This is a genomic window from Mesorhizobium sp. M2E.F.Ca.ET.209.01.1.1, assembly GCF_004010375.2.
GTDB lineage: Bacteria > Pseudomonadota > Alphaproteobacteria > Rhizobiales > Rhizobiaceae > Mesorhizobium.
In genome coordinates, this window is record NZ_SADP02000013.1 from 54433 (window position 1) to 110827 (window position 56395).

The following is a 56395-nucleotide window of genomic DNA, read 5'->3' on the forward strand; positions in this document are numbered from 1 at the left end:
TCGAGGGGCTGAGGCTCTTCGGCACGACGATGGCGCAGAAGAATCTCGGCCGCGTCCGCATCGACGACTGGATCAGCAATGGCGCCGATTACCCGACCAACGAGGAGACGGCCGGCCACCACCATATGGGCGGCACCCGTATGGGCACCGATGTCCTGAAGAGCGTCGTCGACGCCAATTGCAAGGTGCACGGCATGGACAATCTCTATGTCGGCGGCTCCTCGGTGTTCTGCACGTCGGGCCAGTGCAACCCGACGACCACCATCACCGCGCTCGCCTGCCGCCTGGGCGAGCACCTCGGCAAGCTGATCGCCGTCTGATCTCCGAGACGCCGGCGGCGCCGACGCCTGGACTGGCAGCCGGCGCCGCTCTGGCGCTTTTGGGGAAATTGCGACTTCGCTCAGAGGCCGTAGACGGCGATGCGCACCAGCACGGCCGCGGCCGCAAGCGCCACCAGCAGGATGCCGAGGCCGATGGGTGAGCCCCAGCCATACCATTCCATCGCCAGCTTGGCGTATTTGTATTCCTCCTCGTTCGAGAGGGGGGTGCGCTGTTGGATCAAGCTCATTATTCACTCCTTGTCGGCGACTTTGCCCTTGCCTTGCAAAAGCGTCATCGCATATTGATATGATAGTCTAAATGTTAGACAGATTGATAGTTAGATGATCGAAATAAATTCGTCAAGCACGAAACGCGACGAGATGACCAAGGCTCTCAGCCTTGCAGTCATGCGCTGGCAGGACGCCACCCAGGCCTATGATGAGGCGGTGGGGGCGCGGCTCGGGCTGATTGCGGCCGAGCGGCACTGCCTCGGCCTGCTTTATGCCGGGCCGCAATCGGCGGGCGCCGTGGCGGCTGCGACCGGACTGACACCGGCGGCCGTGACGGCGCTGATCGACCGGCTGGAGGCGCGCGGCTACGTCACCCGCACCCGCAGCCTGGAGGACAGGCGCAAGGTGGTGATCGAGGCGACCGAACTGACCAGGGACCTGTCGGAGCGCTATTACGGCGCGATCGCGCGGGAAGGCGAGAAGATGGTGGCGAGTTTCAGCGATGCCGAGATCGAGACCGTGCTGCGCTTCATCAATGCCGCGCTGGACCTGCAGAGCGAGCAGCTGGCCAGGATCAAGGCCGAGCCCGATAAGGCGGATTGAACCCCGAACGAGCAAAGCGGCCCAGCAGCCTTCCGGCAGCTGAACCGCCCTGAAACGTCGGTTGGGCGAAAACCGACCTCAGACCGTGGCAGGGTCGAGCGCCGGCAGACCCTTGAACCGTGAGATGATGCCGGCAAGGTCGCCCTTGGCGAAGGCATCGCGCAGCGCATCGAAGGACGGCAGCACGAAATAGGCGCGCTGGAACTTGTCGATCTCATAGCCGGTGCGCATCACCGTCTCGAGGTCGAACGGCACATGGTGGGCGTCCTTGCTCTCGACCGCGAATTGCAGTTCGGTGAAGGACGACATTAGCCCGGCGCCGAAGGCTTTCAGCGGCTGGCCGGCTTCCTGGATGAGGCCGTATTCGGCACTGTACCAGTAGAGCCTGGTGATCATCTCGTCGCCGCCGAGCGCGATCATGTCCTCCGCCTTCTCGCCATACATCTGCATGAAATCGGCGAACACCGGCTGGGTCAGGATCGGCACATGGCCGAAGAAGTCGTGGAACATGTCCGGCTCGACGATGTAGTCGAGCTCTTTTTTCGTCCGCAGCCAGTTGGTGACCGGGAAGCGGCGATTGGCGAGATGGTCGAAGAACGGGCCGGCCGGGATGAGGCCGGGCACCGCGACGATTTCCCAGCCGGTCAGCTTGGTGAGCTTCTCGCTGACCGCGTCGAAATCCGGAATCCTGTCCAGCAGCCCGAGCGCCGCGACGCCGTCCAGATAGGAACGATGCGCGAGCTTCTTGGTCAGCTTCGTCTGGCGGTCGCAAAGCGTGCGCCACACCGCCTGCTCCTCGGCGGAATAATCGTAGCCTTGCGCCACGGTGAAATCGCTGCGGCACACCGAATAGTCGCCACGCAGGCCCTGCGCCGCGCATTCGGCGGCGTAATCGGCAACGCTGATTGTCATCGTTTCCTCCTCAGAAGCGTGATCCACGGATCGTGAAGGGAAGTGTAGAAGCGATCGCTGAGGCAAATCAGCCCTTGTTTGTAGCTCGTCCGCTGATTTTGAGGTAAAATAACTCAGATCAATGTGAGATCGAGAAAACATGCCTCAGTTCGACGATTTCGAAATCAAGATGCTCGATATCCTGCAGCGCGATGGGCGCAAGCCCGTGTCGGAGCTGGCGCAGGAGATCGGCCTGTCGACCACGCCTTGCGCGCGCCGTTTCGAGGCTTTGCAGGAAACCGGCATCATCAAGGGCTTTGCCGCCGTGCTCAGCCGCCGCGCCGTCGGCCTGACGGTCGAGGTGTTCATCCAGGTGCGGCTGGTCAGCCACAGCGACGGCTCGCCGGAAAGCTTCATCGCCGCCGTGCAGCGCATGGACGAGGTTTCGTCCTGCTGGACGATGACCGGCGACCACGATTTCCTGCTGCATGTCATGGTCCCGTCGGTGGACGATTTGAACGCCTTCGTCATGCATCGGCTGATGCGGCTGCCCGGCGTACGCGACGTCCACACGCAACTGGTGCTGCAGAACATCAAGGGCCCCGGCCATGTGCCGCTCAGCCATCTGCGGCGCTGATCCGGTCAAATCTGGCGAAAAGCTGCTTGGAAACTGCTGAATCGGGCCAAGGCGGCTTCGACATCGGCCATTAGCACAAGCGGACCAACATGGAGGTCCGCCTTGAACATCGTGCTGATCAATCCGCCGCACACGGCCATCGGCAGCCGCGTGCCCGACGACCACTTGCCACCGCTCGGGCTTTTGGCGATCGGCGGTCCGCTGATCGACTCCGGCCATCAGGTGCGCCTGATCGATGCCGAGTTCGGGCCGATGCTGCTAGCCGCGCTGGTTGATGACGCCCTGCACGGCGAACCGGATTTCATCCTAATCGGCCATTCCGGCTCGACCTCGGCGCATCCGACGGCCTTGAAGATCGCCGAGATGATCAAGGCCCGCGCGGCGGGCGTCATCGTGATCTATGGCGGCGTCTTTCCGACCTATCACTGGCGCGACATCCTGGTCGCGACCGACGTCTTCGACTTCATCGTGCGCGGCGAGGGCGAGGCGACCGCGACGGCTCTGGTCGAGGCCATCGAGATGCGCCAGCCGGTGGGAAGTGTCGCCGGCATCGCCTATCGCGACGATTTTGGCCATCCGGTCGCGACCCAGCCGGCGATGACCATTGCCGACCTCGATGCCTGGCGCGTCGGCTGGGAGCTGATCGACCATCGCCGCTACTCCTATTGGGGCGGCAAGCGGGCGGTGGTCATGCAGTTCTCGCGCGGCTGCCCGCATCTGTGCAACTATTGCGGCCAGCGCGGTTTCTGGACCCGCTGGCGGCATCGCGACCCGGTCAAATTCGCCAGGGAGATCGCCTGGCTGCATCGCGAGCACGGCGTCGAGCTGGTCAATCTGGCGGACGAGAACCCGACCTCCTCGAAGAAAGCCTGGCGCGCTTTTTTGGACGCCATGATCGCCGAGAATGTGCCAGTGCTGATCGTCGGCTCGACCCGCGCCGACGACATCGTGCGCGACGCCGATATCCTCCATCTTTACCGCAAGGCGGGCGTCATCCGCTGGCTGCTCGGCATGGAGAACACCGACGAGGAGACGCTGTCATTGATCCGCAAGGGCGGCAGCACGAAGTCCGACCGCGAAGCGATCCGGCTGCTTCGCCGGCACGGCATCCTGTCGATGGCGACCTGGGTCGCCGGCTTCGAGGACGAGGGCCTTCGCGATTTGTGGCGCGGCTTCCGCCAGCTCATCGCCTACGATCCCGACCAGATCCAGGCGCTCTATGTTACCCCGCACCGCTGGACGCCGTTTTTCCGCATCGCCGCCGATCGCAAGGTGATCCAGAAGGACGTCCGCTTCTGGGATTACAAGCACCAGGTCCTGCACATGACCCGGCTGAAGCCGTGGATGCTGTTCTTCGCCGTCAAGCTGATCGAGGTCGCGGTGCAGTCGCGGCCGAAGGCGCTGGCGCGCATCCTGTTCCACCCCGATCCCGAACAGCGCCACTCGATGCGCTGGTACACGAAGATGGGCCGCCGCGTCTGGTTCCGCGAAGTCTGGGGTTTCCTGGTCCGCGACCGCCGCGTCAAGGACGGACCGACGCTCGCCGAGTTCTGGGGCGCGCCGCAGGATGCCGAGGAGGAATCGATGATGGTCCGGCGGCCGGCCCGAAAGCCGGGTACGCGCACCATCGAAACCGCGCGTGTGTCGGATGAGAGAAGATTAGTCGGCTAAGGGACGGTTCACCGTTTGCAGAAACAGCGACCCTGCCTGGTCTTCTTACGGAACGATCAGCGTGCCGGCGCCATGCTCGGTGAAGAGCTCGAGCAGCACGGAATGCGGCGTCTTGCCGTTGAGGATGACGACGCCCTCGACGCCGCGCTCGATCGCTTCGATGCAAGTCTCGACCTTCGGGATCATGCCGCCGGAAACCGTGCCGTCCTTGATCAGCGCCTTGGCCTCGGCGACGGTCAGCTCGTCGATCAGCTTCTTGTTCTTGTCCAGCACGCCCGGCACGTCGGTGAGGAACAAGAGGCGCGAGGCGCGGCAGGCGCCGGCAATCGCCCCGGCGAACGTATCGGCGTTGATGTTGTAGGTGTGGCCGTCGCGACCGGGCGCGACCGGCGCCAGCACCGGGATCATTTCCGAGCGCGCCAAAAGATCGAGCAGCGTGCGGTCGACCTCGACCGGCTCGCCGACGAAGCCGAGATCCAGCACCCGTTCGATATTGGAGTCGGGGTCGATCATGGTCTTGCGCGCTTTTTCGGCGAACACCATGTTGCCGTCCTTGCCGCAAAGCCCGATCGCCCACTCGCCCTCGGCGTTGATCAGCGCCACGATCTCCTTGTTGATCGAGCCCGCCAGCACCATCTCGACGATCTCGACCGTCTTCTGGTCGGTGACGCGCAAGCCGCCCTCGAACTTGGATTCGATGCCCATCTTGGTCAGCATCGCACCGATCTGCGGTCCGCCGCCATGCACGACGATCGGGTTGACGCCGGACTGCTTTAGCAGCGCGATGTCGCGGGCGAAGGCCTTGCCCAACTCGGTATCGCCCATGGCATGGCCGCCATATTTCACCACCACCGTCTTGTTCTCGTAGCGCTGCATGTAAGGCAGCGCGCGCGAGAGCAGCGCGGCCTGCATTTCGGCGTTGGCGGCGATGTCCGTCATCGGTATCGATCCCAGCTGAGCATGTCTCCCGAAAGTGGGTACCGGTTTCAGGATGAAGACATGCTTGAAATCAGACTTAAAGCGTGATTGGCGGCCTCTTAGCGGGAATTGCCGCAGGCCGCAAACGGCTTTGCGGTCACAATGATGAAATCGTTAGCGGTCTAGCCATGTAACCAATATGGCAGCGCTAGCTCTATCTCCGTCCGCGAAGCCGGGACGGAGACGGAGGACTTCCTATGCGATTTAAGCCGGCAGCCTGAGCAGTCGTTGAACGCTGGCGGACTTGCTTGGCAGCGGCTCACTGCCGACTCGCGCGAGCGTGCCGCTGCCCTTGGCGGGCGAAGCCTTCCGGCCCCCGTTGCAAATAAATCGCAATCTTCTAATTTGCCGCCATGGCGCCGCAGGACATCAGCAAGCTGATCGTCCGGACTTCGATGAAGGACCGGGCCGCGTTCGATCTGCTTTACAGGCAGACCAGCGCGAAACTTTTCGGTGTCTGCCTCCGTGTCTTGAAGGACAGGGGAGATGCGGAAGAAGCGCTGCAGGAGGTCTTCGTCAAGATCTGGACGAAGGCGGACCGTTTCGCGGTTTCCGATCTGAGCCCGATTTCCTGGCTGGTGGCCATTGCGCGCAATCACGCGATCGATCGCATCCGGGCGCGGCGCAGTCCTTCCGCCAACATCGATGTGGCCCTCGACGTCGCCGATCCGACGCCGGGACCCGAGGCGATGGCTGTGGCGGGCGGCGAGGCCGAACGCATCCACCATTGCCTCGACGAACTTGAACAAGACCGGGCGGCGGCCGTCCGGGGCGCTTATTTGAGCGGCGAAAGCTATGCCGAGCTGGCGGAGCGCTTCAAGGTTCCGCTGAACACGATGCGGACCTGGCTGCGGCGAAGCCTGCTCAAACTGAGGGAATGCCTGGAAAGATGACGCTGGCGGAAGACAACGGACCGGAACGTGGAGGCGACGACCTGCTCGCCGCCGAATACGTTCTCGGCGTTCTGCCAGCCGACGAACGGCGGATCGCGTCCCGCCGCATCGACACCGAGACGGCGTTTGCCCGCCTGGTCGATACCTGGGAGGTCCACTTCGCGCCGATGGCCGCCGCCTACGCCGCGGTCGAGCCGCCGGCTTCGGTCAAGGTGGCGATCGACCGCCGCCTCTTCGCGTCGACTTCTTCCACATCCCCGGCGCCCGGTGGCACCTTGTGGACGAGCCTTGCCTTCTGGCGCGGCCTCGCTGCCGCGGCCATTGCCGCTTTGGCCGTCTATATCGCCCTGCCATACGTCAATCCGCCGGTTCAGCCGCCCGGCACCAGGCTGGTCGCCTCGCTCGCGGCCGACAACAGCAACGTCAAATACCTCGCCGTCTATGACGCCGGCCGCCATGAGGTCGGCCTGTCGCTGGTCTCCGGCGATCACGGCGCCGGCAAGGACTTCGAGCTGTGGATGATCGAAGGCAAGAACGCGCCGGTCTCGATGGGCGTCATCCCTGCCGGCCAGACCGCGCGCATGGCCGTTACCCCTGCCGTCCAGCAGAAGCTCGCGCAAGGCGCCGTGCTCGCCGTCAGCCTCGAGCCTTCGGGCGGTTCGCCGACCGGCCAGCCGACCGGACCGGTCGTCGCCGCGGGTGACCTGAAGGGCATCTGACCGTCGTTTCGGCACAATCACGCCCATAAAGACTAATCGCAGTCTATTTTCTGTCAGCAGATGACGGGGGAATTCTGTCGCCCTAGTAGGCTGGCGCATTTGAAATAAATTGCATGAAGAAAAAAAATTGCAACAGTCGTGAAACTAGCTTTTCGGTAGTCCCGTATCTCCTAGCGTTCCCAAGGATGGGAAAAACAACCCGAGGAGACTGACACAATGCGTAAACTCGCCACCCTTTTGCTTGCTTCAACGCTCGGCCTTTCCGTGATCGGCGCAGTTGCCTATGCCAACCCGATGGTCGGCGGCGCGCCGATGTATGCCAAGAAGAACATCATCGAGAACGCCGTCAATTCGAAGGACCACACCACGCTGGTCGCCGCGGTCAAGGCCGCCGGGCTTGTCGACACGCTGCAGGGCGCAGGTCCGTTCACCGTTTTCGCGCCGACCAACGAAGCCTTCGCGGCGCTGCCCGCCGGCACGATCGACATGCTGCTCAAGCCCGATAACAAGGACAAGCTGACCAAGGTGCTGACCTGCCACGTCGTCGCCGCCAAGGCGCTGGCAGCCGATGTCGCCAAGATGGCCAAGGCCGATGGCGGCGCCCACCAGGTCAAGACCGTCGGCGGTTGCGAGCTGACGCTGAAGGCCAGGGGCGGCAAGGTCACCGTCACCGACGAGAACGGCAATGTCGCCCACGTCACCATCGCCGATGTCCGCCAGTCAAACGGCGTCATCCACGTCATCGACAAGGTTCTCTTGCCGAAGATGTAACAAAGCGGACCTGGCCGGCGAAGACATGACTGAGCGCCGGCCGCGACATCCAAGATCCGCGCCGCCGGCAAGGGTGTGCTCCGCGCTCCCGCAAGGGCGGCGCGGAGCAGCAATTCCAGGAAAGCGCAAAGCGGTTTTCGGTCTGGGGTTGTTTAAGACAACCGATAGCGCGTCACCGGCTTTTGATTTTCGGGCGGCGCTCTATCTTGGCAAAATGCGTCAGGAGGAACGGCCATGAACCGTCGCGATTTTCTCTGGAGCGGGGCTGCCGCCACCGCTCTCATCGTCGGAACCGGGGCGATGCTGCGCGCCGGCGGACCAAAGCCCGCTCTCGCCGCCGAAACCTTCGAGGTCACCAAGACCGACGCCGAATGGCATGCCATTCTGTCGGACGAAGCCTTCGACGTGCTGCGCAAGCAGGGCACTGAATATCCCGGCACCAGCCCGCTGCTCAACGAGCACCGCAAGGGCATCTTCGCCTGCGCCGGCTGCGACCTGCCGGTCTACCCGTCTGAGACAAAATTCGATTCCGGCACCGGCTGGCCGAGCTTCTACCAGGAGATCGCCAACTCCATCGGCAAGACCGAGGACACTTCGCTCGGCATGACGCGCACCGAGGTGCATTGCCGACGCTGCGGCGGTCATCTCGGCCATGTCTTCGACGACGGCCCGCCGCCTACCGGACTGCGCCACTGCATCAACGGCGTGGCGCTGAGCTTCAAGCCGGCCGCGGCTTGAGCGGCGCCTTCTCGGACCGACTTCAGTCGAGGCCGAAGATGGTGATGCTGGGCTTGGCCAGCATCAGCCAGAAGATCGCGACCACGCAGAAGAAAGCGGGGAAGCCGAAGGCGAACCAGACCCGGTAGAGCCGGTCGAACCCGGGCGGCAGCGCGGACGCTTCCGCCGCCGCTTGCCTCGCCATGTCGCGCAGCCGGATCTGGATCCAGACCACCGGCAGCCAGAACAGGCCGACAACGACATAGAGGGCCAGCGCCAGCAGGATCCATCCCTCGTTGAGCGGCCAGCCGATGCTGCGCGCCAGGCCGTAGCCGGTCAGCGGCTGCAGCACCACGGCGGTGGCCGTGAAGACCGTGTCGGCAATCACCACGATGCCGGCGACATGGGCGACGACGCGGGGATCGCGCGTCCTGACGGCCATCACCATGAAGAAGGCGATGCCGATCCCGGTGCCGAACAAAACCGTCGCGCCGAGCACATGGACAAGCCGAAGAATATCCTCGAGCGGCATCAGCGTTCGTCCAGTATGGCCAGGGCCGTGAGCGTCAGCAGCATCGACGGCACCACCTTGACCAGGGGACCGAGCGGGTCGAGCCAGAGCGCTGGTTCCGCCAACGTCGCGGCGGGCAGGTATATCAGCGTCAGCAGGAGCATGCCGAGCAGAGCGCGCCGCGCCCAGGGCCGGAACAGCACCGCAACCCCCAGCGCGATATCGGCAAGGCACGTCGCCGCCAGCATGGCGCTCGCCGGCCGGTCGGGCAGGAAGCTGGCGAAATGACCGCGCGCCTCGAATCCTAGGAACGGCGCGATACCCGAGACCACCCAGAACAGCGCGAGCGTGACGATGATGGGCGCTTTCAGAAGGTAGAGGCGGGCAAACCATAAATCCTGCACGCCCGATGGGGCGGCGGCGAGTGTCTCTGCCGCCGACAAAAGGCGCCGGTCGGCCCGTGACCGCTGCCGAACGCGGACACCGCCCGACATCACCGCCAGTGCCGCGGAGCGAAGCGGCGAGCGCCAGCCAAGCCGCCCGGCGAGATCGGCCAGCCATGTCACCGGCCTCGCGGCCGGCGACGGGACGGCAAGCACCGGGGCAGGTGGCAGTCCAAGCCAGCTGCGGTGCAGGAGGACGATGTCCTTCAGTCTCAGCCCGTCATCGCGGCCCAGCGAGATGTCCGATCCCGGCGGCAGCGTGCCTTGGATGGTGGCGCTGACGGTGGCCGCGACATCGTCAAGCGCAACCGTCATGACCGGGCTGTCCGCATAAGCCAGGGGGATCACGAGCGGAAAGGCGGCGAGAGCTCGCAGCAAGGCGGAGCCGCCATGCGCATTGCGCCCGAGGACCAGCGCCGGGCGCAGGATGACATGGCGCACGCCGCTTGCCGTGAGCGCCGCATCGGCGCGCCGCTTGGTGTCGAGAAAGGGCAGGTCGGAGCCGGCTCCCTCCGTTTCCGCCGATATCTGCACGATCAGCAAATCCCGTCCGCGTGCCGCCTCATAGAGGGCTAGCATGGCCCGTTCCTGGATGGCGCCGACATCGTCCGAGTAGCCGTCCTGCAGCGCGCCGGCGCAATTGACGACCACTTGCTGCCCGTCCAGCGCATCCTGCCAGTCCTCGCGCCGCGTCATCCCGGTTAGGTTGGCCTTCAGCCAGCGAGCTTGCGACATCTTCAGCGCCGCGCGCGCCGGCTCGCGCCCAAGCCCTGTGACCTGGTGGCCTTCCTCGGTCAGTTTCCGTGCAACGGCCGAACCGATGAAGCCGGTCGCGCCGAGAATCAGGATGTTCATGCCGGAACTCTAGAGCGCTTCAGCGTTTCACGGAATCGCCGAACCGCTCTCAGCATTGGTGTTACGCAATTCCGGATGAGGGCTGCGGCGACGTCGCCGAGCCTAGCCGTTACACACCTTTCCTGGAATTGATCTGGCCGATGCGCGACGTGAATGCCAAGGCTTCCGCCGGGCTGCGGCGCAGCTCTCTGCCAGGCGGGCGGATTTAAAAGAATGACCCCGGAAATCGTCGCCGATTTCCGGGGTCACGTGTTGAGGAGACCAGGCGGGGGTTCCGGCTCCTCAATGGCCTCCGCCGCCACCGCCGCGCTGCTGCGCCGGCTTGTTGATGAACAGCACGAAGAATCCGAGCGAGGCAAACAGCACCGTCAGCATCATGAACACGTCCATGAAGGACAAAAGCGCCGCCTGCTGATGAACCATGCCCGACAATTTCGAGATCGCCGCGCTGCCCGCGTCGAGGCCGGCGGTCTGCTCGAAGTTCAGCGTCATGTTCTGCAGCTTGGTCTGCGCGGCCTGGCTGCCCCACTGCACATGCTCGGCAAGCCGCGCATAGTGGAAGGCGTTGCGGTCGATCAGCACCGTGTTGATCAGCGCGAGCCCCACGGCGCCGCCGAGATTGCGGGTCAGGTTGAACAGGCCCGACGCATTCTTCAGCCGTTCCGGCGGCAGGGTGCCCAGCGCAATGTTGTTGATCGGCACCATGCACAGCATCATCGAGCAGCCGCGCAGGATCTGCGGGATCAGCAGTTCGTAAAAGTCCCAGTCGGCGGTGAGATGCGTCATCCACCAAGTGCCCGTGGCGAAGCCGACGAAGCCGATCATCATCATCAGCCTGAGATCGATCTTGTTCGACAGGATGCCGGCGACCGGCGCGGTGAAGAACATCGCCAGGCCGCTGACGAACAGCGCCTCGCCGATCATCATCGAATCGTAGCCGCGGATGCGCCCGAGGAACACCGGATACAGATAAGTGAGCCCGTAAAGGCCGATGCCGACGACGAAGGAAAACAGCGAACCGAAGGCGAAGTTGACGTTGCTGAAGGCCCTCAGGTCGACGATCGGCTCCTCGGCGGTGAAGACGCGCCAGAAGAAGATGATGCCGCCGATGGTCATGATGATGGCGCAGGCAAAGACGGCCGGCTCCTGCAGCCAGTCATGGTTCGGGCCCTCCTCCAGCACATATTCCATGCAGCCGAGGAAGGCGGCCATGCCGATCAGGCCCCACCAGTCGAACTTGGAGAACAGTTTCAGGTTGGGCTTGTCGAAGTCGATCAGTGCCCACGCCGCCGTCGCCACCAGGATGCCGGGCACGACATTGATCAGGAACAGCCAGTGCCAGGACAGGGCATGGCTGATATAGCCGCCCACCGTCGGGCCGATCGTCGGCGCCAGCGTCGCCACCAGGCCGATCATCGGCGAAACGACGGCGCGCTTGGAAGGCGGGAAGATGGTGAAGGCGGCCGCGAACACGCTGGGGATCATGCCGCCGCCGATGAAACCCTGGATGGCGCGGTAGACGATCATCTGGTCGATGTTGGTGGCGGTCGCGGCGAGCGCGCTGGCCGCGGTGAAGCCGGCGGCCGCGGTGGTGAACAGCACGCGCGTCGACAGCATGCGGCTGAGGAAGCCCGACAGCGGGATCATCACCACCTCGGCGATCAGATAGGCGGTCTGCACCCACGGGATCTCGTCGGAGCTGGCGCTGAGGCCCGCCTGGATTTCCGACAGCGAGGCCGACACGATCTGGATGTCGAGGATCGCCATGAACATGCCGAACACCATCGCCAGGAAGGCGACGACGCGGCGCACAGGCATTTGGTCCGCGGGCAGCGCCGGCGCAGCGGCCGCCGGACGTGCGGGCATTGATCCTGCGGTAATGGTTGCGGTTGCCATCTCATGGCCTCCCTGGGCAATTCCAGGACAACCGCGTGGCGGCTTTCGTCCGGAAATGCGTCGAAACATATGGTCGGAGCGGGTCTGCCGCTCGAAAGCAGGCTGGGCGGCTCGGCGCTCGAATGGCCACCGAACCGCCCCCCGATCAGTTGGTCGTCGAAGCCGGCGCGGTGCGGCTGTCGACCGCGACGACGACGCTCAGGCCGGCGCGCAGCTTGCCAGTCTTCAAGACGTCGGCCGGCACGTCGATGCGCACTGGCACGCGCTGCACCACCTTGGTGAAGTTGCCGGTGGCGTTTTCCGGCGGCAGCAGCGAGAACACCGCGCCCGAAGCCGGCGCGAGCGAGGAGACCGTGCCTTCGAAGCTCTGGCCGTCGATCGCGTCTACGGTGATGCGGACCTTCTCGCCGGGCATCATGCGGCCGAGCTGCGTCTCCTTGAAGTTGCCGACGATGTAGAGCTTGTCCATCGGCACGACGACGGCGAGCTTCTGGCCGGGGCTGACGAGGTCGCCCTGCTCGACCGAGCGGTTGCCGACGACGCCGTCATAGGGCGCCTTCAGCACGGTGAAGGAGAGGTCGCGCTGGGCCTTGTCGCGGGTGAGCTGCAGCGAGGCGAGCGTCGAGGCCTGCTCCGCGCGCTGTGCTTCCAGGACGCCGATATTGGCCTGCGCCGCGGCGATCTGGGCATCGGCGCCAACAAGCGCCGCCTTGGCCTGGTCGAGCGCGGTCTGGGCGTCGTCGAGCTGCGCCTGCGAGCCGACACGGGTCTTGAGCAGCTGTGCGGCGCGGTCCTGGGCGCGCGCCGCATTGTCGGCGGCAGCCTGGTCGGCAACCTTCGAGGCCTGGGCCTGTTGCAGCGAAGCTTGGGCCGCCTTGGTCTGGGCGTCGATGCGGTCGAGCGTCTTCGCCAGCGTGGCGATCTGCGCCTCGGCCTGGGCGACGGCGATCTTGTAGTCGCCATTGTCGATGACGAACAGCGGATCGCCGGCTTTGACCTTCTGGTTCTCGCTCACCAGCACCTTGTCGATATAACCGGATATTTTCGGCGACACGAACGACATATCGGCCTGGACATAGGCGTCGTCGGTGGAGATCATGAACCGGCCGTCGGTCCAGTAGTTATAGCCATAGTAGGAACCGGCGCCGAGCAGGGCCAGGCCGATGATCGGCAAAAGGAAAGAGCGCACCGAACGCTTCTTCTTGGCGGGTGCTTCAGCCGCGGGCGTCGCAACCGGAGCGGCGGGCTGGACAGGGATTTCCGGAGCCTCGGTCGACGGCTGGACCTTGGCGTTGGGAAACGTACGGACTTCGGCGGTGGCGGGCGCGTTGGAGGACATGGGTAACTCTCTGGATGTCAGTCAGACTGAACCGTTCGGTTCGAATTGGTCATTGACATAGCGCGGGAAGAGGATCATATCAAGAGGAAATCGAACCGAGTGGTTCGAAATATTTTCTAAGGAATGACTTCCATGGTCGACACGACAGCGGACAGCGATCTGCTCGACTTGCGCAAGGGCCGTCCGGCGGCCGGGCAGGATCCGGTCAAGCGCGCCCAGATCATTGAAGGCGCGCGGCGCGTCTTCATAGACAAGGGCTTCGAGGCCGCCTCGATGAACGATATCACGCGCGAGGCTGGCGTCTCCAAGGGCACGATCTACGTCTATTTCGAAAACAAGGAAGAGCTGTTCGAGGCTCTCATCGAGGAAGAGCGCGGCACCATCTTCAAGAACTTGTATGAGGCGCTCGATCATTTCGAGGACCTGCGCAGGACGCTGGTCAAGTTCGGCATGGGGCTCTCGGCCAAGATCACGTCGGTCAAGGTCATCCAGGCGCAGCGCACCGTGGTCGGTGCCGCCGACCGGATTCCCGAGCTCGGCGCTCGTTTCTACGAACGCGGCCCGAAGCGCGGCCACGACAGGATGATGGTTTTCCTCGATGAGGCGGTCGCGCGCGGCCTGCTCAAGATCGACGATGTCGATCTTGCCGCCTATCAGTTCACCGAGCTCTGCCTCGCCGGCCTGTTCCGCCAGTGCATCTTTTCCTATCGCACCAAGGCGCCGAGCCAGGCCGAGATCGAGCGCGTCGTCACCTCCGGTGTCGATGTGTTTCTCAAGGCCTACGGCACGGAAAAATTCTTCGCCGAGGAACGGGCTTCCGCGTCGGCCTGATTGTCCCGGCTTGCGAAGTCCGTTGCGGGCGGCAAGCCTTGAGAATTCGCGCCCGCGAGCTGAAAACTTTGCCGTATCGCGGCGGACCTCACGTGCCGTGAAGACCGTCTGCCGATCCTTTTCAGACGCCGATCGGCATCCTCCACGGGCGCTTTCGGAAGGACCTGTTAACCATCGCTTTCTATGTCTCGGGAGACGTTCAATCGGCGAGTCTCGAGTATGACATCCATGCGCTTTCCCCGTGCCAATCTCTCCGGCGATTCCGCTTATCAAGGCGACAACGATCACGGCGCAGACGGGCGCCGTGGCGGGGTTCCACAAGCGCAAGCGGGACAGGTCGTGACGTTGCGGTCCTCAAACCAGGGCGAAACGAATGCCGTTCGCAGCGCGTCCTCCGAATCGGCCGATGGCGGCGAGTTCCACCGCCCGGCCTGGCAGGATTATTTCTTCCTTGCGCCCAATGTGCGGTTCACCCGCACGCCCGACACCGATCTCACCCGGCGGGCCGCTCCGCAGGAAGATGCCGCGCCGGCCAAGACTCCGGCACGCGCGCCCGTCCGGCCTGCACCGGCGACGCCGCCGGCCAATTCAGTTCGGACCATTCCCGCGGCTCCCGCCGTTCGAGCCGCGGCACCGGCGCAAGCCAAACCGGTCGTCGGCCCTTCCGCCGCCACGCCCGTCGCTCCCGCTGCACCGCCCCAGCCCACCGCCGCTCCGGCACAAAAGCCGCGTCAGAGCGGACTGCGCTGGTCCTATCTTTCCGATCACGCCTTCTTCGAATTCGGCATGCCTTTCCTCGCCGAGCGCCTGGCGCGGGCGCGCCTGAATGAAGCGGGCCAGGCCCCCGCGGTGCCAGTGTCGCCGCCCGTCAGGCCGATGCCGGCGCCGGCGGCGCAACCGATACCGCCCCGCGCCGCCTTCATGGGCGAGGCGACATCGTTCTACCGGGTCATCGAGTGGCGCTCCAACGCGGCGGATATGAGCCCTGCTCCGGCGCCGGCGCCGGCACCGCCCCAAGTAGCCGCCCAGCTGGCACCCGCCGAGAACATGCCGGTTCCCGCGCCGGCAAGCGCAAGGATGGCGAGGCAGGCGCCCTCCCTGCCCATCGCCGGCGAGGTCGTGCCGTTGCCGGCTTCCGTCGGCTACGAGCTTCCCTCCGAGGAACTCCTGCAGATGCCGCCGGAAGGCCAGGGTTTCTATATGTCGCAGGAGCGGATGGAGCAGAACGCCGACCTGCTCGAAAGCGTGCTGGAGGATTTCGGCGTCAAGGGCGAGATCATCCATGTCCGGCCGGGTCCGGTCGTCACGCTTTACGAATTCGAGCCGGCGCCGGGCGTGAAATCCAGCCGCGTCATCGGCCTGGCCGACGACATCGCCCGCTCGATGTCGGCGATCTCGGCGCGCGTCGCCGTGGTGCCGGGCCGCAACGTCATCGGCATTGAGCTGCCCAACGAGACGCGCGAGACGGTCTATTTCCGCGAGCTGATCGGATCGGCCGGTTTCCGCAACACCTCCTGCAAGCTGGCGCTCGGCCTCGGCAAGACGATCGGCGGCGAACCGGTCATCGCCGAGCTCGCCAAGATGCCGCATCTGCTGGTGGCGGGCACCACCGGTTCCGGCAAGTCGGTCGCCATCAACACCATGATCCTGTCGCTGCTCTACCGGATGAAGCCGGAGGAATGCCGCCTCATCATGGTCGATCCCAAGATGCTGGAACTCTCCGTCTATGACGGCATCCCGCATCTTCTGACGCCGGTCGTCACCGATCCGAAGAAGGCGGTCACGGCGCTCAAATGGGCGGTGCGCGAGATGGAGGACCGCTATCGCAAGATGGCGCGCCTCGGCGTGCGCAACATCGACGGTTACAACCAGCGCGCTGCCGGCGCCCGCGACAAGGGCGAGGTCGTGACCATGCAGGTGCAGGCGGGCTTCGAGAAGGGCACCGGCGAGCCGCTGTTCGAGGAACGCGTGATCGACCTCGCGCCGATGCCTTATATCGTCATCATCGTCGACGAGATGGCCGACCTGATGATGGTGGCCGGCAAGGAGATCGAAGGCGCCATCCAGAGGCTGGCGCAGATGGCGCGCGCCGCCGGCATCCATCTGATCATGGCGACGCAACGCCCGTCGGTCGACGTCATCACCGGCACGATCAAGGCCAATTTCCCGACCCGTATCTCCTTCCAGGTGACGTCCAAGATCGACAGCCGCACGATCCTCGGCGAGCAGGGCGCCGAGCAGCTGCTCGGCCAGGGCGACATGCTGCACATGGCCGGCGGCGGGCGCATTTCGCGCGTGCACGGCCCCTTCGTTTCCGACCTGGAGGTCGAGCATGTCGTGGCGCATCTGAAAGCGCAGGGCCGTCCCGAATATCTCGACACCGTCACCGCCGACGAGGAAGAGGCTGAGGAGGCGGCCGATTCCGGCCCGGTCTTCGACAAGGGCCCGATCGGAGAGGAGGATGGCGACGCGCTCTTTGAGGAAGCGGTCAAGGTGGTCAAGCGTGACAAGAAATGCTCGACCTCCTACATCCAGCGCCGTCTCGGCGTCGGCTACAACCGCGCCGCCTCGCTGGTCGAGCGCATGGAGAAGGAAGGCCTGGTCGGCGCCCCCAACCATGTCGGCAAGCGCGAGATCCTCACCGGCCGGCGCGATCGCGAGCCGGAGCGCGAAGAGACGGACTGAGCGGCGCGCGCACGCCCCCTCATCCGGCCGCTTCGCGGCCACCTTCTCCCCGTGGGGGAGAGGAGACTGGCGCCAGCGCCGGCAATCTCCTCTCCCCTAGGGGAGAGGTCAGCCGAGCGAAGCGGAGGCTGGGTGAGGGGGAGCGCCATACGCGGCTGGCTCGCTCCGAGGCCACAACCGCGTCAGCCGCCGTTCGCCACCAGCACGATCGCGGCGCGCAGCTCGTCGAGACCCGAGGCTTTTTCCGATGATGTCGCCAGGACCACCGGGAACGCCGCCGGCCTCTTCTTGATCTTGGCCAGCGTCTCCTCGATCAGCCTCGGCACGCCGGCGGCCTTGATCTTGTCGGTCTTGGTCAGGACCACCTGGTAGGACACCGCCGCCTTGTCGAGCAGGGTCAGCACTTCCTCGTCCTTGGCCTTGATGCCGTGGCGCGCGTCGATCAGCACATAGACGCGTTTCAGCGTCACGCGGCCCTGCAGATATTCGTAGATGAGTTTCGTCCACTCATCGACCTTGTCCTTCGGGGCGCTGGCATAGCCGTAGCCGGGCATGTCGACCAGCGCCATCGGCGGCAGGTCGGCGCCCTCGCCGGAGAATCCGTCCGGCACGAAATAGTTGAGCTCCTGCGTGCGCCCTGGCGTGTTCGAGGTGCGCGCCAGGCCCTTGTGGCCGACCAGCGCGTTGATCAGCGACGACTTGCCGACATTAGAGCGGCCGGCAAAGGCGATCTCCGGCGGTCCTTCCGGGGGCAGGAACTTCATCGACGGCACGCCGCGGATGAAGATCCAGCCGCGGGTGAACAGCTCTGGATCGATCGCCATCTTGTCGCTTTTCGTGTTGGGCGCGCTCAAGCCGCAGCCTCCAGTTTTGCAATGTCGGCGCCGCGAATGGCGTCGAGGTTGCGGCTGATCTTGTCGACCGGCCAGTCCCACCAGGCCGCCTTGAGCAGGCGGCGCACGGTAAAGTCGTCGAAGCGCATCTTCACCACCTTGGCAGCATTGCCCGCAACGATCGCATAAGGCGGCACGTCGTGCGTGACAACCGATTTCGCCGCAACGATGGCGCCATTGCCGATCCGGACGCCCGGCATGATCACCGCATCCATGCCGATCCAGACGTCATTTTCGACAATCGTGTCGCCGCGGATCTCCTTCGACCATGTCTCAGGGTCGAAGCCCTCCTCCCAGCCATGCCCGAAAATGTTGAACGAATAGGTCGAGAAGCCGGACATCGCGTGGTTGGCGCCATTCATGATAAAGCGCGCGCCCTCCGCGATGGCGCAGAACTTGCCGATCACCAGCCGGTCGCCGATGAAGTCGTAGTGGTGCAGCACGCATTTCTCGGCGAATTTGTCCGGACCGTCGGGATCGTCGTAGTAGGTGAAGTCGCCGATCTCGATGTTGGGCGACGTCACCAGCGGCTTCAGGAAGCCGACGCGGGGATGCATCGCGATCGGATGCTTGATGTTGGGGTTGGGTCCGGTCACCGCGGTCCCCTCCATGGCTAGAGCAATTCCAGGAAAAGTGTGAGCGGTTTTCAGTCCGGAATTGCGTAAAAACAGAGAGACAGCGCGTTCCGGCGCGGTCAACGTCCGATCAAACTAACGTGATCCGGCCGCGGGCACCAACCGTTCAGTGGTTGCCGCGGCAGATCACGATCGGGTTGGAAAGGGCGCTGTCGAAGCCGCTGCCCTGATAGACTTGGACGTTCGACGCTCCAGGCGGCAGCGAGAAGCTGCCTTCGACGATTTTCTGCTCGCCGGCCGTCGTGTGCAAGGCCCAGCTGAAGGTGCAGAATTGCGGCGGCGCCTTGGGTTGCACGTGACTGCAATTGAGCTGCGCGCCACCCAGCATCGCCGCTCCGCCGCAGCTCACCGCGTCCTTCGCGGTGGCCGGAAAAGCGTATCCCATGAGCAGCGCCAGCATGGCGGTCTTGAGCCGGTTCATCGTCTTGTCCTCGTCGAAAACCCAAGCCGGTCCGGCGGGTTCTGGCCTATGCGATATTTTTACCAAGCGCCTTAGTCGGTCTTGCGCTGCGCGTCCAGCGGGATTATGTGCATGATGATAATAAGCATGCTCACGAAAAGTTGTCGCCGACTCGCTGACCTCCCATGTCCACCTCGCCCACCCTCAGCTTCGTGCTGCACGACGCCGCGCGCCTTTTCGGAACACGCTTGACCAATTGCAATCTGCTCGAGGCCTGTACCCAGCCGGCCGTCGACCGGGAGAAAATCCATGTCTGAAGGAACCTCACCCAGAAAGCCCGCCGACGAAGACATTGTCGGCGAAAGAGCAAGCGACCAGGTCATTCGCCTGGACAGCCAGCGCGAGCAAAGGCGCGGCAACAATCCGCCTGTCGTCGAGGACGACGAGCTGGAAGCGCCCGTGGCGCCGGAGCCGGCGACGCTGGAGGCTCCCTCGGCTCAGCCGAAGCCGGCTGCCGTCACGGTGGCCCCGCCCGCCCCCGCCAGGCCGCGCCGCAGCCTGACGCGGCCGATCCTGTTTGCCCTGCTGCCCGTCGCGCTGGCGGCCGGCGGCTACTATTACGTCGTCGGCGGCCAGATCATGACCACCGACAATGCCTATATCCAGGCGCAGTCGCTCGGCGTGTCGACCGACGTCTCCGGCACCGTCGACGAGATCGACGTGCACGACAACCAGTCCGTGAAGAAGGGCGACGTGCTCTTTCGCCTGCGGCCTGCCTCCTTCGAGACCGCGCTCGCCGGCGCCAAGGCGCAGCTCGGCACGGTGCGCAACCAGGTGCTGACCCTGCAGGCAAGCTACCGGCAGTCGCTGGCGTCGATCGACCAGGCCGAGGCCGACATCCCCTATTACGAGTCGGCCTTCCAGCGTCAGCAGGACCTGCTCAAGACCTCGACCGCCTCCAAGGCGAGCTTCGACAGCGCCCAGCACGATCTCGTCGCGGCCCGCCAGAAGGTGACCGTTGCCAAGGCGCAGGCGCAGGCGATGCTTGCCCAGCTCGGCGGCGACGCCAGCCAGCCGGTCGAGCAGAACCCGTTCTACCTGCAGGCCCAGTCGGCGGTGGACGACGCGCAGCGCAACCTCAACGATTCCGTCGTCAGGGCGCCGTTCGACGGCATCGTCACCAATGTCGACGCGCTGCAGGTCGGCAAGTACCTGCCGGCCTCGCAGCCGGCCTTCAGCCTGGTGTCATCGACCGACATCTGGATCGCCGCCGAGCCGAAGGAAACCGAGCTCACCTATGTGCGCCCCGGCCAGAAGGCGACCATCAGCATCGACGGCTATCCGGGCGAGGTCTGGCACGGCACCGTCGGCTCGATCAGCCCCGCATCGTCGTCGAGCTTCTCGCTGCTGCCGGCGCAGAACACCAGCGGCAACTGGGTGAAGGTCGTGCAGCGCATCCCGATGCGCGTGACGATCGACGATCCGGACGGCAAGCCGCCGCTGCGCGGCGGCATGAGCGCTGTGGTCGACATCGACACCGGCCACGCGCGCGGCCTGCCCGATTTCATCACCAGCCTCTTCAAGCAATCCGGGTCAAAGTCATGACAACGGCTTCCGCGACAGGCGCGCCCGTGGTCGCCAATCGCGGCGCCATCACCGCCTGCGTCATCCTGGCGGTCATCATGCAGGCGCTGGACACCACCATCGCCAACGTCGCGCTGCCCTATATCCAGGGCAGCGTCTCGGCCAGCGCCGACCAGATCAACTGGGTGCTGACCTCCTATATCGTCGCCGCCGCGGTGATGACGCCGCCGTCGGGCTATCTGGCCAACCGCTTCGGCCGCAAGCGCATCCTTCTGGTGGCGATCACCGGATTCGTCGTCGCTTCCGTGCTGTGCGGTTTCGCGCAGTCGCTGCCGCAGATCGTCGGCTTCCGCCTGCTGCAGGGCCTGTTCGGCGCGGCGCTCGTGCCGCTTTCGCAGTCGATCCTGCTCGACATCTACAGCGCCGAGGAGCGCGGCTCGGCCATGGCGCTGTTCGGCGTCTCGGTCATGGTCGGCCCGGTGCTGGGGCCGGTCATCGGCGGCTGGCTGACCGAGAACGTCTCCTGGCGCTGGGTGTTCTACATCAACGTGCCGATCGGCGCGCTGGCCTTTTTCGGCGTCTCGATGTTCGTCCAGGAAACCAAGCTCGACCTCAAGGCCAGGCTCGACTGGCTGGGCTTCGGCATGCTCAGCCTCGCCATCGCCTCGCTGCAGATGTTCCTCGACCGCGGCGAGCAGCTCAACTGGTTCTCCTCGGCCGAGATCATCGTCGAGGCGCTGGTCTGCGCGTCGGCCTTCTACATCTTCATCGTCCACACTTTCACCGCGCGCGACACTTTCGTGAACCCGCGGCTGTTCCTCGACCGCAACTTCGCCGTCGGCATGATCTTCATCTTCATCATCGGCATCACCTATCTCGCCTCTCTGGCGCTGATGACGCCCTATCTGCAGACGCTGATGGGCTACCCGGTGGTGACGGCCGGCATCGTCATGGGGCCGCGCGGCCTCGGCACCATGGCCTGCATGTTCGTGGTCGGCCGCCTGGTCGGCAAGGTCGACACACGCTGGCTGCTGTTCATCGGCCTCGCCATCACCGCCTGGGCGATGTACGACATGACCGGCTGGACGCCGGCCGTCTCGCAATGGACGATCATCAGCACCGGCTTCATCCAGGGTGCAGGCCTCGGCTTCCTGTTCGTGCCGCTCACCACCATCACCTTCGCCACGCTGGCGCCGGAGCGGCGCGCGGAAGGCACCGGCCTCTACAATCTGTCGCGCAACATCGGCTCCAGCGTCGGCATCTCGGTGGTCTCGGCGCTGCTGACGCAGAACCAGCAGATCAACCACGCCAACATCGCCACCTATGTGACGCCCTACAATCCGGCCTTCGGCGACCCGGCGATCTCACAGGCGCTGAGCCCTTACACCGCCGCCGGCCGCGCCGCGCTCGACGGCCTCGTCACGCTGCAGGCGACGATCATCTCGTATATCGACGACTTCAAGCTGATGATGATCCTGTCTCTGACCGCGATCCCGCTGGTGCTTCTGCTGCGCAAGCCGTCCACGCCGGCCAAGGTCGATCACAGCGCGGCCATGGAATAGAGGACCGGGATCCCGCCGCCCGCGGGACCCCGGCCTGTCGGACGACCTCCCAAACACCGGCGTCGCTGCGCCGGAAGCCGTCCGGCCTTTTTGGGGAGGACTGGAATCATACGAAGCGGGTGCGGGCGGAGTTTCAGAAACTCCTGGTAATTTGCCGAAAATTGTTCCGCCCCGGCATATCGAGCGGACAATCATGTATGAGCTTGGTGGCGAAGGCCAACGCCGATCAAGGCATGCCGGTTATCTGAACTCAGAAAGCCATACGCGATCGCCTTGCCCGAATGGCGCCGACGTTGGAGATCGGCCGAACCCCCGTGATGTCGTCATCCTCGGGCTTGACCCGAGGATCCATTCCGTGACCTCTGCCGCGGAGTGTGACGGTCCAGAATTCTATAACCGTTGCAACGCCTTGGCGTAACGGCATGGATTCCAGGGTCTGCGCGCGTCGCTTCGCTCCTTGCTCCGCCCTGGAATGACGACCGGGAAGAGGGGCACGGCTAATCGCGAAGGTTGGCGCTGTCCCGTCGGTATCTCCAACGAGAAACCCCGGCCATGGACCGGGGTTCGCTTTGGAAGTTCAGGCGGCCTTCTATTCAGCCGGCGATGGTTTCTTGCGGAACATCGCCGCCAGATTGTCCCACAATTCGATCTTGGCGCCCTGGCGCTTCATGATCACGCCCTGCTGCAGGATCGACAGCGTGTTGTTCCAGGCCCAGTAAATGACGAGGCCGGCCGGGAACGAGCCCATCATGAAGGTGAAGATCACCGGCATCCAGGTGAAGATCGCGGCCTGCGTCGGGTCCGGCGGCGCGGGGTTCATGCGCATCTGCAGGAACATGGTGATGCCCATCACCACCGCCCAGGCGCCCATATGCGGCAGGAAGGCGGGCGCGGCGAAAGGCAGCAGGCCGAACAGGTTGAAGATCGACGTCGGATCGGGCGCCGCAAGGTCGTGGATCCAGCCGAAGAACGGCGCGTGCCGCATCTCGATGGTGATGTAGAGCACCTTGTAGAGCGAGAAGAAGACCGGGATCTGCAACGCCACCGGCCAGCAGCCAGCGAGCGGATTGATCTTCTCGGTCTTGTAGAGCTCCATCATCGCCTGCTGCTGCTTCATCTTGTCGTCCGCGTATTTCTCGCGGATCTCGACCATCTTCGGCTGCACCTTCTTCATGTTCGCCATCGAGGCGTAGGACTTGTTCGCCAGCGGGAAGAAGATCGCCTTGACGATGACGGTCGTGGCGAGGATCGCCAGGCCGAAATTGCCGAAGAATTTGTAGAGCGTGTCGATAAGCCAGAACATCGGCTTGGTGATGAAATAGAACCAGCCCCAGTCGATCAACAGGTTGAACTGGCGAATGTGACGGTCGGCCTCGTAGGCGTTGATCTTGGCGACTTCCTTCGCGCCGGCGAAGATTTCAGACTCGATCGTCGTCGACTGGCCGGGTGCGACGCTGATCGCGTCGGACAGGAAATCGGACTGATAGCTGTGGCTGTGCGGCCCGTCCTTGAACTCGAAATAGGAGAATTTCGGCTGGAAGGGCTGCTTCTCCGTCGGGATAAGCGTCACGGCCCAGTATTTGTCGGTGATGCCGAGCCAGCCATCGGTGGATTTGCCGGGCTTGACTTCCTTGTCCTTCTCGATGGCCGCGTATTTGTACTCCGTCAGGCCCTCACTGCCGGTGACGCCGATCAAGCCTTCATGCAGCACATAGGTGCTGGCGACGGCCGGTTTGTCGAAACGGGTGACGCGCCCGTAATTGTAGAGCGAGACGGCGGCCGTTCCCGAATTCTGCACCGTGTCGGAAACGGTGAACATGTATTCGTTGTCGATCGAGATGGTGCGCTTGAACGTCAGGCCCTTGTCATTGGTGAAGGTCAGCGTCACCGGCGTCGAGGGCGTCAGCGTCGGATTGCCCTCGACGCTCCACACCGTATCCGCGCCCGGCACCGCGCCGGTCGCATCGTTACCGACAAAGCCGATCTCGGCGAAATAGCCATTGGGCAGCGATGAGGGGTTGAGCAGCTCGATCTCGGGCGAGTTCTTGTCGACCGTCTCGGTATAGTGCTTGAGCTTCAGGTCGTCGAGGCGCGCGCCGGTCAGGTTGATCGAGCCCGCGAGGCTGGGCGTGTCGATCTTGACGCGCTTGGTCGCGGCAATGGCCTGGTCGCGGCTGGCGGCGGTCACCGTTTCACCGCCAGGTGCGCCGGGAACGCTGCCGGGCGCCGGGGCCGGCGTTCCGGCCGCGCCGGAGTTGGCGCCCCCGCCCGCTTCCTTCTTCTGCGCCTCGACGCGCTGCTGCTCGATGCGGGCCTGCTCGCGCTGCTGCTCCATCTTCGGGTTCATGTAGAACACCTGCCAGAGCGTCAGGATCAGCACCGACAGCGCGATGGTGATGAAGAAATTGCGGTTGTTTTCCATCGAAAGCCCTTGGCCTATCGTGCGCCGCGTAGCCGGCGGGAAAGCTCGGCCTTCAACTGGCCGAATGGAGTGGCGAGCACGTCTTCACGCCCGACGATGACATAGTCATTGCCGGGCGCCATGTCATCGGCGGCGTGAACGCGCACGGCTTCCCTCAGCCGCCGCCGGACGCGGTTGCGCACCACGGCGTTGCCGACCTTCTTGGTGACGGTGTAGCCGACGCGCGGCGCAAGGTCGTCGCCGCGGTCGAGAACTTCAACGAGAAAAAGCCGTCCGCGGCGTTTCTCGCCGCCGCGCACAGCCAGGAAGTCCGCGCGTTTCAGAAGCCGCCCGGGAGTTTTCCCCTTTGGCTTGCCGGTTGCGGGCAACGATCTCGTCTTTCGTTCAGGCGCTGAGCCGCTTGCGGCCGCGATTACGGCGGGCAGCAACGACGCCACGGCCACCCTTGGTGGCCATGCGGGCACGGAAACCATGCCGGCGCTTACGGACGAGCTTGGACGGTTGGTAGGTACGCTTCATTTGTTTTAATACCGCGGGGTGCGGCCCTTCTTGATTCTGTCACTCTGTAACAGGAGCTTTGCCGGGCCGGCTTAGGCGCGATCGAAACCGCGCCGGGACGAATGGCCCGAGCGTGAGCGGGCTTATAGAAAGAAGGTTTTTGGAAGTCAATCCGCCGTGGTCTCCGGGCATTTTTTCGCTGGACCAAGGTTGAAATTGGCAAAAAAGCCGCAAATCGCATAATCTTGCCCATCAAGGCTTCGTGAAGACCGCGTCATGACGAGTGAAGTCCTGTCCACGGATGAAAAGGCAACCCCGGCGGCGGCAAATCCGACGCGCCGGGTGCCGCTGTCGCGCGGCCTGTCGACCAAGCTTCTTCTTCTCACCATCGCCTTCGTGCTCTTGGCCGAAATCCTGATCTTCCTGCCCTGGATCGCCAGCTACCGGGTCAATTGGCTGAAGGAGCGGTTGAGCACCGCCGCCGCCGTGTCGATCGTTTTGTTGCAGGGCGAGCCGAACTCGCTGTCGCACAACGCACAAAACGACGTGCTGATGGCGATCGGCGCCAAGGCGATTGCCGTGCGCGATGGCGGGGTGTCGCGGCTGCTCGTTGTTTCCGACATGCCGCCGCAGGTCGACGAGCATATCGACATCGCCAATGTCGGCCTGGTCAACGGCATGACCGGCGCGCTCGACACCTTGTTCTTCGGCGGCAAGCGCATGCTGCGCGTCTTCGGTCCGGTCGGCGACAGCGACAAGGAATTCGAGCTGATCATGCCGGATTACCGTCTGCGCGACGCTATGCTCAGATACTCGCGCAATGTCGCCGTCGTCTCGCTGCTCATCTCGCTCTTCACCGCCATGCTGGTCTACGCGGCGATCGACCTGATCATGATCGGGCCGATCCGCACCATGACGCGCTCGATCCTGTCCTTCTCCGAGGCGCCAGACGATCCCGGGCGCATAATCTGTCCGACCGAGCGCTCCGACGAGATCGGCGTCGCCGAGCGCGAGCTGGCGCAGATGCAGGATCGGCTGCAGAAGATGCTGGCCGAGCAGAAGCACCTCGCCGACCTCGGCTTGGCCGTGTCGAAGATCAATCACGACATGCGCAACATCCTGGCTTCCGCGCAGCTCATGTCGGACCGCCTGCGCCAGGTGAAAGACCCGACCGTGCAGTCCTTCGCGCCGAAGCTTTTGCGCGCGCTTGACCGCGCCGTGTCCTATTCCGAAGGCGTGCTTCACTATGGCCGCACGCAGGAGCCGGCGCCGTCACGCCGGCGTCTGCGGCTGCGCCAGCTGGTCGACGACGTGCACGGCCTGCTCGATATCGAGGAAGGCATCGAGTTCATAAACGGCGTCGAGCATGCCTTCGAGGTGGATGCCGATTCCGACCATCTCTTCCGCGTGCTCACCAATCTGTGCCGCAACTCCATTCAGGCGATGGCCGCCGATACGGAGAGGACGGTGGTGCGCCGGCTGGCCGTCGCGGCCGAGCGCCATGGCAGCGTCAGCCGCATCACCGTCACCGACACCGGCCCCGGCCTGCCGCCCAAGGCGCGCGAGAACCTGTTCGCCGCCTTCCGCGGCTCGGCGCGCAGCGGCGGCACCGGCCTTGGCCTGGCGATCGCGCATGAATTGATCCGCGCCCATGGCGGCGCGGTCGAGCTGGTCGAATCGATCGGCGGCCGCACCGTCTTCGCCGTCACCATCCCCGACCAGCCGGTCCGGCTCGACCAGGCGCGCAACGGCCTGCGCCGCCCCGCCTGAGGTGCACCGAGATTCAGGTGAGGCCGGCTTGCAATCGCGACACGCCTCAGCAGGGACCAAAGTACCTGCGACAAAACTTTTGCCGGATCGGCTTGCAATTCTCAAATTCAGTCGTTAGGGAACACTCCACATCGCGGCCGGCCGTCTCGACCGGAACGCGGGGCTTGTGTCAAACACGGCCTGTTGCGCGCCCGTAGCTCAGCTGGATAGAGCACCAGACTACGAATCTGGGGGTCAGGAGTTCGAATCTCTTCGGGCGCGCCAAATTCCCACATTCCGGAACAAAACTGGGAACCGGGGCACCCCCGGTGGACATCTCCGGATGGTCTCAATACCATTCGTGGTAGTGAATTTTTTGAGGGACCCACCTCAATGGCCGAAGAACGCGTCCAGCGTCGTCTTGCCGCCATTTTGGCCGCAGACGTGGTCGGCTACAGCCGTCTCATGGAAGCGGACGAGCAAGGAACCCTCACGGTCCTCAAGGCCCGACGGCGCGATATTCTGGTTCCCCTGATCACGCGATATCGAGGCCGCTTGGTCAAGGTCATGGGTGACGGCGTTTTGGTCGAGTTCGCCAGCGCGGTCGATGCCGTCCAATGCGCAATCGATCTCCAATGCAGCACGGCCGACGCTAACGACAGTTTGCCGGACTCCAAGCGTGTAATCCTGCGCATCGGCATCAATCTCGGCGATATCATCGTGGACGGTAGCGACCTCTACGGCGACGGCGTCAACGTTGCCGCTCGGCTGGAGGCGTTGGGCGAACCTGGCGACATCTGCGTTTCGGGCAGCGTCTACGATCAGGTCAAGCGGAAGCTAGATACCGGTTTCGACGATCTCGGGCTGAAGTCATTGAAGAATATCACTGAGCCCATGCGCGTCTACCGGGTGCGAAATTTGGCGATCGCAGACCGGAAAGGCGAGACCGGGCCGCTACCCCTACCGTCAGAACCATCGATCGCGGTACTGCCTTTCAACAACATGAGCGGCGACGCCGAACAGGACGTGTTCACAGACGGGTTGACTGAAGACCTCATCACTGATCTGTCGCGGAACGCCAGCCTGTTCGTGATCGCCCGCCATTCGACCTTTGCCTACAAGGGAAAGTCCATCGATATCCGGCTGATCGCCCGTGATCTTGGTGTTCGCTATTTGCTGGAAGGCAGCGCCCGCCGTGCCGCCGGTCGTGTGCGCATCAACGTTCAGTTGATCGATGCCGTCAGCGGAGCTCATCTATGGGCGGACCGCTTTGACCGTGATCTTGAAGATATTTTTGCCGTGCAGGACGAGGTAACCGCCAAGATCGTCGAGGCTCTAGTCGGCCGCTTGGTGACCCAGCCGCCGCGCAACCGGCCAAACAGCATGGAAGCCTATGATCTTTGCGTGCGTGGACGGGCGCTGATCGGGATTTCACCGAAGGCGTCGCGCGAATCGCGTCTTTTGTTGCAACGGGCGATCGCGCTCGACCCCGACTATGCGGAGGCGCATCGGCTCCTGGCCTTCCACCTCTGGCAAGCTTGGGCGCAGTGGGGCGAGCCGGAAGTGCCCAACCGGCTTGTGGCTGTTGCCATGGCAGAAAAAGCCGTGAAGCTCGATCCAAACGACGCCGGCTGCCGCTTCGTCCTTGGCCACTTGCTGGCATATGAAAGGCGCTGGCCCGAGTCGGATGCGGAGTTCGCGACCGCGCTCAAGATTGACCCGAATTATGCCGATGCATGGGCGGACCTCTCAGACTTTTCGGTGTTGAGCGGTAAGCCGGCCACCGCGATTGAACAGGTCGAAAAGGCACTTCGCCTGAACCCACACCCGCCCGGGTGGTACTATTGGGATTTGGGATTCGCACAATACGCCGCCCGCCGATATGAGTCGGCAGTCGTTACTTTACGCAATGAGGCCACGTACCGAACGATTTCCCGGCGCGTGCTTGCAGCAAGCCTTGCACAACTGGGACGGACGAGTGAAGCCCGCCAGGAAGGCGGGCTGTTCATGGCGAGCAATCCGCATTTCACGATCAGCCAATGGGCCGCTTCGCAGCCCTTTCGAGATCAGGCCACGCGCGACCATTTCATCGACGGATATCGCAAAGCGGGCCTCCCGGACTGAAAGAGAAGTGATTAGAAATCAATAGAGCAACAACGACATAGCGGCGGCCAGTTTCATCCTGTCCAGCGCGCCAATTGTAGCACAATCCAAATCTCGACGTGCCGGAGACCTGCGTTCCTTCTGCTTGCGGGCCGCGCCAGTGGGCGCGGCCAGCGATGGTGGGGGGAGGATCAGGGAAGGACTTCCGCCAGCTCGATCAGGTTGCCGAACGGGTCGCTGAAGAAAGCAAGGCGGTGCCTGATCGCTGCCACCTCGAACGGTTCAGATGCGCGTGCGGGCGCGGAAGCATTGTCGGTGTTTTCACGTGTCGGCCAGCCTGCCGACGTGGCCGACGTCATCACCTTCGTCGCGTCGAACGACGCGCGGTGGACGACGGGGCAGTCCATCGACGCCACAGGCGGCGCTCGGATCTAGCCGCCCCTCCTGCGCGGGATGTCGGGGCCAAACAGGTCCGCGCCGCACGCCCGTACCCATGAAATTGGCATCTGCATCAGCGGCCTCGACAAGCACCTCGCCCGGGCCACCAGGCCCGGGCAACTCGGCAAGGTTCAATCACGGTCTGCCTTGCGCGGTCATTGCGACCGCTTTCACTGTGATGCCTTCGCAGCGGCCTTCTCGATCAGCCGCGCCACCGGCCCAGGGTGCGACACCATCACCACATGCGAGGCGCCCTTGATCACCACGGTACCCTGTGAGTGGGCCCGGGCAGCCATGAATGCCAAGGCCTCGGCTGGTATGTTCTTGTCGCCGTCTCCGTAGATGAACCAACTCGGCACCTTCTTCCACGCCGCTCCAGTTTGGACTTCGTTCAGCGCGGCTTCCTCGATGGGCCTCTGCGCCGCGGCCATAAGCCTGGCTTCGGCCTTGGGGACGTCGGCGGCGAACTGCTCGTGGAACTTGTCCTGCTGAATGTAGAGGTCCTTCCCACCGCTTGACAGGGTGACCGGCGGCGCGAGGGTCGGACCGAGCGAGCTGCCGGGGAATTTGCCGGCGAGCTGCGCGGCTGTTTCGCCCGCATCCGGCGCGAAGGCCGCGACATAGACCAGCGCCTTGACGGTCGCATGGCCGTCGGCCGCCTCGCTGATGACCGAGCCGCCGTAGGAATGCCCAACGAGGACGACAGGCGATTTGATGGAGCCAAGGATGTCGGCGACGTAGCCGGCGTCATTTTTGACGCCACGCAACGGATTGGCGACAGCCACGACCGGATAGCCATCCTTCTCCAGGATTTTGACGACGCCGTTCCAGCTCGACGAATCCGCGAACGCGCCATGAACCAGGACGATGGTGGGTTTGTTGGCCTGCGCGTATGCATTGCCGAAAAAGGCGCTGGCGATCGCCAAGGCTGCAAGCAGTATTTTCATCTGAATGTCCTTCGTGAGTGTCTTCGTCTGAACGTGTTCATGATTGAACTATGGCGCAAGCCGCGTGAAGACATAATCGTGACCCTGCACACGCGCCTCATGGCAGGCGAAGCAGGTCTGGTGCTGAGCTTCATCGACCGGCTTGCCGTCGACGAACCTGCCCGCGGGGATCGTCACGCCATAGATCGGGGAGGCATTGGTCGTGTCCGAACCCGCGCCGGCTTCACGCATAGCGCACGCCCCTGCAGCCAATAACGTTGCCAGTCCGGCCAAGACGATACCAAAGCGTCTCATCGCAATCTTCCTTCTGCCGAGCGCTCAGAGCCGGTCGACGTCGATGACTGCCTGAGCGAAAGCCTGGGGGGCTTCCTGCGGCAGGTTGTGGCCAATGCCGCCCGTGATCAGCCGGTGCTCGTATTTGCCGGAAAACTTCTTGGCGTAGGCGCCGGGGGCTGGATGCGGCGCACCGTTGGCATCGCCTTCCATTGTGATCGTGGGAACGCCGATCATCGGAAAGGTGGCGAGCTTCTTCTCCATCTCGTCATATTTGGGTTCGCCTGCGGCGAGGCCGAGACGCCAACGGTAATTGTGGATGACGACGTCGACATGGTCCGGATTGGCGAAGGCTGCCGCACTGCGCGCGAAAGTGGCGTCGTCGAACTTCCATTGCGGCGACGCGAGCCGCCAGATCAGCTTGGCGAAGTCGTCCGTGTTTTTCGCATAGCCCGCACGGCCGCGCTCGGTGGCAAAATAGAACTGATACCACCATTGGAGCTCGGCCTGCGGCGGCAGCGGCGCCACGTTGGCGCCCTGGCTGCCGATCAGATATCCACTGACAGACACCATGGCCTTGCAGCGCTCCGGCCAGAGCGCGGCAACGATATTTGCGGTCCGCGCCCCCCAATCGTAGCCCGCGACGACCGCCTTCTGAATCCCGAGGGCATCCATCAAGGCGATGATGTCGACGGCGACCGCCGCCTGCTGGCCGTTTCGGACAGTGGCGTCCGACAGGAAGCGCGTCGTCCCGTACCCGCGCAGATAGGGCACGATCACGCGGTAACCTGCATCCGCAAGCAGCGGTACGACGTCGACATAGCTGTAGATGTCATAGGGCCAGCCACGCAGAAGGATGACTGGAGGCCCGTCCGAAGGGCCGTCCTCGGCATATCCAACGTTCAGCAGGCCCGCGTCGATTTGCTTCAGCGATGCAAATGAAGTCCGCGGCTTTATGGAGCCTTGGGCGGTGGTTTTCGGATCGCCGCCTTCTGCACTCGCACCACTGATCGCGCCGAGTTGCGCAGCCGCCAAGGTCGCGGCGGCGATGCCGAACAGGCGCCGGCGGGAATGGTCGATGTCTTCCGGAGTTCTGAATGCATTCATGGGTGCACCGCCTTGCTGTGAGGTTTGGTCAGGTCCGACCGACAGTCGGGACCGGGCTAGATCAGGCTGATTTCGACCTCGATGTTGCCGCGTGTGGCCTTCGAATAGGGACAGGTCTGATGGGCCGCGTCGACGACCGCTCGCGCGACGTTGGGGTCGAGACCCGGCAGGCTTACATTGAGGCGCGCGTTGAGGAAGTATGCACCTTCATCAACGTTCAGATCCACCTCAGCGTCGATTGCTGTGCCGGCAGGCAGCACGACGTTCATCTTGCGGGCGGCGATCGCCATCGCTCCCTCGAAGCAGGCCGACCAGCCGGCCGCAAGCAGCTGCTCGGGATTGGTGCCGCTGCCGGGACCTCCGAGTGTCGATAGCCGGATATCCAGCCTCCCGTCGGAGCTGCGGGACGCCCCATCCCGACCACCGGTAGTGCGGACTTTGCCGGTGTAGAGCCGTTTTGCCTGTGCGGTCATGTCATTGTTCCTTGCTGGCAGCTTGGCTGCTTCGACACATAGAGAGACGTCGCCCGGCTGGCCCGTTATGGGTTATGAGGAGGTGTTAGTGCTCACCAGCAGGAGCAAGTCCTGAAGCAGAGTTATCGTTACGCCGGGCCCGGCAGTGGTCGCCTGAATTTCGTGCAGGGGAACTCGATAGGTGGGCGGGCGGACCTGGCCCGCGCCCCCGTGCTGCGTTCATGCACGCGCCAAAAACCAATTGCAAAACAAAACCAGTCGGCCTAACCTGAACCGATCGCACAACGCAATCAGATCGTGCGAATGCCATGCGAGGAACAGGCGATGGCCAGGCTCGTGTTTGGAATGAACCAGTCGCTGGACGGCTACGTCGATCATACGGAGTTTGGGCCAAGCCCCACGCTCTTCCGCCATTTCATCGAAGATGTGCAGCGGAAGGCAGGCAGCGTCTACGGCCGCCGCATGTATGAGATCATGCGTTACTGGGACGACGATCGTCCGGAATGGGATGCCGATAGACAGGCATTCGCGGTGGCATGGCGGAACCAGCCGAAATGGGTCGTCTCGCGCACGTTGCAATCGGTCGGCCCCAATGCCAGCCTGGTCGGAAATGACCTTGAGGGCGCGATGCGCAAGCTGAAGGCCGAGCGCGACGGCGAGATCGCCGTTGCCGGCCCGGATCTGGCGCGAAGCCTCACGGACCTCGGCTTGATCGACGAATATCGGATCTACCTGCATCCGGTCGTGCTTGGCCGCGGCAAGCCTTATTTCGCCGGGTCCCGGCCGCGGCTCCGGCTTATCGCCAGTGATCGGATCGACCAGAATGTGATGAGGCTGGCCTATATTCCTGCGTGATCACGCCATGTCGGGCGCGGCGAGGTTCGTCGAAAAAACTCAGCCCGCCTGCGGTGCCGTTCGGGCTTGCACGAGCAGCCGGCGTTCGAACCCCCACAAAAGGACCGGGCAGGCCACAAGAGCCGCCGAGCCGATGCCGAGGGCCGCGCCGGCGCTGCCCGTCCAGAGCGCAAGCTTGCCGCCGAGCCAAGGCGCGATCAGCATCGTGGCGTAGTAGACCGTATAGAAAAGGCCCATTCCCGGCGCTCGTGTCGCCGGCGCCAGCGCCCGCGCCGGCAGGCTCATGATCGCTCCGGCCGGCAGCCCACAGACCAGGCCAAGCACAACCAAGGTGGGCAGCACCGCTGAACCGCGCCACAGCAAGAGGACCAAGGCCGCGAAAGCGAGACAGCTTGTCGCCAGCATGGCGTTGCGGCTCCTGGTCTGGTCCGCGAGGTAGCCTCCGAGGGGAACTGAAAGCGCCGCGAGCCACAGCACGATGCTGACGGCCGAGCCGGCGGCGGCCGTCGACCAGCCGCGCTCGACCAGCATCGACGGCGCGAAACTGAAGATCATCGCGAAGCCGACATTGTAGAAGGCCCAGATCAGGCCCGCCAGCAGCACGGCCCAGACGGCCGGCTTCGCAAGCCGCGAGCCTTCCGCTGAAGCCGGAGCGGCGGCGGGTCCGGGTGGCTGGTACAGGAACCCCACCAGCGCAAGCGCCGCGACGATGAGCGCCATCACCGCGATCTGCGTCCCCGCTATGCCGAATTGCGCCTGTATCAGCGGCAGCCCGGCGAGTGTGAGGGCGATGCCCAGCGGCCATGAATTGATGAAGATCGCCATGGCCGTGGCAATCCGCCGTCCCGCGAACCAGTCGACGACCATCTTGGTCATCAGCACGTTCAGCAACACGCCTCCGACCCCGGAGATCAGCCGTCCCGCGATCTGCACGCTCCATGAGGCCGAGGCGAAAAGCAGCATCTCGCCGGCCAGCATCATCACCAGGCCGGCGAGCACGCTTGCCTTGTCGCCGAAGGGCCTGCCGATCGCGCCGCCGGGAAGTGCCAGCGCGACGCCTGGGGCGAAATACAGGCCGATGAGCACACCGATGTCGGCGAGGTTCGCATCGAGCGCCTTGCCCAGTTCCGGCGCAATGGCCGCAACGCTCTGGAATTGCACCGCCATCGCGGCGCGGGCGACGAAGAGAACGGAAAGGATGGTCCAGCGGCTGCGCAACACGATCGGGTCCGGTGCGCCGGGAGTGCCGGCCGGCGCATCGGTCGGATCGTGCGGAAAGGCCTGCTTTCGCCCGGCCCGCGACGGCCGGCGTTCCGGCGCTGCGTGCAGGCCAGCTCCAGCCTTGGCGGTATGGCCGAACTGCCCCCTGCCATCTTTTGCCCCACCGGATCTGCCGGCGGCCGCTACGGCCGGCCTGCTACCTGCTTGCGCATCGAGCTTCTCGGGTCTGCGGTCCGGACCTGTCGTCAAAATCCTAGCATGGCTCGGCTCGGACCGAAATGCGATTGCCGAGCTCGTCGCCCCCGGGGGCGCCGCGCCTCGCTCTGCAATCGCCACGTCATCATGCCGGGCAACGGACGGTCGACGTTACCCGCTCACAATTCGACACCGACTCAGTAGCCGGAAATCTCCTCGGTTGCTCCGCCAAGCAGCCTGACATTGAGCCGGCCGCCGGTGAACAGCATGTCGTCCAGCGCCTCGGCGAGATCCTGGGAGGTCACGGCTTCTCCGTCGCCCTGCATGATGCTGGCCTGCGCGGCGCGGCGCATCAGTTCTTTGATGAAAGCCGCGCTGACGCCTTTCGTGCGCGCCACCGCCTCGCTCACGATCCCGTCGGAAAGTTTCAGCCCGCCGCCATAGAGGCGTACCAGCTTTTCCCGGCAGGTGTCATCCGGCAGCGGCACCTCGATAGCCTGGTCGATGCGTCCCGGGCGCCCTGTGAGCGCCCCTTCCAGCTGCTCGGGCCGATTGGTGGTCAGCACGAACAGGATGTCGGCATTGTCCTTCAATCCGTCCATCTCGTTGAGCAGCGTGTTGAGCAGGGATTCTTCACATGGACTGCCCATGGTCTCGCGGTCGCGGGCGATGAGATCCACGTCCTCGATCACCACCGTGGTCGGCTGCAGCAGGCGCGCCAGGGTCATGTATTGCGACAGAAGACCCATCTGTCCCGCCGTTATGATCAGGGTCGTGTGGCCGGGAAGATTGGCGGCGAGGTAGCGGATAGTGTGCGTCTTCCCGGTGCCCGGAGGGCCGTAGAGTAGGATGCCCTTGCGGGTGGATTGCCCAAGCCGCCGCAGCGCCTCCCGGCTTTCGATGAACCGGATCACGTTGCGGTCGAGAAGCCTCAAAGTCTGTTCCGGCAGGATGACCGCGTCGCGCTGAACCTGCGGCAGCCGATGCACCATCACGCCTTTGGAGCGGCCCTGATAGTCGCCTTCCGTTTCGAGCGAGAGGACCTTGCCACGATAGGAGCGTGCGGCGTTGATGGCAGCTTCCAACTGCGCAAAGCAGCGGTCCACCAGCGCCACGCCGGCCTCGCCGGCCGGCACGGCGATCTCGACGCAGGTTCCGGCTTCGCGGCCATATTCGCGGTGAAAGGACAGCACCACCGCATAGTGCAGGTCGCCGTCGCGGTTGAGCCATAAGCCGTTGTTGAGGCACTTGACCGGCTCGCTTTCGCCGATGTCGACCTCCTGGAATTGCGCCGCCGAGATGGTGACGGCGTATTGTCCGTCCTTTGTCAACGCGGCATAGGCCAGCGTCTCATAACGATGCTGCTCGTATAGGCCGAAGAAGCGAATGGGCGAGGCCGAGAACAATTTGTCGAGCGCCACCTGCACGTCGGCGCGCATATGGCCGGGAAACTGCCGCGAGGTCGCGATGATCTCGTCATGCGCCAGCCCTGAAAAATGCCAGGCGATTGCCTCGTGAGCGTATTTGAACTTCCTGTCGCGTGAATCCTGTGTCGGATAGCCGATGGCGGGCGCGGCTCCGTCGGAAGTCGCGGTGACGCGAAGCGAAACCCGTGTCGGCTGGCCGGTGGCGGCTACGGCATCGGTTTCGCCCGGAGCCGCGGTGATGCGAAGCGGATGACCGGCCGCCTTGATGCGCTGCTCAGCCTTCTCCAGCATCGCCTTCGCGACAGCGGATGGATAGCTGCCGCACACGGCCTTTCCCTGTTGCGATACCGTCGCGGTCAAGGCTTCGGCCTCCGCCTCCGATCGGCTGAACACCGAGCGTATGAGATCGACCACAAACGCCCACGGCGTCTGGTCGTCATTGTGAATGACGAGTTGTAATGCCTCGTCGGGTGTGTGGCGCATTGTAACAGCTCACTTTCCCAGACTGCTTTGGGCCGGCAATATCTGTGCCATATCGCATGATTTGTTAACAGATCGCCGGCCGAAAGCCTCGAAATTGTTCGAACGGCCGCCTCAATGGTGGATCTGCACACGGAGGACTACGAAACCACGCGGGCTTCTTTTAGGCATCGCTTTCTCGACGGCCAAAAGCGAATAACGTCATCGCGGCCATCTTCCACATCGGAACAAGGTTGGTCCTGGTGAAGCCCATCGGGTTCCTCGACAGGCCGCCGGATCAGTTGTGCTTCAAAAATTCCTGCACGGCGCTGATTGTCGGTCCGGGAGCCTCTTCCATCAGCCAGTGCCCGGACTCGGGGATGACGACTTCGGTCACATTGGTGGCGGCGTTGCGCATCACGACCGCCTCCGTCTCGCCAAAGGATTTCGCGCCGCCGATGGCGAGCACCGGCATCGGCAATTTCCTGGCCAGGGTGGCCTGGTTGTCGACGGCGTCCTTACGGATCGACCGGAACTGGGCGAAGGCGGCGTGCATGGCGCCGGGCCTTGCATAGAGTTTCGCGTAGTGCCGGCGGGTCGCCTCGTCGATTTTCGCCGGCGTGCCCGCGAAGTCGTTCCAGAACCTGTCGAGATAGATGCGTTCGCGGCCGCGCACCAAGCGCTCCATGTCGGGGCCGCCTAAGTCGAAATGCCACAGCCTCGGATCCCGCACGATATCGTTCCAGGGCGGAATGCCCGGCACCGGCGCGTCCATGACGACAAGCTTGTCCGTCTTTTCAGGATAGCGGGCCGCATAGGCGTAGGCGACCATCGTGCCGATGTCGTGTCCGATGATATCGGCGTTGCCGATGCCCAGATGATCGAGCACGGCCCGGATGTCGGCGGCCTGGTTCCATTTTTCGTAGCCGCTCTCCGGGATCGACGAAAGCCCCATGCCGCGCAGATCGGGAACGATGACGGTATGATCCTTGGAAAGGTCGAGAGCCAGCGGCTTCCACATGTCGCCGGTGTCGCCAAATCCGTGTATCAGCACCACGGCCGGCCCCGATCCGCCGATGCGCGCATAGATTTTGGCCCCGTTCGCGGCCACCATTTCAGTGTGGAAACCCGGAAAGGTGCCGCCTTCCGCGCGAGCAGTCATCGGCGCTGTTATCGCCAGGAACAACGAGAGCGCCAACGCCTTGCCGAGCATCTTTCCCTCCACCATTTCCAACTACGGATGATGAAATGTAGAATGATCGTTCTACATTAAGCAAGCACTATTATGCTGAGTAGGAGGCTGACATGGGAGCGGGAAGACCACGCGAGTTCGACATCGACCAGGCGCTCGACCGTGCGGTGCAGCTCTTCTGGCGCCATGGCTACGAGGGGACTTCAATTGCCGACCTCACTGAAGCGCTCGGTATCACCCGCGCCAGCCTCTACGCCGCCTTCGGCAGCAAGGAGGCCTTGTTCCAGCGCGTCATGGATCGCTATGAGTGCCGGGCCGGCGCTTACAGGCGCGAGGCCCAGCAAGCCACGGCGCTTGAGGACGCAATCAGGCTGCTGATGACCGGGCCTGTCGAGCTGCACGGAGACAGCCGCAATCCGCAAGGTTGTCTGGGTGTTCAAGGAGCGCTGTCTGTCAGCCCGATATCGCAGGCGGTCAGGGGTGATCTGGCCGCTCGGCGTCGCCGCGGGGAGGCAGGCATTCTAGAACGGCTGCAGCGTGCGCAGGCTGAGGGCGAGTTGCAGGCCAGCGCGCAGCCCGCGGATCTCGCCCGGTACCTTTCCGCGCTGATATATGGAATGGCGATACTGTCGGCTGATGGCGCGACCAAGAAGGAATTGGGAGCGGTCGCGGATATCGCCCTTCGGGGCTGGCCGAACATTCGTTAGGCGACGGCGATTGTATGAACCCGTAGCGGCATGGGAACACTGCCGCGATGCACAGCCTACGGATACATCTCCCGCCCAGAGGCATTCCAGCCGCTCGAGCTGTCCGGTGACAGGCGGAAATGTCCGTTGACATATATGCATCTTGGATATATGTAATACGCATATTACAATGGTGCATGTGATGAGCGAGACCGATTTCCTCAAAAACTACGACCCGAGCGCCTTCCAGCGGCCTTCGGTGGCCGTCGACCTTGTCCTGCTCGGTATCCGCGACAACCGGCCGGCTGTGCTGCTGATCAAGCGCGACCAGCTCCCGCATGTGGGGCGCTGGGCGCTGCCGGGCGGTTTTGTCGACATCGATGAGTCCCTCGATGCGGCGGCCGCGCGCGTGCTGCGCGAAAAGGCCGGCATGACCGAGGCGCATCTCGAACAGCTCTACACGTTCGGCGCGGTGGACCGCGATCCGCGCATGCGCATCATCAGCGTCGCTTACCTCGCATTGCTGACCGAGCGGGCCTTCGACGCGGCCCTCAGCGCGAAGCCGGCGCTGCTGCCGGCCGCGATCCAGGCGCCCTGGTCCGGCGAGACCGGTGGGCCGGTTAACGTGCTGTCACCGGAAAACGAGACACTGGCGCTCGCTTTCGATCACGCGGATATCCTGGCGATGGCGATGCTCAGGCTGCGCGGCAAGCTCGACTATTCCGATGTCGCCTTCGCGCTGCTGCCCGAGCTCTTCACATTGCGGCAGCTGCAGGATGTGCACGAGGCGATCCTGGGCACGTCGCTCAACAAGCCGGCCTTCCGCCGGCGACAGCTCGACAGAGGATGGCTGGCGGCAACCGGCGCCTATGAATCGGGCGCCGCCTTCCGCCCGGCCGAGCTCTATCGTTTCCAACCTTCCACGGCCGATTGAGGGAGAGACCACCATGGCCACCATTCGCAGTCTAGGCTTCGTCGCCCAGCTTCGCAGCGAGGCAAGCAGCCACGTCATCCGCTACCGCAACGGCCGGGCGATCGAAAGCGGCCGCGGCCTGGTCTTCTGGTTCGTGCCCGAGACCGCCAGCATCGCCGAGCTGCCGATGGACGACCGCGAGATGACGCTCTTCGTCAAGGGTCGCAGCCAGGATTTCCAGACCGTCGCCGTGCAGGGCACGATCGGCTGGCATGTCGTCGATCCGGCGCGGCTCGCCGAGCGCGTCGATTTCAGCATCGATCTCAGGACCGGCAAGCTGCGCGGCGAACCGATCGAAAAAATCCAGGCCCGCATTGCCGGCATCGCCAACCAGGCGGTGCAGCAATATCTCGGCCAGGCCCCGGTACGCGCGCTGCTCGATGCCGGCCCGGCGCCCTTGCGCGAGCGGCTGCAGGCCCTGGTCGCGTCCGATCCCGCGCTGACCGACATTGGTGTCGCCGCCGTCGCGGTCAGGCTCACCAATTTGACGCCGACCAGCGAGCTCGAGCGTGCGCTGCAGACCCCGACCTTCGAGGCGCTGCAGCAGAAGGCCGACGAGGCGACTTTCCAGCGTCGGGCGCTCGCCGTCGAGAAGGAGCGCGCGATCGCCGAGAACGAGCTTGCGAACAAGACCGAGCTGGCGCGGCGCGAGAAGCTGCTCATCGCCGAAGAGGTCGAGAACGCCCGCAACCGCGCCACTGGCGCGGCCGAAGCGCAACAGATCGAAGCCGGCGCCGAGGCCGAGCGCATCCGCGCCATCGAGGGCGCGAAGGCGGAAGCCGAAAGGCAGCATATAGCCATCTATCGCGACCTGCCGCCCGCGATCCTGCTCGGCCTTGCCGCCCAGCAGCTCGCCGGCAAGCTGGACAGGATCGAGCACGTCAACGTCACGCCCGACCTGCTCGCCACTGTACTTGGCGAGTTCCGCAAGAGCCCGGCGGCGATCGAAGGCCGGTAAGGAGCGAGCCATGGCCGCGAACCGACCCCGCGCGGTCTTCGTGACGCGCGAGACCGACTACGAGCTGCTGATCGCGCATCACGCGACGCGCGGTCAGGCCCGCTTCTTCCTTGAGACGCGCGGCCAGCGGCTGGAAGACGTCGAGGCCCGCCATGACCGCTTCCACGCCGTGCTGGGCACCGCCCGCGCCGCGGTGCCGGCCGATTGGCGCCAGACCCTGGTGAGCCGCGCCGACCTCAATCGCTTCCTGTTCGCGCCCGACGACGTCATCGTCGCCGTCGGGCAGGACGGGCTGGTCGCCAATGTCGCCAAATACCTCAACGGCCAGCCGGTGCTGGGCGTCAATCCGGCGCCCGATCTCTATGACGGCGTGCTGGTGCGCATCGGCGCCGGCAGGCTGGCAAAACTGCTTGCCGCCAGCAGCGCCAGCGATGTCCAGGTGGAATCGCGCACCATGGTCCAGGCCGAGCTCGGCGGGGGTGAGACGCTGCTTGCGCTCAACGAGATATTCGTCGGCCATCGCAGCCACCAGTCGGCCCGCTACCGCATCGAGGCGGAAGGCGAGGCGGAGGATCACTCCTCCAGCGGCCTCATCGTCGCCTCTGGCACCGGCGCGACCGGCTGGGCGCGCTCGATCATGGAAGCGACGCATCTGGAGCTGTCGCTCGGCCGCGAGGAACATGCGGTCGGCTTCTGGGTGCGCGAGCCCTTCCCGAGCATCGCCACCGCGACGAAACTGCGGGCGGGAAAGATCACCGAAAAACCGCTCTTCATCACCTCGCGCATGAACGAGGGCGGCGTGATCTTCGCCGACGGCATCGAGCAGGATTTCATCGCCTTCGACTGGGGTCGCCAGGCGCGGCTTTCGCCTGCGTCGCGGGTGCTGCGGCTGGTCGTCGATCGGTAGGACCGAGTTGGCGGCTACCTGCAGTGGTCAGGCCTGGACGGCGCCAGCCCTCCCGTTTGCGCCGTCGAGCAGCGCGATCAATCCCTTGAGGATTTCGATCGGCGACGGCGGGCATCCCGGGATGTGCAGGTCTACCGGCACCACGTCCGACACGCCGCCGACCACCGCATAGCTGCCCGCGAAGCAGCCGCCGTCCTTGGCGCAATCGCCTAGCGCAACCACCCATTTCGGGTTGGGTGTCGCCTCAAAAGTCCGCTTCAGCGCCTCGCGCATGTTCTTGGTGACCGGCCCGGTGACCATCAGCACATCGGCATGGCGCGGCGAGGCGACGAAGCGGAAGCCGAAGCGCTCGATGTCGTAGAAGGCGTTGTTGAGCGCGTGCATCTCGAGCTCGCAGCCATTGCAGGAGCCGGCGTCGACCGCGCGGATCGACAGGCTCCGGCCGAGTTTCCGGCGCGCCATGCCGTCGAGCGCGCGCGCCAGCTCGTCGACGGCAGCATTGCTGGCTCGTGGCGGGCGTTCCGTCAGGGGCGGGCGGATCAGGCTTTCGAAGAGCAGTTTTCGCATGGTTCTACAGGTCGTGGCCGGAATAGGAGCAGTTGAACGATTTGTTGCAGAGCGGGAAATCGGCGACGATGTTGCCTTCGATCGCCGCTTCCAGCAGTGGCCACTGGAACCATGAGGGGTCGCGCAGGTGGCAGCGCTCGATCAGGCCGTCCTCGCCGATGCGCAGCCAGACCAGGATGTCGCCGCGAAAACCCTCGACCACCGCCATGCCCTCGCGCGGCTCTTTCGGTGCGGCGACTTCGACGAGGGTCGGGCCGGCGGGCAGCCGCCCGAGAATCTGCTCGACCAGCGACAGGCTTTGCTCGACCTCTCGCACGCGGATCCAGACGCGCGCGTTGACGTCGCCCTCCTGCAGCACCGGCACATCGAACGTAAGTTGGTCATAGGGCGCATAGGCAAGATCGCGCCGCGCGTCGAAATCGCGGCCCGAGGCGCGCCCGACATAGCCGCCGGCGGCATATTGCCGGGCAAGCTCGCCCTTGAGCCGGCCGGTCGCCACCGTGCGGTCCTGCAGCGAGGCCGTGTTGTCGTAGAGCTCGACCAGATGCGGGAAGCGCCGCCTGATCTCCGCGACCAGCGATCGGATGGCATCCGCCCCCGCCTCGTTCAGGTCGCTTGCAGTGCCGCCGGGCAGGATGCGGTCGCGCATCAGGCGGTGGCCGAAGGCCGCATCGGCGGCGCGCAGCACCCGTTCGCGCAGCACGCCGCAATGCGCGTGCATGATCGCGAAGGCGGCGTCGTTGCAGATGGCGCCGATGTCGCCGAGGTGGTTGGCAAGGCGCTCCAGCTCGGCCATCAGCGCCCGCAGCCAGATCGCGCGCGGCGGCGGCGCGACGCCGAGCGCCGCCTCTACCGCCCGGGCGAAGGCCAGCGAATAGGCGACGGTGCTGTCGCCTGAGGTCCGGCCCGCGAGTTTCGCGGCTTGATTGATTGATGCGCCCTGCATCAACCCTTCGATGCCCTTGTGCACATAGCCCAGCCGCTCCTCCAGCCGCACCACCGTTTCGCCGCCAGCCGTGAAGCGGAAATGCCCCGGCTCGATGATGCCGGCATGCACCGGCCCAACAGGAATCTGGTGGAGGCCGTCGCCCTCGGCCGTCAGGAACCGGTAGGACGACGCGGCCGCCGGCCCGCCGGGCCGCGCCGCCAGCGGATGTGAGACGCCCCATTGGCCGTGGTCGAGCCAGCGCCGGCTGTCGGGCGGGCCTTGCGGCGCCAGCCCGAACAGGTCCGCCGCGGCGCGTTCCAGCCGCAAGGCCGGGGGGTGATATTGGCCGACCGACGGATAGCGACCGCCGCGGCAATCCATGCTGATCACGCCGATGGTCTGCGCCTCGTCGAGAAGCGCCATGTGCACTTTGTCCGGCTCCCCCCACAGGCCGAGCAGGCTCCAGCGGCCGGCGGCGAGCTGCTCGACGGCGAGGTTCCAGGCCTTCGGGGCGACGACGGCGCGCCGCCAGGGCGCGTGATGCTCCACCTGGCGGTCGGCCTCGATGAGATCGGCGAATGCGGGCATGTTTTTTCTGGTCATGCGCCTACCCCAGGATACCGGCGACGTGCTGGAACCACGCCACCAGCGGCGCCGGCAGATAGATGCCGGCGGCAAACACCAGAGCGAGATGCGAATACATCGGCACATAGGACGCCTCGACCGGCGCCATGCCACCGCGCGGCTCGCCGAAGGCGACGCCGGTCAGCCGCAGCAACAGTGCCCCGAAGGCGATGAGCAGCCCGAACACCAGCGGGATCGCCAGCCAAGGATGCCTGGCGAAAGTCGAGCTGACGACCAGGAACTCGCTCATGAAGATGCCGAGCGGCGGCAGGCCGGCGATGGCCACGACGCCGATGACCAGCGCCCAGCCAAGCCCGGGATGGCTTTCGGTCAGACCCCTGATCTCAGAGATCTTCTGCGTGCCCTTGACCTGCGCGATATGGCCGACGGCGAAGAAAATAGCCGATTTGGTCAGGCTGTGCATGACCATGTGCAGCAGGCCGGCGAAGTTGGCGAGCGGACCGCCCATGCCGAAGGCGAAGACGATGATGCCCATATGCTCGATCGAGGAATAGGCGAACAGGCGTTTGATGTCGCGGCGGCGGTAGAGCATGAAGGCCGCGAAGATCAGCGAGGTCAGCCCCATCGTGACCATCAGCGGCCCGGGCCCGATCGCCTGCGGGCTCGCCGCGAGCAGAAGCTTGAAGCGCAGCACGGCGTAGAGCGCGACGTTGAGCAGCAGGCCCGACAGCACCGCCGAGATCGGCGTCGGGCCCTCGGCATGCGCGTCGGGCAGCCAGGCATGCAGCGGCGCGAGCCCGACCTTGGTGCCGTAGCCGAGCAGCAGGAAGATGAAGGCGACGCTGAGCAGCGCGGGATCGAAATGCGCCGCCTTTTCGATCAGCACCGACCAGACCATGGCGTTGGTGCCCTCGCCGACGACCGGCTGCGCGGCCATGTAGACGAGGATTGTGCCGAAGAGAGCGAGCGCGATGCCGACGCTGCCGAGGATGAAATATTTCCATGCCGCTTCCAGCGCCTCATGCGTCCGGTAGATGCCGACCATCAGCACGGTGGTCAGCGTGGCAAGCTCCACCGCGACCCACATCAGGCCGATATTGTTCGACACGAAGGCCAGGTTCATGCCGAACATCATGATCTGGTACATGGCGTGGTAGAAGCGCAGGTTCGGCGCCGTCAGCCGGCCGGTTTCCAGCTCATGCGCGATGTAGGACGCGCTGAACACGCTGGTGGTGAAGCCGACGAATGTGTTGAGCACGATGAAGACGATGTTGAGGTCGTCGACCAGCAGATATTGTCCCGGCGCCGGCCGGTCGGTGACGAACAGCGACAGCGCCGCGAGCAAGGTGAGCAGGCTGGCGATGACGTTCACGAGGGCCGTCATCTTGTAGTTCGGCATTGCCGCCAGGATAGCCGCGGCGCCCGCTGGGATGAAAAGGATCGCGGCCACGGCGTCGAAGGAAAACCCGCTCACCGGCGTTCTCCCCGGTAGTCGTCGAGCGCGCCGATATCGACCGAATCGAACCGTTCGCGGATGCGGAACAGGAAGACGCCGATGACGATGAAGGCGATCAGGATCGAGAAGGCGACGCTGATCTCGACGACCAGCGGCATGCCCTTGGCGCCGGTGGCGGCCAGCACCAGGCCATTCTCCAGCGACATGAAGCCGACGACCTGGCTGACGGCGTTGCGCCTGGTGACCATCACCAGCAGGCCCAGCAGGATGATCGACAGCGCGAAGGCGAGGTCCTCGCGGGCGAGCGGGTCGGCCTCGGGCGTCACCCGAAGCATCAGCACCATGGAGAGCGTCACCAGCCCGATCCCGGCAAGCATGGTCGGGCCGATGCCGACCGCGGTCTCGATGTCGCGGTGGATGCCGAGCCTCTGGATGATGCGATGCAGCCCGACGGGAATGACGATCGCCTTGAAGACCAGCGCAATTGCCGCGGTGATGTAGAGATGATGTGCATCCTGGATATAAGCCTGCCAGGCCACCGAAAGCGCAAGCACGACGGCATGCAGCGCAAAGACGTTGATCAGCGCGAACAGGCGGTCCTGGTAGAGCATCATGAAGGAGATCAGCACCAGGCTGCCGGCGAGCAGATGGGCGATGTCGAAGGTGAGACCGTTCATCACAGGCTCCGCGAGACGAACAGCAAAAGCGTGCCGAGCAGCGCCAGCATCAGCGCCGCGCCCAGGAAGTCCGGCACGCGGAAGACACGCATCTTGGCGACCGCGGTCTCGAACACGGCAAGCAGGATGGCAAGCACGGCGAGCTTGCAGAGATAGGCGGCGGCGCCGATGGCCAGTGCTTTCGGCCCCGCGCTTGCGCCGGCCAGCCCCCAGGGCAGGAAGACGCAGGCGATCAGCGACATGTAGAGCAGCAGCTTGAGGAAGGTGGCGAGCTCGATCATCGCCAGATGGCGGCCGGAATATTCCAGGATCATCGCCTCATGCACCATGGTGAGCTCCAGATGCGTGGCCGGATTGTCCACCGGTATGCGCGCATTCTCGGCGATCGCCACCATAACCAAGGCGATCAGCGACATGCCGAGCGATACCCGCAATCCGACTTCAGGTGAGCCCATGAAGGCGGCGACCGTCGAGAGCTGCGTGGCGCCGGCCAGCAGCGCCAGGCTGAACACGATGAGCAGCATCGCCGGTTCGGCGAGCGACGCGATCATCACCTCGCGGCTGGCGCCGAGGCCGCCGAAGCTGGTGCCGACATCCATCCCGGCCAGCGCCTGGAAGAAGCGCGCGCTGCCAAGCAGCGCCACGATGACGATGAGGTCGGCGGTCCAGCTGAATTCGAGGCCGGTGGCGAATGTCGGGACGAGCGCGGCTGCGACCCAGGTGGCGGCAAAGATGAGGTAGGGCGTCACGCGGAACAGCCAGGACGCATTGTCCGCCAGCACGACCTCCTTGCGCATCAGCCTGACGAGGTCGCGATAGGGCTGGATCAGCGAAGGCCCCTGCCGCCTGACCAGCCTCGCCTTCACCTTGCGCACAAAGCCGATCAGAAGCGGCGACAGCAGAAGCACGACCAGCATCTGCGCGCCCTGCACGGCCAGCTCAAAGATCACGGCCATAGCGCGAGCACCAGAAGCAGGATGACGAGGTAGAGGAAGACCAGCGTCAGGTAGCGGCGGATGGTCAGGAACTGCAGGTGGTTCAGCCGCTCGGTGGCGAAATCGATCGCGCCGGTGATCGGCTGATAGAAGATCTCCCAGGCCACATCATGCATCTCCACCTTGAGTCGCGCCGGCTCGAGGGCGCCTGGAGCCGGCATGTCCACCATCTCGCGCGAGCGGAAGGCGAAGCCGCCGAAGACGCGGCGAATGGGCTGCGCGAAGCTGACGGCCGTGTATTGCGCGGCCGGCACCGCGTCCGGGAAGCCGCATCCCCATGCGATGCCCCGGCGCAGCGCATGCGAGGCGAAGCGGTGAATGAAGAAGGCCGCGAGCGACGCCGAGATGGTGATGAAGACGAACACCAGCAGGCCGTTATAGGAGCTGCGGCTTTCGGCGATCGGCACGATCGACAGCCAGGGCTGCGCCATCTGGACCGGCATGCGCTCGCCGACGAGCGGAAGCGTCACAGTCGACAGGCTATCGATGACGAAGCCTGGCAGGATGCCGGCGAGCAGGCAGAAGGCCGCAAGCACGGCCATCGCCGCCAGTGACCAGCGATCGACTTCGCGCGCGCGTTCCACCGCCGCCGACCGCGCCCGGCCAAGGAAGGTGATGCCGAATGCCTTGACGAAGCAGGCCGCGGCCAGGGCCGCCGACAGCGCCAGCATGCCGCCGACCGCGGGCACGATCACCTTCAGACCCCATTGCGGCAGCTCGGGGCTACGCAATATGGCCTGGAAGACCAGCCATTCGGAGGCAAAGCCGTTGAAGGGCGGCAGCGCCGAGATCGAGACGCAGCCGATCAGGAAGACGAAGCTGGTGACCGGCAGGCGATGGATGAGGCCGCCGAGCTTTTCCATATCGCGTTCGCCGGTTGCCGAGAGCACGGCGCCGGCGCCGAAGAACAGCAGGCTCTTGAAGAAGGAATGGTTGAGCACATGGAAGAGCGCCGCGGTGAAGGCCAGCGCGGCCGCCGACGCCATGCCGTTCGCCTTGAAGGCCAGCGCAAGGCCGAGGCTGGCGAAGATGACGCCGATATTCTCGATGGTCGAATAGGCAAGCAGCCGTTTGAGGTCCTTTTCCATCAGCGCGTGCAGGATGCCCAGCACCGCCGTCACGCCGCCGATGAGAAGCACCGCCACGCCCGACCACCATGCTGGCTCGCCAAGCAGGTCGAACACCACGCGGACGAAGCCATAGATGGCGACCTTCGTCATGATGCCGCTCATCAGCGCCGAGACGTGGCTGGGCGCTGCCGGATGGGCAAGCGGCAGCCAGGCATGCAGCGGCACGAGGCCGGCCTTGGAGCCGGCGCCAAGCAGCATGAGCACCAGCACCGCGCCGGCGGCGAACCGATCGGGATGCGCCGTCCGCATCGCGTCGAACGCATAGGTTCCCGCCGGCCCGGCCAGCAGGCCGAAGGCAAGCAGCAGCGCCATCGTGCCGAAGCTTGCCATCACCAGGTAGATGTAGCCGGCCCGCCGGTTGGCCTCATCGCGGTGATGCGCCATGACCAGCGCCCAGGAGGCGAGCGACATGAATTCCCAGGACAACAGGAAGCTGAAGGCGTCGTTGGCCAGCACCACGAGGTTCATGCCGGCGAGGAAGGCGGGATAGAACGGCAGAACCCGATGCGGCTGGGATTCATGCCGGCCATAGCCGAGACCGTAGAGGCTGGTGATCGTGCCGCCCAAATTGACGACGACGAGAAAGAACGCCGACAGGCCGTCGAGGCGGAACCGGGCGCCGGTCCAGGGCAGGCCGAGCGGCAAGGTGGCGGAGGCCTCGCCGGGGTTGCCGGCGAGATGGCTGGCGGCAGTCGCGAGCAGCACGGCTGAAATGGCAAGCGTCGCGCCATAGACCAGCCGAGTCGCGGCGGCGAGCCGGCTGGCGGCCGCGGCCAATATGGCTGTTGCCAGAAGCGCGGCAGGACCGCACAACAGGAGGGCGACAGTCGAATTCACGGCATGCTCCCGCCCGGCTCGGCGTCGTCGCCAACGGTTCCGGACGCCTTGGCGGGATCGAAGCCGGCCTTCAGCCGAACGCCGCGACCGCCGCCTTGGCTGGCCGCGCCTTCGCCGATCAGTTCGATGCCGGCCCCCTCGAGCGCCGCGATCAGCTTCATCAGCGAATCGACATTGCCCCGGATGATCGAGCCGCTGGCTTCCATGCGCTGGATTGTCGGCAGCGACAGGCCGGACCACTCGGCAAGCCGCCGTTGATCGATGCCGAGCAGCGATCTTGCTGCGCGCAATTGCGGAGCGGTTATCACCGGCGACTCTCTTGTTCAGTTCTGAGATATGAGGTCTCGGTGCTGCAGCCTACATTAAAATGTCTTATCGTCAAGGATTGACGTTTAAAACATCGATGTTGATGGTGCTGAAGTTGTCGGTCGGTTAATGAGCGTTTGCCGGCGGGAGATCGATTCGAAGGCGCAAACGCGGCCCGGAGCCGGTTACTCTTGTTCGCTGAGGACCAAGAGGACGTCGGCCTCCGCGATGCAGTAAGGGGCGTGGCGGAAATCGCGGATTTGGACGACTTCTTCGCCGCGCCATTCGATCAGCATGAAGCCGCGCGGCGCTCCGCCCGCCTGCGGGTTTCGGATCAGGATCGCAGGCCGGGCCTCTACGAAGCCGAGCGACAACGCCCAATCGCCGAGCCGCTCGTAATTGCCGAAATAGGTCGAGGCTTCCTTCTTGCCGTTGAGGCGGGTGCGGTTGACGACGTCGACCTGGACGTCCTCGGCGATCAGCGCCCTGACCCCGTCGAAATCGCGCGCGTTGAACAGGTCGATGTAGCGGCGCAGCCGGCGCTCCTCTTCCGGTTCGAGTTTTGGCATCGCGACGTCGGCCGGCGCCGAAGCCAGCGCCTTCAACTCAGCCCGGCCGCGATGCAGTGCCGCCTTGGTGGCGGCAAGTGTCGCGCCCGTCACCTCGCAGGTCTCATGCAAGGTGAGGCCAAGCACGTCGACCAGGATCACGGCACTGCGCTGCGCCGGCGTAAGCCGCATGAAGCTGCGCAGGCTTGCCGCCGCCGCGAGCCGAATCTCCGCGTTGGCGGAGATATCCTCAATTCCGGTCATGTCGGCTTCGGTCATGCGCGAGCGCTCCCGCTGGCGGCGGCGCAGGTGATCCTGCGCCGCATTGTGGGCGATGCGGAACAGCCACTGCTCCGGTCGTTCGACCAGGGCGCCGCCGTCATGGGCGGCGAGCGCCTTCACCACCGCCTCCTGCACGATGTCCTCGCCCTCGATCGACGAGCCGGCCATACGCGCGGCGTAGCGGTGCAGTTTCGGGCGCAGGCCGACGAGCATGGCTTCAAGTTCCGCACGGCCGAACCCTGCCAAGCTCATCGTCCTCTTTCTCGCCTCGCCGATGCCAAGGTCAGGCGGGCGCGGCCTCATCGGCCCTGGCCAGCATACGATAATTGCCGACGATCTTCGCCGGCGACCTCACCAGCGGCGTCGAACGCCGCCCGGCGTGATCGGCGCCAAACAGCTTGAACGTGTCGAGTTCGGTCAGTGCCGAGCTGTCCTTGTCATAGCCGACAAGATGGACGAATTCGCCATTATCGAGTTCGAGCACCAGATAGCGTACGGATTGCGGCTGCGCTTCGTCCAGCGCCTCGAACACTTTTTCCACCAGCGCCCGGTTTTCGGCGATGCCGGCTTCCTTCACGCCGTAACGGATGAGATTATAGGTCATGGTCGTCTCCTGTTTGCGGGTCTGCATGAGGAAGACGTTCCATGGGCTCGAAAGGATTCTCAGGCTGGGCTCTATCTTTTGATCGCCTCCGGCGATCAGCCGGTTCAGCCGGGCGCGCCGATCATGGAGGCGATCGTGTCGTCGCTGGCCGATTGCGGCTGCATCCGGCCGCTGGCCAGCTCGATCGACAGTTTGCACAGGGCTGCGTTGACCGGCGTCGCCATGCCGTGCAGCCGCCCGAGCAGCACGATCTCGCCGTTGAGGAAGTCGGTTTCGAGGGAGCCCGTCCCGCGCACGATGCTCTGCAGCGTCGACGACCCGACTCGCGTCCGGCCGGGAATGGCGGTTATGGTCAGTTCCTCGCGGGCCATGGCGTCGGTTTGGTCCCACGCGATTCCGGCGGCGGTCAGCACCGCCTCCGCCTCGGCGAGCGCCCGAGCATACCATTTCCGCTGAAGCTCGGCGTCCTCGAGCGCAGCGTCAATGATGTTGCGAAGATTGGCCAGCAGCTTGCGGTATTTGCTCTCCATCACATTGTCCCTGGCTTCGGCGATGAAGCCGGACGCGCTGAGTATCCGGCACAGTTTCTCGACGGTGCTGTCGGTTCCGGAAGGATAGCGGCCGATGTCGAAGGCCCCGATCTTGGGCGCGAAATAGGCCGCGACCTCGCCGGGCGTGTCGTAGTCCGCCGGCAGCATCACTGTCGCGCCATAGACATTGGCGAAGAAGCGCAGGGCCAGCGCCTCGTTGGCGACGCCGTTCTGGAAGCAGAACACCGGCTGCTCGGCCAAGCCGGCGGCGTTGAGCCGTTGCAGCGCGCCGAGCGTATCTGGCGTCTTCATCGTCAGCAGCACGACATCGTTCGGCTCGAAGGAAATCTCCGACGGGTCGGCGTGGACAGGAAAGTGCGCGGTCCTGGTGCCTTGCGGGGTGGAAAGCGACAGCCCCGAGGCGCGGATGGCGTCGAGCTGCCTGCCGCGGGCGATGCCGAGGACCGTATGGCCGGAAAAACTCAGCTGGGCCGCGATGGCGCCGCCGATCGCGCCGATGCCATAGACGATGATACGCATGCTCTTCCCGCTGATTGGAGTTCGGTCGACAACGATTGACCGGAAAAGCCTACAGCGTTGTCGCTGAACCGGCGATCACCCGCATCCTCCGTTCACGCAATCGTGGCCGCCGCCGCCCGTCCCGCGTTGCGGCCGGAGAAGATGCAGCCGCCGAGGAAGGTGCCTTCCAGCGCCGCATAGCCATGCAGGCCGCCGCCGCCGAAGCCGGCCACTTCGCCCACCGCATAGAGGCCCGGCACCGGCTGTCCAGTGGCATCGAGCACCCGGCTGTCGAGGTCGGTCTCGAGCCCGCCCAGCGTCTTGCGGGTGAGGATGTTGAGGCGCACCGCAATCAGCGGGCCGTTCGCCGGGTCGAGCATCTTGTGCGGCCTGGCCGTGCGGATCAGCTTGTCGCCGAGATAGGTGCGCGCGCCGCGCAGTGCCGTGATCTGCGCGTCCTTGGAGAAGGGGTTGTCGAGCTGCATGTCGCGGGCGCGGATCTCGCGCTCGACCTGGGCGACGTCCAGCAGCGGCTCGCCGCCGGCCAGCGTGTTCATGCGCGCCACCAGATTCGAAAGATCGGCCTCGACGATAAAATCCTCGCCCTTTTCCATGAAGGCTTTCACCGGGCCGGGAATGCCAGAGGTCGCGCGGCCCAGCACCTGCCGCCAGCTTTTTCCCGTCAGGTCAGGATTCTGCTCGGAGCCCGAGAGCGCGAACTCCTTCTGGATGATTTTCTTGGTCAGGATGAACCAGGAATAGTCGAAGCCGGTACCCATGATGTGGCTGAGCGTGGCGAGCGTGTCGAAGCCCGGATAGAGCGGCACCGGCAGGCGTTTGCCGCGCGCGTCGAGCCAGAGCGAGGACGGGCCGGGCAGGATGCGGATGGCGTGCTCGGACCAGATCGGCGCCCAGTTCTTGATGCCCTCGACATAGTGCCACATGCGGTCGCGGTTGATGATCCTTCCGCCCGCGGCCTCGGTGATCGCCAGCATGCGCCCGTCGACATGGTCCGGCACGCCGGTGATCATGCGCTTGGGCGGCGTGCCCAGGCGCTCAGGCCAATTCCTGCGCACCAGCTCGTGATTGCCGCCGATGCCGCCGGAAGCGACGATCACCGCCTGCGCGCTAAGCTCGAATTCTCCGGCCACGGCGCGCGAGCTCTTATGTCCGCGCTCGACACTGCTCGGTTCCAGCACGTCGCCGCGCACGCCGGTCACGGTGTTGCCGGTACGGACGATCTCGTTGACGCGGTGGCGGAATTTGAACTGGACCAGCCCGCGCTTCTGCGCCTCGCGCACACGCAGTACGAAAGGTTCGAGCACGCCGGGTCCGGTACCCCAGGTGATGTGGAAGCGCGGCACCGAATTGCCGTGGCCGACCGCGTTGCCGCCGCCGCGTTCGGCCCAGCCGACGACGGGGAAGAATTTTAAGCCCCTCTCGATCAGCCAGGAACGCTTCTCGCCGGCGGCGAAGCCGACATAGGCCTCGGCCCATTTGCGCGGCCAGAAATCCTCCGGACGGTCGAAGGCGGCCGAGCCCATCCAGTCCTCGAGCGCGAGGTCGTGCGAATCGCGGATGCGCATGCGCCGCTGCTCCGGCGAATCGACCAGGAACAATCCGCCGAAGGACCAGAAGGCCTGGCCGCCCAGCGACTGCTCCGGCTCCTGGTCGACGATGATGATTTTCTTGCCGGCGTCGGTCAGCTCGGCGGCGGCGACCAGGCCGGCCAGCCCCGCGCCGACAATGATCACGTCCGCGTCAGCCATTTTTCCTCCCGAATTAGCCGGCGAATTTATCGCGTTCAGACGGTTTCCCAGCCGTCCTTTTCGCCGGCGCGGAAGATGGCGTCGATGACTTTCTGGTTGAGCACCGATTCCTCCAGCGTGAAGACGCGGTCCTTGCCGCCCTGTGCCGCCCGCACGAAGGCCTCGCATTCCAGCCGGTATTGCTGCGTGCCGGGGAAGCGGAACACCTGCGCCTCGGTATGGTTCTGGTTGTGCAATTCGATGCGGTGGTGCTCGTAGAGCCCGGCATTGAACGGGCCGAAGACCTCGATGAAGCCTTTCTCGCCGTGGAACACCATCACCTGGCGCGCCGCCATTTGCGTCGACAGATAGAAGGACAATTCGAAGTCGCCGAAATCGGCGCGGATCGAGGAATAGATGTCGGTGCCGAAGGTCTTGTCGCGCTTGATCGTCGCCTGCACGCGGATCGGCTCCTTGCCGGTCGAGAAGCGCGTCGACACCGTCGGATAGACGCCGATATCGGGCAGCGCGCCGCCGCCCAGATCGAGCTTGTTGCGCATGTTGTTGGGGTCGACATTGTAGTAGGAGAACGCGCCCTGCACGTGGCGCAGCCGGCCGATGGCACCGCCGGCGATGAGATCGCGCACCTTGATCCATTGCGGGTGGTAGACGACCATGAAGGCCTCGCAGACCAGCACCTTCTTCTGGTCGCGCAGCTTGATCAGTGGCGGGATGTCCTTGGCGTCGAGCGCCAGAGGTTTTTCCACCAGCACGTGCTTCCCGGCTTCGATTGCTTTGGCCGTCCATTCGACATGCTGCGAGGTCGGCAGCGGAATGTAGACGCCGTCGACATCCGGCGAGGCAAGCAGCTCCTCATAGGAGCCGAAGGCATGGCGCGCGCCGAAACGCTCGCCCAGCGCCTTGGCCTTCGACAGGTCGCGGCTGGCGATCGCCGACAGGATGCCGTTCTCCGAATCCACGATTGCCGGCAAAAGCTGCTCGCGGCCGATCTTGGCCGTCGACAGAACACCCCATCGGAACATCACGCTTCTCCATGTCGGTTTACAGGCGACGAGGTTTGCCCGAAATCGACGGAAAAGCCAATGAGAGACGCGGCGCACCTTCCTCGCCCCACGCAGTGGGGAGAGGTGGCCCGGCGAAGCCGGGACGGAGAGGGGCCTTCGTAGGGTGCTGACTTCAGAGTGGTCACCACAGCACAATTCTGCGAAGGCTCTGCCGTCGCATAGGGCGTCCCCCGCTCCGTCTCGGGCTTCGCCCGAGCCACCTCTCCCCCGCGTTGCGGGGGCGAGGAAATGGCGCTCAGCCCCTTCTCCCCGTCAGCGTCATGTCGAAGTCGACGACATTGGAATAGAGCGGCGTGCCGACATCCATGCCGTAGCGCGACCTGAGCACCTTGCCGGTGACGTGGAATTTGATCGTGCCGGATTTCAGCCCGCCGAGCTCGGCGGTGAACTTTTCCGGGAACGTCTTGCCGCGCGCCGTCAGCCGGCCGGTAACGACCGCCGTCGTGTCGCCGGTGCGGGTCACGCTGGTCGAGCGGAACTGGATTTCCGGATTGTTGGCGGCGTCGAAGACTGCGTCGGAGCGCAGGAACGCGTCGATGCGGCCCTGCCCGGTGCCGACGCTCTCGGGATAGATGGTGAGGTCGACCTTGGAGCGGCCGACATCGCCATTGTCGATACGGATCGTGCCCTTGAAACGGCCGAAAGCGCCGTCGAAACCGCCACCGCCGGCCTTGCCGATGGTGAAGCGGATCGAGGAGCCCGACGGGCTGATCGTGTAGCTGCCGGCGGCGTCGCTGAGCGCCACCGCGGCAACGGCAGGCACGGCGAGGCAAGCGGCAAAAGCCGCCAATCCGAGGATGCGCGCGTTCATGGTTTTTTCCTTCCGCAGATACGCATTTTCTGCGTTCTCGCCCCACCAACGAATGATGGCGCGGTTCTATTCCCCGCCTGACGAAGGTGTGATCATGCGCGTCAGCACGTTGTCGCGCAGCAGGAAATGATGGCGCAGCGCCGCCGCGATATGCAGCGCCACCAGCGCGATGCCGGCATAAGCGAGATACCAATGCGCGGACGTCCAAAAGCTCTCCGAAGCGTCGGATTCGGCCAAGGGCAGGTTGGGCATCACGAACAGGTTGAAGGGCATGGTTGGGATTTCCAGCGTCGACACCGAGACCAGCGCCCAGCCGGAGAGCGGCAGCGCGATCTGGAAGGCATAGAGCGCGAAATGCGCCAACGGCGCGGTTCTGCGCTCCAGCGTGCCGACCGAGGCCGGCAATGCGGGCGCCGCGTTGCCGAGCCGCCAGGCGATGCGCAGGATGATCAGGCCAAGCAGCAGGAAGCCGAAGGATTTGTGCAGCTGGATCAGCTCGAAGGACGTCCGCTGGCTTGTCGTTCGCACCATGACATAGCCGAGCGCGAACTGGCCGATGAAGATGACGCCGATCAGCCAGTGCAGGACTATCATCGCCCAGCCATAGCGGGTAGGGGTGTTGGTGAGGGATGTCTGCATGGCCGAAGAACGCCGCCGAGATCAGCTTTCTTCCGAACTATCCTATGCCTCGTCCCCGAGACAATTCCAGAAGCCGGCGCCGCCCCTCATTGCCCTGCCGGGCATTTCTCCCCGTGAACGGGGAGAAAGGGGCTGGCCGCGACGCTGGCGTTCTTTCTTGCCGCGTTGGCGATTGGCGAAACCGCCGGCGACATCTTCCTTCTCCCCGTTCAACGGGGAGAAGATGCCGGCAGGCAGATGAGGGGCAGCGCCGACGTTGACAAGTTCGCCTTTCACCTTGAACCGGCGACCTTGTCCGTGCCTACCCGCTCACCTTGAAGAAATCCACGAACGCCCTCAGCGCCGGCCGCATCTGCCGGCGGCTGGGATAATAAACGAAGAAACCCTCGAAAGTCGGGCACCAATCCTCCAGCACGCGGATCAGCCGTCCGTCGGCAAGTGCCGCGCGGACATAAGGCTCGAAGACGAAGGCAAGGCCGGCGCCGTCGACCGCCGCCTGGGCGATCAGGTGGTCTTCGTCGAGGATCAGCGGCCCTTGCGCGGCGATCTCGATTTCCTCGCCGTCCTTCTCGAATTCCCAGCGGTAGAGGATGCCGCTGGAGAAGCGGAAGCGGATGCAGCAGTGGTCGGCGAGGTCGCGCGGATGGCGCGGTTTCGGCATCGTCGCGAAATAGGATGGCGCGGCGACCACCGCGCCGCGAAGATCGGGGCCGATGCGTACCGCAATCATGTCGCGCTGCAGGCTTTCGCCGAGCCGCACGCCGGCGTCGAAGCCGCCTTCGACCACATCGGTGAAGCGATCCTCGATGACGATCTCCAGCACGATGTCGGGATAGGCTGTGGCGAAGGCGCCGAGCCTGGGCGTGAGCGTCAGGTGGGCGGCCGTGCGTGGCACGGTGAGCCGCAGATTGCCCGCCGGCCGGTCGCGCGCCTCGACCGCCGTCTCCAGCGCCAGGTCAATCTCGGACAGCGCCGGGCGCAGCCGCTCAAGCAGCTGTGCGCCTTCTTCGGTCGGCGCGACGCTGCGCGTGCTGCGCGCCAGAAGCCGCACGCCGAGCCGCGCTTCCAGGCTCGACACCGCGTGGCTCACGGCCGAGGGCGCTATGCCGAGCTCGCGTGCGGCGCCGCGAAAGCTGGCGCATTGGGCGACCGTGGCAAGCACGGCGAGCTGAGAGAGGTTGGCGCGGTTCATTGATCTAT

53 protein-coding genes, 1 tRNA gene and 2 pseudogenes (1 of these 56 cut by a window edge) are annotated in these 56395 nt (G+C 64.7%); 21 read left to right on the forward strand and 35 right to left on the reverse strand.

All coding sequences use genetic code 11. The features are described 5' to 3' along the window. A protein-coding gene (locus EN852_RS22675) for a GMC family oxidoreductase (protein WP_127877189.1) crosses the window boundary here: on the forward strand, window positions 1-320 show its end. It extends 1120 nt beyond the left edge of the window; 320 of the gene's 1440 nt are visible here — the last part of the coding sequence; its start codon lies off the left edge, out of view; its stop codon occupies window positions 318-320. A gap of 80 nt (window positions 321-400) precedes the next feature. Here EN852_RS22675 and EN852_RS40930 read toward each other — a convergent pair whose 3' ends face one another. Beyond that, window positions 401-568 carry a hypothetical protein gene (locus EN852_RS40930; protein ID WP_164772138.1) on the reverse strand — a complete coding sequence of 56 codons (168 nt, stop codon included), beginning with the start codon at window positions 566-568 and terminating at the stop codon, window positions 401-403. A 94-nt stretch (window positions 569-662) separates the two neighbouring features. Here EN852_RS40930 and EN852_RS22680 point away from each other — a divergent pair, with 94 nt between their 5' ends. Next, window positions 663-1154, forward strand: a complete 492-nt coding sequence (locus tag EN852_RS22680; RefSeq protein WP_127866274.1) for a MarR family transcriptional regulator — start codon at window positions 663-665, stop codon at window positions 1152-1154. Between the two features lie 78 nt (window positions 1155-1232). Here the strand turns inward: EN852_RS22680 and phhA are convergent, their stop codons facing one another. Then, a complete protein-coding gene (phhA, locus tag EN852_RS22685; protein WP_127866275.1) occupies window positions 1233-2066 on the reverse strand; it encodes a phenylalanine 4-monooxygenase in 834 nt (277 codons plus the stop codon). A 139-nt stretch (window positions 2067-2205) separates the two neighbouring features. On the opposite strand from phhA, the gene EN852_RS22690 reads away from it, so the two are divergent. Both EN852_RS22690 and bchE read left to right on the forward strand, forming a co-directional pair. Further along, window positions 2206-2682 carry an Lrp/AsnC family transcriptional regulator gene (locus tag EN852_RS22690; RefSeq protein WP_040984916.1) on the forward strand — a complete coding sequence of 159 codons (477 nt, stop codon included), beginning with the start codon at window positions 2206-2208 and terminating at the stop codon, window positions 2680-2682. 102 nt (window positions 2683-2784) lie between these two features. After that, the gene (gene bchE, locus EN852_RS22695) at window positions 2785-4353 is read left to right on the forward strand and encodes a magnesium-protoporphyrin IX monomethyl ester anaerobic oxidative cyclase (protein WP_127866276.1); all 1569 of its coding nucleotides are present in this window, start codon (window positions 2785-2787) and stop codon (window positions 4351-4353) included. 45 nt (window positions 4354-4398) lie between these two features. On the opposite strand, the gene argB is transcribed toward bchE, so the two are convergent. Then, entirely contained in the window at window positions 4399-5292 is an 894-nt protein-coding gene (argB, locus tag EN852_RS22700) for an acetylglutamate kinase (protein ID WP_041009675.1), read from the reverse strand. 392 nt (window positions 5293-5684) lie between these two features. On the opposite strand from argB, the gene EN852_RS22705 reads away from it, so the two are divergent. The 4 genes from EN852_RS22705 to msrB all read left to right on the forward strand — a co-directional run bounded on the left by EN852_RS22705 (window position 5685) and on the right by msrB (window position 8452). Further along, window positions 5685-6224 (forward strand): sigma-70 family RNA polymerase sigma factor, encoded by a 540-nt coding sequence (locus EN852_RS22705; RefSeq protein WP_127866277.1) that lies wholly within the window; start codon window positions 5685-5687, stop codon window positions 6222-6224. Continuing rightward, the gene (locus EN852_RS22710) at window positions 6221-6943 is read left to right on the forward strand and encodes an anti-sigma factor (RefSeq protein WP_127877191.1); all 723 of its coding nucleotides are present in this window, start codon (window positions 6221-6223) and stop codon (window positions 6941-6943) included. Before EN852_RS22705 ends, EN852_RS22710 begins: the two co-directional genes overlap by 4 nt. Before the next feature lie 216 nt (window positions 6944-7159). Further along, window positions 7160-7714: a fasciclin domain-containing protein gene (locus EN852_RS22715; protein WP_127877193.1), complete on the forward strand. Its 555-nt coding sequence runs from the start codon at window positions 7160-7162 to the stop codon at window positions 7712-7714. Window positions 7715-7948: 234 nt separating this feature from the next. Beyond that, on the forward strand, window positions 7949-8452 hold the full coding sequence (msrB, locus tag EN852_RS22720; RefSeq protein WP_127877195.1) for a peptide-methionine (R)-S-oxide reductase MsrB: 504 nt from the start codon (window positions 7949-7951) through the stop codon (window positions 8450-8452). A gap of 22 nt (window positions 8453-8474) precedes the next feature. Here the strand turns inward: msrB and EN852_RS22725 are convergent, their stop codons facing one another. From EN852_RS22725 to EN852_RS22740, 4 genes are all read right to left on the reverse strand, one after another. Then, the gene (locus EN852_RS22725) at window positions 8475-8963 is read right to left on the reverse strand and encodes a DUF2269 domain-containing protein (RefSeq protein WP_127877197.1); all 489 of its coding nucleotides are present in this window, start codon (window positions 8961-8963) and stop codon (window positions 8475-8477) included. Next, window positions 8963-10240, reverse strand: a complete 1278-nt coding sequence (locus EN852_RS22730) for an SDR family oxidoreductase (RefSeq protein WP_127877199.1) — start codon at window positions 10238-10240, stop codon at window positions 8963-8965. The genes EN852_RS22725 and EN852_RS22730 overlap by 1 nt, the downstream gene beginning before the upstream one ends. Before the next feature lie 282 nt (window positions 10241-10522). After that, a complete protein-coding gene (locus EN852_RS22735; RefSeq protein ID WP_127877201.1) occupies window positions 10523-12136 on the reverse strand; it encodes a DHA2 family efflux MFS transporter permease subunit in 1614 nt (537 codons plus the stop codon). 145 nt (window positions 12137-12281) lie between these two features. Then, a complete protein-coding gene (locus EN852_RS22740; RefSeq protein WP_127877202.1) occupies window positions 12282-13475 on the reverse strand; it encodes an HlyD family secretion protein in 1194 nt (397 codons plus the stop codon). 132 nt (window positions 13476-13607) lie between these two features. Here EN852_RS22740 and EN852_RS22745 point away from each other — a divergent pair, with 132 nt between their 5' ends. Further along, window positions 13608-14306 (forward strand): TetR/AcrR family transcriptional regulator, encoded by a 699-nt coding sequence (locus tag EN852_RS22745; RefSeq protein WP_127866285.1) that lies wholly within the window; start codon window positions 13608-13610, stop codon window positions 14304-14306. A 219-nt stretch (window positions 14307-14525) separates the two neighbouring features. Further along, complete coding sequence (locus tag EN852_RS22750) at window positions 14526-16991, forward strand: DNA translocase FtsK (protein WP_127877204.1); 2466 nt, start codon at window positions 14526-14528, stop codon at window positions 16989-16991. Between the two features lie 182 nt (window positions 16992-17173). Here the strand turns inward: EN852_RS22750 and yihA are convergent, their stop codons facing one another. From yihA to EN852_RS22765, 3 genes are all read right to left on the reverse strand, one after another. Further along, on the reverse strand, window positions 17174-17815 hold the full coding sequence (gene yihA, locus EN852_RS22755; RefSeq protein ID WP_126064861.1) for a ribosome biogenesis GTP-binding protein YihA/YsxC: 642 nt from the start codon (window positions 17813-17815) through the stop codon (window positions 17174-17176). A 26-nt stretch (window positions 17816-17841) separates the two neighbouring features. After that, window positions 17842-18480 carry a CatB-related O-acetyltransferase gene (locus EN852_RS22760; protein ID WP_189546110.1) on the reverse strand — a complete coding sequence of 213 codons (639 nt, stop codon included), beginning with the start codon at window positions 18478-18480 and terminating at the stop codon, window positions 17842-17844. A 145-nt stretch (window positions 18481-18625) separates the two neighbouring features. Then, on the reverse strand, window positions 18626-18940 hold the full coding sequence (locus EN852_RS22765; protein WP_127877208.1) for a hypothetical protein: 315 nt from the start codon (window positions 18938-18940) through the stop codon (window positions 18626-18628). A gap of 288 nt (window positions 18941-19228) precedes the next feature. On the opposite strand from EN852_RS22765, the gene EN852_RS22770 reads away from it, so the two are divergent. Both EN852_RS22770 and EN852_RS22775 read left to right on the forward strand, forming a co-directional pair. Next, on the forward strand, window positions 19229-20524 hold the full coding sequence (locus EN852_RS22770) for an HlyD family secretion protein (protein ID WP_127877210.1): 1296 nt from the start codon (window positions 19229-19231) through the stop codon (window positions 20522-20524). Then, window positions 20521-22065 (forward strand): DHA2 family efflux MFS transporter permease subunit, encoded by a 1545-nt coding sequence (locus tag EN852_RS22775; protein WP_127877211.1) that lies wholly within the window; start codon window positions 20521-20523, stop codon window positions 22063-22065. The genes EN852_RS22770 and EN852_RS22775 overlap by 4 nt, the downstream gene beginning before the upstream one ends. 589 nt (window positions 22066-22654) lie before the next feature. Here EN852_RS22775 and yidC read toward each other — a convergent pair. From yidC to rpmH, 3 genes are read right to left on the reverse strand one after another with little or no spacing between them, the layout of a single operon-like run. Then, window positions 22655-24487, reverse strand: a complete 1833-nt coding sequence (gene yidC / locus EN852_RS22780; RefSeq protein WP_127877212.1) for a membrane protein insertase YidC — start codon at window positions 24485-24487, stop codon at window positions 22655-22657. Between the two features lie 14 nt (window positions 24488-24501). Continuing rightward, a complete protein-coding gene (gene rnpA / locus EN852_RS22785; RefSeq protein WP_112128961.1) occupies window positions 24502-24855 on the reverse strand; it encodes a ribonuclease P protein component in 354 nt (117 codons plus the stop codon). Between the two features lie 16 nt (window positions 24856-24871). Next, complete coding sequence (gene rpmH / locus EN852_RS22790; RefSeq protein WP_008833937.1) at window positions 24872-25006, reverse strand: 50S ribosomal protein L34; 135 nt, start codon at window positions 25004-25006, stop codon at window positions 24872-24874. A 255-nt stretch (window positions 25007-25261) separates the two neighbouring features. Here rpmH and EN852_RS22795 point away from each other — a divergent pair, with 255 nt between their 5' ends. The 4 genes and pseudogenes from EN852_RS22795 to EN852_RS22815 all read left to right on the forward strand — a co-directional run. Beyond that, a complete protein-coding gene (locus tag EN852_RS22795) occupies window positions 25262-26755 on the forward strand; it encodes a HAMP domain-containing sensor histidine kinase (RefSeq protein ID WP_127866293.1) in 1494 nt (497 codons plus the stop codon). A 187-nt stretch (window positions 26756-26942) separates the two neighbouring features. Beyond that, a tRNA-Arg gene (locus tag EN852_RS22800) sits at window positions 26943-27019 on the forward strand. A gap of 108 nt (window positions 27020-27127) precedes the next feature. Beyond that, a complete protein-coding gene (locus EN852_RS22805; RefSeq protein ID WP_127877213.1) occupies window positions 27128-28858 on the forward strand; it encodes an adenylate/guanylate cyclase domain-containing protein in 1731 nt (576 codons plus the stop codon). Between the two features lie 264 nt (window positions 28859-29122). After that, window positions 29123-29272 (forward strand): annotated as a pseudogene (locus EN852_RS22815) (SDR family oxidoreductase); the annotation flags it as partial. A 173-nt stretch (window positions 29273-29445) separates the two neighbouring features. Here the strand turns inward: EN852_RS22815 and EN852_RS22820 are convergent. From EN852_RS22820 to EN852_RS22835, 4 genes and pseudogenes are all read right to left on the reverse strand, one after another. Next, a complete protein-coding gene (locus EN852_RS22820) occupies window positions 29446-30222 on the reverse strand; it encodes an alpha/beta hydrolase (protein WP_127877214.1) in 777 nt (258 codons plus the stop codon). Between the two features lie 48 nt (window positions 30223-30270). Then, window positions 30271-30384: pseudogene (locus EN852_RS42455) on the reverse strand (cytochrome C oxidase subunit III); the annotation flags it as partial. A 156-nt stretch (window positions 30385-30540) separates the two neighbouring features. Beyond that, window positions 30541-31602, reverse strand: a complete 1062-nt coding sequence (locus EN852_RS22830; RefSeq protein WP_127877216.1) for an alpha/beta hydrolase — start codon at window positions 31600-31602, stop codon at window positions 30541-30543. 56 nt (window positions 31603-31658) lie between these two features. Continuing rightward, window positions 31659-32075, reverse strand: a complete 417-nt coding sequence (locus EN852_RS22835) for an organic hydroperoxide resistance protein (RefSeq protein WP_127877218.1) — start codon at window positions 32073-32075, stop codon at window positions 31659-31661. A gap of 324 nt (window positions 32076-32399) precedes the next feature. Between EN852_RS22835 and EN852_RS22840 the strand changes: the two genes are divergently transcribed. Then, complete coding sequence (locus tag EN852_RS22840; protein ID WP_127877220.1) at window positions 32400-32930, forward strand: dihydrofolate reductase family protein; 531 nt, start codon at window positions 32400-32402, stop codon at window positions 32928-32930. 39 nt (window positions 32931-32969) lie between these two features. On the opposite strand, the gene EN852_RS22845 is transcribed toward EN852_RS22840, so the two are convergent. From EN852_RS22845 to EN852_RS22855, 3 genes are all read right to left on the reverse strand, one after another. Further along, the gene (locus EN852_RS22845; protein WP_246694353.1) at window positions 32970-34400 is read right to left on the reverse strand and encodes an MFS transporter; all 1431 of its coding nucleotides are present in this window, start codon (window positions 34398-34400) and stop codon (window positions 32970-32972) included. Between the two features lie 143 nt (window positions 34401-34543). Then, complete coding sequence (locus EN852_RS22850) at window positions 34544-36256, reverse strand: ATP-dependent Clp protease adaptor ClpS (RefSeq protein ID WP_127877222.1); 1713 nt, start codon at window positions 36254-36256, stop codon at window positions 34544-34546. 274 nt (window positions 36257-36530) lie between these two features. Beyond that, window positions 36531-37445 carry an alpha/beta hydrolase gene (locus EN852_RS22855; RefSeq protein ID WP_127877224.1) on the reverse strand — a complete coding sequence of 305 codons (915 nt, stop codon included), beginning with the start codon at window positions 37443-37445 and terminating at the stop codon, window positions 36531-36533. 92 nt (window positions 37446-37537) lie between these two features. On the opposite strand from EN852_RS22855, the gene EN852_RS22860 reads away from it, so the two are divergent. From EN852_RS22860 to EN852_RS22875, 4 genes are all read left to right on the forward strand, one after another. Beyond that, a complete protein-coding gene (locus EN852_RS22860) occupies window positions 37538-38131 on the forward strand; it encodes a TetR/AcrR family transcriptional regulator (RefSeq protein WP_127877226.1) in 594 nt (197 codons plus the stop codon). A gap of 181 nt (window positions 38132-38312) precedes the next feature. Beyond that, on the forward strand, window positions 38313-39044 hold the full coding sequence (locus EN852_RS22865; RefSeq protein WP_127877228.1) for an NUDIX domain-containing protein: 732 nt from the start codon (window positions 38313-38315) through the stop codon (window positions 39042-39044). Window positions 39045-39057: 13 nt separating this feature from the next. Beyond that, the gene (locus EN852_RS22870; RefSeq protein ID WP_127877230.1) at window positions 39058-40041 is read left to right on the forward strand and encodes an SPFH domain-containing protein; all 984 of its coding nucleotides are present in this window, start codon (window positions 39058-39060) and stop codon (window positions 40039-40041) included. A 10-nt stretch (window positions 40042-40051) separates the two neighbouring features. Beyond that, the gene (locus EN852_RS22875) at window positions 40052-40948 is read left to right on the forward strand and encodes an NAD(+)/NADH kinase (protein ID WP_127877232.1); all 897 of its coding nucleotides are present in this window, start codon (window positions 40052-40054) and stop codon (window positions 40946-40948) included. Between the two features lie 27 nt (window positions 40949-40975). Here EN852_RS22875 and EN852_RS22880 read toward each other — a convergent pair whose 3' ends face one another. The 15 genes from EN852_RS22880 to EN852_RS22955 all read right to left on the reverse strand — a co-directional run bounded on the left by EN852_RS22880 (window position 40976) and on the right by EN852_RS22955 (window position 56387). After that, window positions 40976-41515: an NADH-quinone oxidoreductase subunit B family protein gene (locus EN852_RS22880; RefSeq protein ID WP_127877234.1), complete on the reverse strand. Its 540-nt coding sequence runs from the start codon at window positions 41513-41515 to the stop codon at window positions 40976-40978. A 4-nt stretch (window positions 41516-41519) separates the two neighbouring features. Then, window positions 41520-43031, reverse strand: coding sequence for an NADH-quinone oxidoreductase subunit C (locus EN852_RS22885; protein ID WP_127877409.1), 1512 nt, complete (start codon window positions 43029-43031; stop codon window positions 41520-41522). 19 nt (window positions 43032-43050) lie between these two features. After that, complete coding sequence (locus tag EN852_RS22890; protein WP_127866307.1) at window positions 43051-44502, reverse strand: hydrogenase 4 subunit F; 1452 nt, start codon at window positions 44500-44502, stop codon at window positions 43051-43053. Next, on the reverse strand, window positions 44499-45161 hold the full coding sequence (locus EN852_RS22895; protein ID WP_095819077.1) for a hydrogenase-4 component E: 663 nt from the start codon (window positions 45159-45161) through the stop codon (window positions 44499-44501). The genes EN852_RS22890 and EN852_RS22895 overlap by 4 nt, the downstream gene beginning before the upstream one ends. Beyond that, window positions 45161-46117: an NADH-quinone oxidoreductase subunit H gene (locus EN852_RS22900; protein ID WP_127877236.1), complete on the reverse strand. Its 957-nt coding sequence runs from the start codon at window positions 46115-46117 to the stop codon at window positions 45161-45163. Before EN852_RS22900 ends, EN852_RS22895 begins: the two co-directional genes overlap by 1 nt. Continuing rightward, window positions 46108-48123, reverse strand: coding sequence for a hydrogenase 4 subunit B (hyfB, locus tag EN852_RS22905; protein WP_127877238.1), 2016 nt, complete (start codon window positions 48121-48123; stop codon window positions 46108-46110). The genes EN852_RS22900 and hyfB overlap by 10 nt, the downstream gene beginning before the upstream one ends. Next, window positions 48120-48431, reverse strand: coding sequence for a helix-turn-helix transcriptional regulator (locus tag EN852_RS22910; RefSeq protein ID WP_127866310.1), 312 nt, complete (start codon window positions 48429-48431; stop codon window positions 48120-48122). Before EN852_RS22910 ends, hyfB begins: the two co-directional genes overlap by 4 nt. Before the next feature lie 183 nt (window positions 48432-48614). Further along, window positions 48615-49511, reverse strand: coding sequence for an RNA polymerase sigma factor (locus EN852_RS22915; RefSeq protein ID WP_127877240.1), 897 nt, complete (start codon window positions 49509-49511; stop codon window positions 48615-48617). A 31-nt stretch (window positions 49512-49542) separates the two neighbouring features. Further along, window positions 49543-49863, reverse strand: coding sequence for a hypothetical protein (locus tag EN852_RS22920; RefSeq protein WP_246694354.1), 321 nt, complete (start codon window positions 49861-49863; stop codon window positions 49543-49545). Between the two features lie 104 nt (window positions 49864-49967). Beyond that, the gene (locus tag EN852_RS22925) at window positions 49968-50933 is read right to left on the reverse strand and encodes a 2-dehydropantoate 2-reductase N-terminal domain-containing protein (RefSeq protein WP_127877242.1); all 966 of its coding nucleotides are present in this window, start codon (window positions 50931-50933) and stop codon (window positions 49968-49970) included. Between the two features lie 92 nt (window positions 50934-51025). Next, on the reverse strand, window positions 51026-52681 hold the full coding sequence (locus tag EN852_RS22930) for an FAD-binding dehydrogenase (protein WP_127877244.1): 1656 nt from the start codon (window positions 52679-52681) through the stop codon (window positions 51026-51028). Between the two features lie 35 nt (window positions 52682-52716). After that, entirely contained in the window at window positions 52717-53703 is a 987-nt protein-coding gene (locus EN852_RS22935; protein WP_127877246.1) for a Gfo/Idh/MocA family oxidoreductase, read from the reverse strand. Window positions 53704-53980: 277 nt separating this feature from the next. Beyond that, entirely contained in the window at window positions 53981-54556 is a 576-nt protein-coding gene (locus EN852_RS22940; RefSeq protein WP_127866315.1) for a YceI family protein, read from the reverse strand. 66 nt (window positions 54557-54622) lie between these two features. Continuing rightward, a complete protein-coding gene (locus tag EN852_RS22945) occupies window positions 54623-55195 on the reverse strand; it encodes a cytochrome b (protein ID WP_127877248.1) in 573 nt (190 codons plus the stop codon). A 301-nt stretch (window positions 55196-55496) separates the two neighbouring features. After that, the gene (locus tag EN852_RS22955) at window positions 55497-56387 is read right to left on the reverse strand and encodes a LysR family transcriptional regulator (protein WP_127877252.1); all 891 of its coding nucleotides are present in this window, start codon (window positions 56385-56387) and stop codon (window positions 55497-55499) included. Window positions 56388-56395 lie beyond the last annotated feature (8 nt).

Coding starts and splice junctions, on each gene's coding strand:
- EN852_RS40930 (WP_164772138.1), bottom strand. CDS start 568: ATGAGCTTGATCCAACAGCGCACCCCCCTCTCGAACGAGGAGGAATAC.
- EN852_RS22680 (WP_127866274.1), top strand. CDS start 663: ATGATCGAAATAAATTCGTCAAGCACGAAACGCGACGAGATGACCAAG.
- phhA (WP_127866275.1), bottom strand. CDS start 2,066: ATGACAATCAGCGTTGCCGATTACGCCGCCGAATGCGCGGCGCAGGGC.
- EN852_RS22690 (WP_040984916.1), top strand. CDS start 2,206: ATGCCTCAGTTCGACGATTTCGAAATCAAGATGCTCGATATCCTGCAG.
- argB (WP_041009675.1), bottom strand. CDS start 5,292: ATGACGGACATCGCCGCCAACGCCGAAATGCAGGCCGCGCTGCTCTCG.
- EN852_RS22705 (WP_127866277.1), top strand. CDS start 5,685: ATGGCGCCGCAGGACATCAGCAAGCTGATCGTCCGGACTTCGATGAAG.
- EN852_RS22710 (WP_127877191.1), top strand. CDS start 6,221: ATGACGCTGGCGGAAGACAACGGACCGGAACGTGGAGGCGACGACCTG.
- EN852_RS22715 (WP_127877193.1), top strand. CDS start 7,160: ATGCGTAAACTCGCCACCCTTTTGCTTGCTTCAACGCTCGGCCTTTCC.
- msrB (WP_127877195.1), top strand. CDS start 7,949: ATGAACCGTCGCGATTTTCTCTGGAGCGGGGCTGCCGCCACCGCTCTC.
- EN852_RS22725 (WP_127877197.1), bottom strand. CDS start 8,963: ATGCCGCTCGAGGATATTCTTCGGCTTGTCCATGTGCTCGGCGCGACG.
- EN852_RS22730 (WP_127877199.1), bottom strand. CDS start 10,240: ATGAACATCCTGATTCTCGGCGCGACCGGCTTCATCGGTTCGGCCGTT.
- EN852_RS22735 (WP_127877201.1), bottom strand. CDS start 12,136: ATGGCAACCGCAACCATTACCGCAGGATCAATGCCCGCACGTCCGGCG.
- EN852_RS22740 (WP_127877202.1), bottom strand. CDS start 13,475: ATGTCCTCCAACGCGCCCGCCACCGCCGAAGTCCGTACGTTTCCCAAC.
- EN852_RS22745 (WP_127866285.1), top strand. CDS start 13,608: ATGGTCGACACGACAGCGGACAGCGATCTGCTCGACTTGCGCAAGGGC.
- EN852_RS22750 (WP_127877204.1), top strand. CDS start 14,526: ATGACATCCATGCGCTTTCCCCGTGCCAATCTCTCCGGCGATTCCGCT.
- yihA (WP_126064861.1), bottom strand. CDS start 17,815: ATGGCGATCGATCCAGAGCTGTTCACCCGCGGCTGGATCTTCATCCGC.
- EN852_RS22765 (WP_127877208.1), bottom strand. CDS start 18,940: ATGAACCGGCTCAAGACCGCCATGCTGGCGCTGCTCATGGGATACGCT.
- EN852_RS22770 (WP_127877210.1), top strand. CDS start 19,229: ATGTCTGAAGGAACCTCACCCAGAAAGCCCGCCGACGAAGACATTGTC.
- EN852_RS22775 (WP_127877211.1), top strand. CDS start 20,521: ATGACAACGGCTTCCGCGACAGGCGCGCCCGTGGTCGCCAATCGCGGC.
- yidC (WP_127877212.1), bottom strand. CDS start 24,487: ATGGAAAACAACCGCAATTTCTTCATCACCATCGCGCTGTCGGTGCTG.
- rpmH (WP_008833937.1), bottom strand. CDS start 25,006: ATGAAGCGTACCTACCAACCGTCCAAGCTCGTCCGTAAGCGCCGGCAT.
- EN852_RS22795 (WP_127866293.1), top strand. CDS start 25,262: ATGACGAGTGAAGTCCTGTCCACGGATGAAAAGGCAACCCCGGCGGCG.
- EN852_RS22805 (WP_127877213.1), top strand. CDS start 27,128: ATGGCCGAAGAACGCGTCCAGCGTCGTCTTGCCGCCATTTTGGCCGCA.
- EN852_RS22820 (WP_127877214.1), bottom strand. CDS start 30,222: ATGAAAATACTGCTTGCAGCCTTGGCGATCGCCAGCGCCTTTTTCGGC.
- EN852_RS22830 (WP_127877216.1), bottom strand. CDS start 31,602: ATGAATGCATTCAGAACTCCGGAAGACATCGACCATTCCCGCCGGCGC.
- EN852_RS22835 (WP_127877218.1), bottom strand. CDS start 32,075: ATGACCGCACAGGCAAAACGGCTCTACACCGGCAAAGTCCGCACTACC.
- EN852_RS22840 (WP_127877220.1), top strand. CDS start 32,400: ATGGCCAGGCTCGTGTTTGGAATGAACCAGTCGCTGGACGGCTACGTC.
- EN852_RS22850 (WP_127877222.1), bottom strand. CDS start 36,256: ATGCGCCACACACCCGACGAGGCATTACAACTCGTCATTCACAATGAC.
- EN852_RS22855 (WP_127877224.1), bottom strand. CDS start 37,445: ATGCTCGGCAAGGCGTTGGCGCTCTCGTTGTTCCTGGCGATAACAGCG.
- EN852_RS22860 (WP_127877226.1), top strand. CDS start 37,538: ATGGGAGCGGGAAGACCACGCGAGTTCGACATCGACCAGGCGCTCGAC.
- EN852_RS22865 (WP_127877228.1), top strand. CDS start 38,313: ATGAGCGAGACCGATTTCCTCAAAAACTACGACCCGAGCGCCTTCCAG.
- EN852_RS22870 (WP_127877230.1), top strand. CDS start 39,058: ATGGCCACCATTCGCAGTCTAGGCTTCGTCGCCCAGCTTCGCAGCGAG.
- EN852_RS22875 (WP_127877232.1), top strand. CDS start 40,052: ATGGCCGCGAACCGACCCCGCGCGGTCTTCGTGACGCGCGAGACCGAC.
- EN852_RS22880 (WP_127877234.1), bottom strand. CDS start 41,515: ATGCGAAAACTGCTCTTCGAAAGCCTGATCCGCCCGCCCCTGACGGAA.
- EN852_RS22885 (WP_127877409.1), bottom strand. CDS start 43,031: ATGCCCGCATTCGCCGATCTCATCGAGGCCGACCGCCAGGTGGAGCAT.
- EN852_RS22895 (WP_095819077.1), bottom strand. CDS start 45,161: ATGAACGGTCTCACCTTCGACATCGCCCATCTGCTCGCCGGCAGCCTG.
- EN852_RS22900 (WP_127877236.1), bottom strand. CDS start 46,117: ATGGCCGTGATCTTTGAGCTGGCCGTGCAGGGCGCGCAGATGCTGGTC.
- EN852_RS22915 (WP_127877240.1), bottom strand. CDS start 49,511: ATGAGCTTGGCAGGGTTCGGCCGTGCGGAACTTGAAGCCATGCTCGTC.
- EN852_RS22920 (WP_246694354.1), bottom strand. CDS start 49,863: ATGACCTATAATCTCATCCGTTACGGCGTGAAGGAAGCCGGCATCGCC.
- EN852_RS22925 (WP_127877242.1), bottom strand. CDS start 50,933: ATGCGTATCATCGTCTATGGCATCGGCGCGATCGGCGGCGCCATCGCG.
- EN852_RS22930 (WP_127877244.1), bottom strand. CDS start 52,681: ATGGCTGACGCGGACGTGATCATTGTCGGCGCGGGGCTGGCCGGCCTG.
- EN852_RS22935 (WP_127877246.1), bottom strand. CDS start 53,703: ATGTTCCGATGGGGTGTTCTGTCGACGGCCAAGATCGGCCGCGAGCAG.
- EN852_RS22940 (WP_127866315.1), bottom strand. CDS start 54,556: ATGAACGCGCGCATCCTCGGATTGGCGGCTTTTGCCGCTTGCCTCGCC.
- EN852_RS22945 (WP_127877248.1), bottom strand. CDS start 55,195: ATGCAGACATCCCTCACCAACACCCCTACCCGCTATGGCTGGGCGATG.
- EN852_RS22955 (WP_127877252.1), bottom strand. CDS start 56,387: ATGAACCGCGCCAACCTCTCTCAGCTCGCCGTGCTTGCCACGGTCGCC.